The organism is Micromonospora sp. NPDC005324 (assembly GCF_040607155.1).
GTDB classification, from domain to species: Bacteria; Actinomycetota; Actinomycetes; order Mycobacteriales; family Micromonosporaceae; genus Micromonospora; species Micromonospora trifolii.
The window spans coordinates 113,881-169,313 of sequence record NZ_JBEXGE010000011.1; the positions used below are offsets into that span (position 1 = coordinate 113,881).

General features: G+C 71.3%; 55 protein-coding genes and 1 pseudogene (2 of these 56 only partly in view). 25 read left to right on the plus strand and 31 right to left on the minus strand.

The window, feature by feature from the left end:
* Positions 1-481, plus strand: the end of a protein-coding gene (locus ABZS40_RS14435) for a chromosome partitioning protein (RefSeq protein WP_354943735.1). The gene continues 1,958 nt to the left of window position 1, outside the view; only the last 481 of its 2,439 coding nucleotides appear in the window; its start codon lies beyond the left edge, outside the window; it ends in the stop codon at positions 479-481.
* 49 nt (positions 482-530) lie between these two features.
* Here ABZS40_RS14435 and ABZS40_RS14440 read toward each other — a convergent pair whose 3' ends face one another.
* Positions 531-959, minus strand: coding sequence for a DUF3151 domain-containing protein (locus ABZS40_RS14440; RefSeq protein WP_354943736.1), 429 nt, complete (start codon positions 957-959; stop codon positions 531-533).
* 249 nt (positions 960-1,208) lie between these two features.
* Between ABZS40_RS14440 and ABZS40_RS14445 the strand changes: the two genes are divergently transcribed.
* Positions 1,209-2,402, plus strand: a complete 1,194-nt coding sequence (locus ABZS40_RS14445; protein WP_354943737.1) for a hypothetical protein — start codon at positions 1,209-1,211, stop codon at positions 2,400-2,402.
* Between the two features lie 51 nt (positions 2,403-2,453).
* On the opposite strand, the gene fbaA is transcribed toward ABZS40_RS14445, so the two are convergent.
* A complete protein-coding gene (gene fbaA / locus ABZS40_RS14450) occupies positions 2,454-3,479 on the minus strand; it encodes a class II fructose-bisphosphate aldolase (RefSeq protein ID WP_354943738.1) in 1,026 nt (341 codons plus the stop codon).
* Between the two features lie 136 nt (positions 3,480-3,615).
* Positions 3,616-3,999, minus strand: a complete 384-nt coding sequence (locus ABZS40_RS14455; RefSeq protein ID WP_238677616.1) for a phage holin family protein — start codon at positions 3,997-3,999, stop codon at positions 3,616-3,618.
* Between the two features lie 123 nt (positions 4,000-4,122).
* Between ABZS40_RS14455 and ABZS40_RS14460 the strand changes: the two genes are divergently transcribed.
* Positions 4,123-4,335: a hypothetical protein gene (locus ABZS40_RS14460; protein ID WP_354943739.1), complete on the plus strand. Its 213-nt coding sequence runs from the start codon at positions 4,123-4,125 to the stop codon at positions 4,333-4,335.
* A gap of 44 nt (positions 4,336-4,379) precedes the next feature.
* On the plus strand, positions 4,380-5,951 hold the full coding sequence (locus ABZS40_RS14465; RefSeq protein WP_354943740.1) for an LPXTG cell wall anchor domain-containing protein: 1,572 nt from the start codon (positions 4,380-4,382) through the stop codon (positions 5,949-5,951).
* Positions 5,952-6,025: 74 nt separating this feature from the next.
* On the opposite strand, the gene ABZS40_RS14470 is transcribed toward ABZS40_RS14465, so the two are convergent.
* Together ABZS40_RS14470 and ABZS40_RS14475 are read right to left on the minus strand one after the other, a co-directional pair.
* Positions 6,026-6,916 (minus strand): LCP family protein, encoded by an 891-nt coding sequence (locus tag ABZS40_RS14470; protein WP_354943741.1) that lies wholly within the window; start codon positions 6,914-6,916, stop codon positions 6,026-6,028.
* Between the two features lie 169 nt (positions 6,917-7,085).
* Positions 7,086-7,169 (minus strand): annotated as a pseudogene (locus ABZS40_RS14475) (SigE family RNA polymerase sigma factor); the annotation flags it as partial.
* A 238-nt stretch (positions 7,170-7,407) separates the two neighbouring features.
* Between ABZS40_RS14475 and ABZS40_RS14480 the strand changes: the two are divergent.
* Together ABZS40_RS14480 and ABZS40_RS14485 are read left to right on the plus strand one after the other, a co-directional pair.
* Entirely contained in the window at positions 7,408-8,985 is a 1,578-nt protein-coding gene (locus ABZS40_RS14480; protein WP_354943742.1) for an LPXTG cell wall anchor domain-containing protein, read from the plus strand.
* A 142-nt stretch (positions 8,986-9,127) separates the two neighbouring features.
* Positions 9,128-9,949 carry a DedA family protein gene (locus ABZS40_RS14485; RefSeq protein WP_354943743.1) on the plus strand — a complete coding sequence of 274 codons (822 nt, stop codon included), beginning with the start codon at positions 9,128-9,130 and terminating at the stop codon, positions 9,947-9,949.
* Between the two features lie 166 nt (positions 9,950-10,115).
* Here ABZS40_RS14485 and ABZS40_RS14490 read toward each other — a convergent pair whose 3' ends face one another.
* The 9 genes from ABZS40_RS14490 to ABZS40_RS14530 form a co-directional block, all read right to left on the minus strand.
* The gene (locus ABZS40_RS14490; protein WP_030332125.1) at positions 10,116-10,493 is read right to left on the minus strand and encodes a metalloregulator ArsR/SmtB family transcription factor; all 378 of its coding nucleotides are present in this window, start codon (positions 10,491-10,493) and stop codon (positions 10,116-10,118) included.
* A gap of 57 nt (positions 10,494-10,550) precedes the next feature.
* Complete coding sequence (gene pyrE, locus ABZS40_RS14495) at positions 10,551-11,090, minus strand: orotate phosphoribosyltransferase (RefSeq protein WP_112586136.1); 540 nt, start codon at positions 11,088-11,090, stop codon at positions 10,551-10,553.
* 169 nt (positions 11,091-11,259) lie between these two features.
* A complete protein-coding gene (locus ABZS40_RS14500) occupies positions 11,260-12,069 on the minus strand; it encodes an SDR family oxidoreductase (protein ID WP_354943744.1) in 810 nt (269 codons plus the stop codon).
* A 10-nt stretch (positions 12,070-12,079) separates the two neighbouring features.
* Positions 12,080-12,736, minus strand: coding sequence for a hypothetical protein (locus ABZS40_RS14505; protein ID WP_354943745.1), 657 nt, complete (start codon positions 12,734-12,736; stop codon positions 12,080-12,082).
* A 72-nt stretch (positions 12,737-12,808) separates the two neighbouring features.
* Positions 12,809-13,573 carry a hypothetical protein gene (locus ABZS40_RS14510; protein ID WP_354943746.1) on the minus strand — a complete coding sequence of 255 codons (765 nt, stop codon included), beginning with the start codon at positions 13,571-13,573 and terminating at the stop codon, positions 12,809-12,811.
* Between the two features lie 103 nt (positions 13,574-13,676).
* Positions 13,677-14,255 carry a DUF4178 domain-containing protein gene (locus tag ABZS40_RS14515; protein WP_354943747.1) on the minus strand — a complete coding sequence of 193 codons (579 nt, stop codon included), beginning with the start codon at positions 14,253-14,255 and terminating at the stop codon, positions 13,677-13,679.
* Positions 14,256-14,430: 175 nt separating this feature from the next.
* Positions 14,431-14,811: a hypothetical protein gene (locus tag ABZS40_RS14520; protein WP_354943748.1), complete on the minus strand. Its 381-nt coding sequence runs from the start codon at positions 14,809-14,811 to the stop codon at positions 14,431-14,433.
* 109 nt (positions 14,812-14,920) lie between these two features.
* Entirely contained in the window at positions 14,921-17,512 is a 2,592-nt protein-coding gene (gene clpB, locus ABZS40_RS14525; RefSeq protein ID WP_354943749.1) for an ATP-dependent chaperone ClpB, read from the minus strand.
* Between the two features lie 85 nt (positions 17,513-17,597).
* Entirely contained in the window at positions 17,598-18,242 is a 645-nt protein-coding gene (locus tag ABZS40_RS14530) for a helix-turn-helix domain-containing protein (RefSeq protein ID WP_354943750.1), read from the minus strand.
* An 85-nt stretch (positions 18,243-18,327) separates the two neighbouring features.
* On the opposite strand from ABZS40_RS14530, the gene ABZS40_RS14535 reads away from it, so the two are divergent.
* Positions 18,328-19,464, plus strand: a complete 1,137-nt coding sequence (locus ABZS40_RS14535) for an epoxide hydrolase (protein ID WP_354943751.1) — start codon at positions 18,328-18,330, stop codon at positions 19,462-19,464.
* Positions 19,465-19,565: 101 nt separating this feature from the next.
* Here ABZS40_RS14535 and ABZS40_RS14540 read toward each other — a convergent pair whose 3' ends face one another.
* Complete coding sequence (locus tag ABZS40_RS14540) at positions 19,566-19,829, minus strand: hypothetical protein (protein WP_354943752.1); 264 nt, start codon at positions 19,827-19,829, stop codon at positions 19,566-19,568.
* 283 nt (positions 19,830-20,112) lie between these two features.
* Between ABZS40_RS14540 and ABZS40_RS14545 the strand changes: the two genes are divergently transcribed.
* The 3 genes from ABZS40_RS14545 (at position 20,113) to ABZS40_RS14555 (ending at position 22,219) form a co-directional block, all read left to right on the plus strand.
* Positions 20,113-20,334 (plus strand): winged helix-turn-helix domain-containing protein, encoded by a 222-nt coding sequence (locus tag ABZS40_RS14545; RefSeq protein WP_354943753.1) that lies wholly within the window; start codon positions 20,113-20,115, stop codon positions 20,332-20,334.
* 164 nt (positions 20,335-20,498) lie between these two features.
* Positions 20,499-20,999, plus strand: a complete 501-nt coding sequence (locus tag ABZS40_RS14550) for a TrkA C-terminal domain-containing protein (protein ID WP_354943754.1) — start codon at positions 20,499-20,501, stop codon at positions 20,997-20,999.
* A 5-nt stretch (positions 21,000-21,004) separates the two neighbouring features.
* Positions 21,005-22,219: a cation:proton antiporter gene (locus ABZS40_RS14555; protein WP_354943755.1), complete on the plus strand. Its 1,215-nt coding sequence runs from the start codon at positions 21,005-21,007 to the stop codon at positions 22,217-22,219.
* On the opposite strand, the gene ABZS40_RS14560 is transcribed toward ABZS40_RS14555, so the two are convergent.
* Positions 22,208-22,666 (minus strand): GNAT family N-acetyltransferase, encoded by a 459-nt coding sequence (locus tag ABZS40_RS14560; RefSeq protein ID WP_354943756.1) that lies wholly within the window; start codon positions 22,664-22,666, stop codon positions 22,208-22,210. The two genes, ABZS40_RS14555 and ABZS40_RS14560, sit on opposite strands and share 12 nt — an antisense overlap.
* Before the next feature lie 172 nt (positions 22,667-22,838).
* On the opposite strand from ABZS40_RS14560, the gene ABZS40_RS14565 reads away from it, so the two are divergent.
* Positions 22,839-23,270, plus strand: coding sequence for a hypothetical protein (locus tag ABZS40_RS14565; protein ID WP_030332093.1), 432 nt, complete (start codon positions 22,839-22,841; stop codon positions 23,268-23,270).
* Between the two features lie 58 nt (positions 23,271-23,328).
* Here ABZS40_RS14565 and ABZS40_RS14570 read toward each other — a convergent pair whose 3' ends face one another.
* The 5 genes from ABZS40_RS14570 to dnaK form a co-directional block, all read right to left on the minus strand.
* Positions 23,329-23,523 carry a hypothetical protein gene (locus ABZS40_RS14570; RefSeq protein ID WP_354943757.1) on the minus strand — a complete coding sequence of 65 codons (195 nt, stop codon included), beginning with the start codon at positions 23,521-23,523 and terminating at the stop codon, positions 23,329-23,331.
* Between the two features lie 137 nt (positions 23,524-23,660).
* A complete protein-coding gene (locus ABZS40_RS14575) occupies positions 23,661-24,101 on the minus strand; it encodes a helix-turn-helix transcriptional regulator (protein WP_354943758.1) in 441 nt (146 codons plus the stop codon).
* A 30-nt stretch (positions 24,102-24,131) separates the two neighbouring features.
* Positions 24,132-25,310 carry a molecular chaperone DnaJ gene (gene dnaJ / locus ABZS40_RS14580; protein WP_354943759.1) on the minus strand — a complete coding sequence of 393 codons (1,179 nt, stop codon included), beginning with the start codon at positions 25,308-25,310 and terminating at the stop codon, positions 24,132-24,134.
* Between the two features lie 85 nt (positions 25,311-25,395).
* Complete coding sequence (gene grpE / locus ABZS40_RS14585; RefSeq protein ID WP_354943760.1) at positions 25,396-26,154, minus strand: nucleotide exchange factor GrpE; 759 nt, start codon at positions 26,152-26,154, stop codon at positions 25,396-25,398.
* A gap of 48 nt (positions 26,155-26,202) precedes the next feature.
* Complete coding sequence (dnaK, locus tag ABZS40_RS14590) at positions 26,203-28,098, minus strand: molecular chaperone DnaK (RefSeq protein ID WP_354943761.1); 1,896 nt, start codon at positions 28,096-28,098, stop codon at positions 26,203-26,205.
* Between the two features lie 220 nt (positions 28,099-28,318).
* Here dnaK and ABZS40_RS14595 point away from each other — a divergent pair, with 220 nt between their 5' ends.
* The 3 genes from ABZS40_RS14595 to ABZS40_RS14605 are packed head-to-tail and all read left to right on the plus strand — an operon-like array spanning position 28,319 to position 33,102.
* Positions 28,319-30,139 carry an ABC transporter gene (locus tag ABZS40_RS14595; protein WP_354943762.1) on the plus strand — a complete coding sequence of 607 codons (1,821 nt, stop codon included), beginning with the start codon at positions 28,319-28,321 and terminating at the stop codon, positions 30,137-30,139.
* Complete coding sequence (locus tag ABZS40_RS14600) at positions 30,136-31,821, plus strand: GTPase (protein ID WP_354943763.1); 1,686 nt, start codon at positions 30,136-30,138, stop codon at positions 31,819-31,821. Before ABZS40_RS14595 ends, ABZS40_RS14600 begins: the two co-directional genes overlap by 4 nt.
* 57 nt (positions 31,822-31,878) lie before the next feature.
* Positions 31,879-33,102 (plus strand): hypothetical protein, encoded by a 1,224-nt coding sequence (locus tag ABZS40_RS14605; protein ID WP_354943764.1) that lies wholly within the window; start codon positions 31,879-31,881, stop codon positions 33,100-33,102.
* 70 nt (positions 33,103-33,172) lie between these two features.
* Here the strand turns inward: ABZS40_RS14605 and ABZS40_RS14610 are convergent, their stop codons facing one another.
* On the minus strand, positions 33,173-33,796 hold the full coding sequence (locus tag ABZS40_RS14610) for a phosphatase PAP2 family protein (protein WP_354943765.1): 624 nt from the start codon (positions 33,794-33,796) through the stop codon (positions 33,173-33,175).
* Positions 33,797-33,861: 65 nt separating this feature from the next.
* A complete protein-coding gene (locus ABZS40_RS14615; protein ID WP_354943766.1) occupies positions 33,862-34,728 on the minus strand; it encodes a hypothetical protein in 867 nt (288 codons plus the stop codon).
* A 524-nt stretch (positions 34,729-35,252) separates the two neighbouring features.
* Here ABZS40_RS14615 and pdhA point away from each other — a divergent pair.
* The 7 genes from pdhA (at position 35,253) to ABZS40_RS14650 (ending at position 44,845) form a co-directional block, all read left to right on the plus strand.
* Positions 35,253-36,428, plus strand: coding sequence for a pyruvate dehydrogenase (acetyl-transferring) E1 component subunit alpha (gene pdhA, locus ABZS40_RS14620; protein ID WP_354943767.1), 1,176 nt, complete (start codon positions 35,253-35,255; stop codon positions 36,426-36,428).
* Entirely contained in the window at positions 36,428-37,417 is a 990-nt protein-coding gene (locus ABZS40_RS14625; protein ID WP_354943768.1) for an alpha-ketoacid dehydrogenase subunit beta, read from the plus strand. The genes pdhA and ABZS40_RS14625 overlap by 1 nt, the downstream gene beginning before the upstream one ends.
* 5 nt (positions 37,418-37,422) lie before the next feature.
* Positions 37,423-38,883 (plus strand): 2-oxo acid dehydrogenase subunit E2, encoded by a 1,461-nt coding sequence (locus tag ABZS40_RS14630; protein ID WP_354943806.1) that lies wholly within the window; start codon positions 37,423-37,425, stop codon positions 38,881-38,883.
* A gap of 219 nt (positions 38,884-39,102) precedes the next feature.
* Entirely contained in the window at positions 39,103-39,240 is a 138-nt protein-coding gene (locus tag ABZS40_RS14635) for a hypothetical protein (RefSeq protein ID WP_354943769.1), read from the plus strand.
* A 342-nt stretch (positions 39,241-39,582) separates the two neighbouring features.
* On the plus strand, positions 39,583-42,309 hold the full coding sequence (locus ABZS40_RS14640) for a hypothetical protein (RefSeq protein ID WP_354943770.1): 2,727 nt from the start codon (positions 39,583-39,585) through the stop codon (positions 42,307-42,309).
* Between the two features lie 81 nt (positions 42,310-42,390).
* Entirely contained in the window at positions 42,391-42,726 is a 336-nt protein-coding gene (locus ABZS40_RS14645; RefSeq protein ID WP_354943771.1) for a hypothetical protein, read from the plus strand.
* Between the two features lie 280 nt (positions 42,727-43,006).
* Positions 43,007-44,845 carry an NHL domain-containing thioredoxin family protein gene (locus ABZS40_RS14650; RefSeq protein WP_354943772.1) on the plus strand — a complete coding sequence of 613 codons (1,839 nt, stop codon included), beginning with the start codon at positions 43,007-43,009 and terminating at the stop codon, positions 44,843-44,845.
* A 32-nt stretch (positions 44,846-44,877) separates the two neighbouring features.
* Here the strand turns inward: ABZS40_RS14650 and ABZS40_RS14655 are convergent, their stop codons facing one another.
* From ABZS40_RS14655 to ABZS40_RS14665, 3 genes are read right to left on the minus strand one after another with little or no spacing between them, the layout of a single operon-like run.
* A complete protein-coding gene (locus ABZS40_RS14655; protein WP_354943773.1) occupies positions 44,878-45,627 on the minus strand; it encodes a 5-oxoprolinase subunit PxpA in 750 nt (249 codons plus the stop codon).
* Complete coding sequence (locus tag ABZS40_RS14660; RefSeq protein WP_354943774.1) at positions 45,611-46,474, minus strand: biotin-dependent carboxyltransferase family protein; 864 nt, start codon at positions 46,472-46,474, stop codon at positions 45,611-45,613. Before ABZS40_RS14660 ends, ABZS40_RS14655 begins: the two co-directional genes overlap by 17 nt.
* Positions 46,471-47,190: an allophanate hydrolase subunit 1 gene (locus ABZS40_RS14665; protein ID WP_354943775.1), complete on the minus strand. Its 720-nt coding sequence runs from the start codon at positions 47,188-47,190 to the stop codon at positions 46,471-46,473. Before ABZS40_RS14665 ends, ABZS40_RS14660 begins: the two co-directional genes overlap by 4 nt.
* Before the next feature lie 107 nt (positions 47,191-47,297).
* On the opposite strand from ABZS40_RS14665, the gene ABZS40_RS14670 reads away from it, so the two are divergent.
* Complete coding sequence (locus ABZS40_RS14670; RefSeq protein ID WP_354943776.1) at positions 47,298-47,975, plus strand: hemolysin III family protein; 678 nt, start codon at positions 47,298-47,300, stop codon at positions 47,973-47,975.
* Positions 47,976-48,613: 638 nt separating this feature from the next.
* On the opposite strand, the gene ABZS40_RS14675 is transcribed toward ABZS40_RS14670, so the two are convergent.
* Entirely contained in the window at positions 48,614-48,901 is a 288-nt protein-coding gene (locus ABZS40_RS14675; protein WP_354943777.1) for a DUF6458 family protein, read from the minus strand.
* Between the two features lie 112 nt (positions 48,902-49,013).
* On the opposite strand from ABZS40_RS14675, the gene ABZS40_RS14680 reads away from it, so the two are divergent.
* A complete protein-coding gene (locus tag ABZS40_RS14680) occupies positions 49,014-49,553 on the plus strand; it encodes a histidine phosphatase family protein (RefSeq protein WP_354943778.1) in 540 nt (179 codons plus the stop codon).
* A 49-nt stretch (positions 49,554-49,602) separates the two neighbouring features.
* Here the strand turns inward: ABZS40_RS14680 and ABZS40_RS14685 are convergent, their stop codons facing one another.
* The 4 genes from ABZS40_RS14685 to ABZS40_RS14700 form a co-directional block, all read right to left on the minus strand.
* On the minus strand, positions 49,603-49,872 hold the full coding sequence (locus tag ABZS40_RS14685; RefSeq protein ID WP_030487564.1) for a DUF6458 family protein: 270 nt from the start codon (positions 49,870-49,872) through the stop codon (positions 49,603-49,605).
* A 213-nt stretch (positions 49,873-50,085) separates the two neighbouring features.
* Positions 50,086-51,942 carry an acyl-CoA dehydrogenase gene (locus ABZS40_RS14690; RefSeq protein WP_354943779.1) on the minus strand — a complete coding sequence of 619 codons (1,857 nt, stop codon included), beginning with the start codon at positions 51,940-51,942 and terminating at the stop codon, positions 50,086-50,088.
* Between the two features lie 129 nt (positions 51,943-52,071).
* Positions 52,072-53,196, minus strand: coding sequence for a PP2C family protein-serine/threonine phosphatase (locus tag ABZS40_RS14695; protein WP_354943807.1), 1,125 nt, complete (start codon positions 53,194-53,196; stop codon positions 52,072-52,074).
* Between the two features lie 104 nt (positions 53,197-53,300).
* A complete protein-coding gene (locus tag ABZS40_RS14700) occupies positions 53,301-53,933 on the minus strand; it encodes a septal ring lytic transglycosylase RlpA family protein (protein WP_354943780.1) in 633 nt (210 codons plus the stop codon).
* Positions 53,934-54,120: 187 nt separating this feature from the next.
* Between ABZS40_RS14700 and ABZS40_RS14705 the strand changes: the two genes are divergently transcribed.
* Together ABZS40_RS14705 and ABZS40_RS14710 are read left to right on the plus strand one after the other, a co-directional pair.
* Positions 54,121-54,672, plus strand: coding sequence for a phosphoribosyltransferase family protein (locus ABZS40_RS14705; RefSeq protein ID WP_354943781.1), 552 nt, complete (start codon positions 54,121-54,123; stop codon positions 54,670-54,672).
* A 33-nt stretch (positions 54,673-54,705) separates the two neighbouring features.
* Positions 54,706-55,433, plus strand: the 5' portion of a protein-coding gene (locus tag ABZS40_RS14710) for a questin oxidase family protein (protein ID WP_354943782.1). Its footprint extends 319 nt past the window's final position; only the first 728 of its 1,047 coding nucleotides appear in the window; the start codon lies at positions 54,706-54,708; its stop codon lies off the right edge, out of view.

Genomic DNA, 55,433 nt, shown 5'->3' on the forward strand with positions numbered 1-55,433 from the left:
GTTCGACGTCCTGGCCTCGGACGAGTCGGCCACCGGTGGCGAGATGTTGACAGCGGCCGCGTTCGCCGAGATCCGTGAGGTGGTCAGCCGGTTCTACAAGTTGATCTTCGTGGACACCGGGAACAACGTCCGGGCGCAGAACTGGCAGGCGTCGATGGACGCCACCGACCAGTTGGTGGTCACCATGTCGGCCCGTAACGACTCCGCCGAGACCGCCGCCCGGATGCTCGACCACCTGGAGCAGAGCGGCCGGCAACGGCTGGTCCGTCAGGCCGTGACGGTGGTGTCGATGCCGCCGTCCCGCAAGGAGATCGACCTGCCGGCCATCCAGGAGCACTTCGCGGCCCGCACCCGGGCGGTGCTGCTGGCCCCGTACGAGCGGCTCATCGACAGCGGCGAGCCGATCCGGTACGGCGGGCTCTCCTCGGCCACCCGGGACGCCTGGCTGAAGATCGCCGCCGCGGTCGCCGAAGGGTTGTAACCGACCGACCGACGGCCGGCCCGGTGTCGGGCCGGCCGTCGGGGCGGGGTCAGTTGCTCGCCAGCGCGTCCGCCGCTTCCGGGTCGCAGTCGCGCAGGAACTGGGCACAGCGGGCCGCCTCGTCAGCCTCGCCGATCTCGTCGGCGGCCCGGGACAGCACGTACAGGCAGCGGAGGAAGCCGCGGTTGGGCTCGTGCGACCAGGGCACCGGGCCGTGCCCCTTCCAACCACTGCGGCGCAGCTGGTCGAGGCCCCGGTGGTAGCCGGTGCGGGCGTACGCGTACGCCGTCACCACCTGGCCCTGCGCGAACGCCCGCGCCGCAAGCTCCGCCCAGGCCGCGCTGTAGGTCGGGAAGCCGGCCGCCACGTTGGCGTACGCCTCATCGGTGCCGGCCTCGTCGGCGGCGGCCAGGGCGGCGTCGGCCTCGTCGGTCACGGGCAGGCGGGTGGCCGGTGGCTCTGGCAAAAGGTTCTGCATCGCCCCATTCAACCCGCTGGACAGGGCGACACGCGAGCGGGTCGGCCGACGTGTCCCGCTGAACGGCTGAGGAGTTGGTCACGCCTGCGGCCTATGCCGCTGCCTGGTGTTTTCCACTACAACTAATGGTCCGGAGCCTCCCCAGGAACCGGTTATGCAGGAGCCCGGTGGCCACGACCACCGGGCTCCTGTCGGTTCCACCCCTGGCCCGAGGTTTGACCGGCCCCGGCGGAGGGGCAGGATGGCCGGGTGCCGACCCCACCTCCCGCGGACGTCATCGAGCCGCACCTGCACGCCGGTGAGATCCAGACCCGGGCCGAGTTCGACCACCAGCTGACCACGGGTCGGCTGACCGGGCTGACCGTGCAGGGCCTGCGGCTCGACCTCGCGCCGGTGCCCGACCTGACCAGCGTCGACGTCGCCGGCACCCTCTTCGTCGGTTGCCGGTTCGCGTCCCGGGACGTGGGTGCCGACCTGGTCCGGCGCGGCGCGAACGTGGTGCCGCCGTTCTCGGGGTTGCCGTACCCGACCCAGCCGACGCACCTCTACGCCCCGGACGACCTGGCCGCCGGGTTCGCCGAGGGCGGGTTCACCGGGATGTACGACACCCGGGTGTACGACCACTATCGAGCGCACGGCGGCGCGCTGCCGGACGTCAAGGAGGCGCTGGGTCAGCGGCTGCACGACCACGGCGTGGACAACGCGTTGGCCGACGCCACCCGGGTCTGGCTGACCGCGTACGGGCCGCAGTCGGTGGTGGGCATCATGGGCGGGCACGCGGTGCGGCGCGGCAGTCCCGCGTACCGGATGGCGGCCGTGCTGGGTTGGGAGCTGGCGCGGGCCGACCGGCTGGTGGTGACCGGCGGCGGCCCGGGTGTGATGGAGGCCGCGAACCTCGGCGCCTACCTGGCGGACCGGCCGGCGACCGACGTGACGGCCGCTATCGACCTGCTGGCCACCGCCCCCGACTTCACCGACCACCACCGGTACACGGCGACCGCGTTGACGGTCCGGCAGCGGTACGCGGCGGTGCCCCGGCAACGTGGCGACGATCTGGGCTGGGCGCGTGCGGGTGGTCTGGCCATTCCGACCTGGCTGTACGGGCACGAGCCGGCGAACCTGTTCGCCGGGCGGATCGCGAAGTACTTCTCGAACGCGATCCGGGAGGACACCATCCTGCGCCTCGCCCGGGGCGGCATCGTCTTCGCGCCGGGGCGGGCGGGAACTGTGCAGGAGGTCTTCCAGGCGGCCACCAAGACCTACTACGGCACCGACGGCGCCAGCGGGGCGTACATCTTCCTGGACCGCGCCTACTGGACCACCGAACTGCCGGTGGAGGCGCTGTTGCGCCCGCTGCTGGCCGCTTCCCCGTCCGGTGACCTGTCGTCGACGATCCACCTCACCGACGACGTTCGCGAGGCCGTGCGCCTGCTGACGACCTGACGACGACGGCCGGCTCCCCCTGCGGGGCGCCGGCCGTCGGGTGGGACGTCGTTACCTGGTCATCGTGGTGCCGGTCGAGCGCAGGTGCTCGCAGGCCTCGACGACCCGGGCGGCCAGGCCGGCCTCGGCGGCCTTGCCCCAGGCGCGCGGGTCGTACTGCTTCTTGTTGCCGACCTCGCCGTCGATCTTCAGCACGCCGTCGTAGTTGCGGAGCATGTGGTCCGCGACGGGGCGCGTGAAGGCGTACTGGGTGTCGGTGTCGATGTTCATCTTCACCACGCCGTAGTCCAGGGCCTCGCGGATCTCGCTCAGCAGGGAGCCCGAGCCGCCGTGGAAGACCAGGCTGAGCGGCTTGTCCTTGCCGTACTTGGCGCCGACGGCGTCCTGGATCTGCTGGAGGATCTCCGGACGGAGCTTGACGTTGCCCGGCTTGTAGACGCCGTGCACGTTGCCGAAGGTCAGCGCCGCCATGTAGCGGCCCTTCTCGCCGAGGCCGAGCGCCTCGACCATGGCCAGACCGTCATCGGTGGTGGTGTAGAGCTTGTCGTTGATGGCGTTCTCGACGCCGTCCTCCTCGCCACCGACGACGCCAACCTCGATCTCAAGGACGATCTTGGCCTTGGCGGCCTCGTCGAGCAGCTGCGCGGCGATCTGCAGGTTCTCCGCCACCGGCACGGCCGAACCGTCCCACATGTGCGACTGGTACAGCGGCTCCTCGCCGCGCTTCACCCGCTCCTGCGAGATGCCCATCAGCGGACGCACGAACCCGTCCAGCTTGTCCTTCGGGCAGTGGTCGGTGTGCAGGGCGATGTTCACCGAATACTTCTTGGCGACCTCGTGCGCGTACGCGGCGAACGCCACCGCGCCGGTGACCATGTCCTTGATCGACGGGCCGGAGAGGTATTCGGCGCCACCGGTGGAGACCTGGATGATGCCGTCGCTCTCCGCGTCGGCGAAGCCCTTGAGCGCCGCGTTCAGCGTCTGGGAGGAGGTCACGTTGATCGCGGGGTACGCGTACCGGCCAGCCTTGGCGCGGTCCAGCATCTCCGCGTAGGCCTCGGGGGAAGCGATGGGCATGTGATGTGCTCCTTACTTACCACTCTCGGCCGTGCTGGCCGCTGTTCTTCATTTGTGCGCCGGACCGCGCTGTCCTCCGCCCGGAAGTATCCCGTAGGTGAGGTGCGCCGGAGCAACCGACCCGGGTGCTATCCGTTCACCGCCGGTCCAGGTTGTCCGGCACGATGACGCTGATCAACCAGGTCACCACTGTCATCACGATGGCTCCCCAGAACGCCGGCCAGAATCCGTCCACCTGGAACGGCAGGTCGAGCCCGCTGGCGATCCGGTCGGTGAGCAGGAACAGCAACGCGTTGACCACCAGCGCGAACAGGCCCAGGGTCAGCAGGTAGAACACACAGCCGACGACCCGGATCACCGGCTTGAGCACCGCGTTGATCACGCCGAAGATCAGCGCCACCACGATCAGGGTGAGGACGGTGTTGCCACCCGAGCGACCGTGCACGTCGACCCCGGGAACGATCAGCGTGGTTATCCACAACGCGACAGCGGTGATCGCCAGTCTGATGAGGAAGCCCACGGCACCATCCTGGCACCGGGTCGCGTCGCCGAGGGCTGATTCCGCCTACTCCGCTTCCGGGCGGTGCGCCGGCCCAACCCGTACGGTGGTGGAAGCCATGCCCCGAGACCCCCGGGAGGGATGATGGGTCAGCCCGACGAGGACTTCACCCCCGGCGACCACCTCGCGCCCGACGAACGCGACCCCGAGGCGGACCCGGCCGACGCGGTCGAGCAGGCCACTGTCGCCGGCCCGGACGACGTCGACAGTGAGCCGCACCGCGGCCTGGAGGTCGACGACTGGGACGCGATGGAGCAGGCCCGGGTGGTCACCGGGGACGAGGACGACTACCGCTGATTCCGTCGCGACGAGCGCCACCTGTACCCCACGGGAGGACCCCCATGCTCAAGCACTCGCTGCGCTGGCTGACCGGGCTCGGCGCCGCTGGCGCGTTGATCGTCGTCTCCGCCGCCCCCGCCGTCGCCGCACCCACGATCGAGCCCTACTTCCAGGACGCCACTCTGGCCATCGGTTCGGAGGCGACCATCCGCGGCCTGTTGCTGCACGCCGACGAGCCGACGGTCCTCAGCGACGTCTCCGTGCGGTACGACTACCGCCCCCTGGCCGACAAGCTCACTGTGACTCCTGCGGACGGCCAGAAGTGCACAGCGCCGGAGCCGGGCGTTCTGGTCTGCGCGGAGCCCTCCGATGTCACCCTGTACGAGGTGCCGCCGCTCAGCAGCGGGATCTACCGCAACGGGGCCAAGCGGGTGAACCTCGGCCTCACCGACGATGCGCAGCTCGGCGACTCCGGCGACGTCGCTGTCAGCTTCCAGGCGGCCGGCGGGCGGCGCGGCAGCTACACCTCACACGTCCGGGTCGGTGAGGGGGTCGACCTGGCCGGCGGGCCGTTCACCGACCTCTCCGCCAAGCCGGGTGGAAAGTTCACGGTGCCGCTGGTGGTGGTCAACGCCGGCGACAAGGTAATCAATGGATTCGTGGCGGTCTTCGACCTCCCCTACTCGATCCGCACCAAGGACCGGTTCAGCAACTGCCGCTACGCCGACGACCACCTGGTCTCCTGCCAGTTCGACGTGGACATCCCGCTGGGCACCGGGCTCGCCACCACGCTGAACCTCGAACTCGTCAGGGACACCTACGCGCCGGCCAACCACTCCGGCTACGCCCAGTTCATGACCACTGCCGACTTCGAGGACCTGACCCGGGTACGGGCGGCCGTCGGCGCACGAGCGGGCACTCCCGGCAGCGGCCCGAAACTGACTCTGGCCGAGGCACCCGCCAGCGTGCGGCAGGCCGACCAGACCGATGTCGGCCCGGGCTACGACTACACCGGGTGGACCACCAGGGCCACCGGCAAGAACGGCACCGACCTCGCGGCGATCGGCGCCACGCTCAAGGGTACGGCCGGCGCCGTCGTCACGGCGACCGTCGGCTTCCGGAACAACGGCCCGGCAACGCTCGACGGGACGAACGGAGACTTCGAGGCCGCCACCCACACCGACGTCGAGCTACCGCCGGGCACCACCGCCGTCGAGGTCCCCGACAACTGCTGGTTGCGGCAGAACACCACCCGCACGTACCTGTGCGCCTCGGAGATGCTCCTGGTGGCCGGGCAGACCTACACCACTACGTTCCGGCTGCGTATCGACAAGGTCATCCCTAACGCCCGGGGAGCGGTGCGGGTCAACGCGCCGTGCGAGTGCCCCGCCGGCGGAGGCTTCCAGGACGACATCAAGCCGGCCAACGACACTGCCACCATCGTGGTCAACGCGGCCCAGGGCGGCGGCGGCCAGGGCGACGGCGACGGTGGCGGTGGCGGTGGCGGTGGTGGTTCGCTGCCGATCACCGGCGCCCCCACCAACCTGATCGCCGGCATCGGGGCCCTGCTGCTCGTCACCGGTGTGGGCGGCTACCTGCTCGCCCGACGCCGGAGCACCGACTTCGTCGCCTGATCCGATCCGCTCCCGACCGACGCCCCGCCGACCCGTACCGGGCCGGCGGGGCGTCGTCGTGATGTCCTCGTCCGTCACCGGATGGGATTGACCTGCTCCGGGTGTTGCGCCACCCACTGCGCCAACCGATCCTCGCGCAGCGCGGCGAGGAACTCCGGGCCCCGCTTCGGGTCCAGCGGCAGCCGCGAAGCGTTGCCCGCCGGGGGGCCGACCGGCAGGCTGAGCCCCACCGGGTCGACGGTCTTCAGCTCGGGTAGCACCGCCACCAGCCTGGTCAGCGGCAGGCCGTCGTCGTCGACCGCCAGCCCCGTGCCGGCGGCCGACAGCAGCGCGGTGAGTCGGACCGGATTGGTCAGCACGTCCTGGGCGACCGCCCGCCGGACCAGCCCGGCGACGTAGCGCTGGGCGTTACGGTCCCGGTCGGAGGCGCCGTCGGGCAGGTACCGCCGTTGCCGCAGCAGCTCGACGGAGGCATCCCCGTCGAGCAGGTGACAGCCGGCCGGAAAGACCCGGCGGGTGTGCCAGGACCGAACCTCCTTCGGTAGGCACACCTCCACCCCGTCAACCGCCTCGGTGGTCCGGCGCAGTCCGGCAAAGGTCAGCACCGCGCCGGCGTCGACGCGTACCCCGGTCAGGTCGGCGACCACCCGGCGGGTCAGGTCGTAGCCGGCGTCCAGGTCGGGCCGGGGTTCGCCGGCACCGGTGTAGAACGCGCTGTTGAGCTTCCCGACACCCCGGCCGGGGATCGAGACCTCCAGGTCGCGCGGCAACGAGATGAGGTACGGCCGGCTCCGGTCTGCCGGGATGTGCACCAGCAGGACGGAGTCCGCCAATCGGTACGACGGTTGCTCGCCGAAGCCGTCCACACCGACCAGCAGGACGTTCAGCGCCCCGGACTGCGCACCAGCCGGTTGGCCGGACAGCGGCGGGCCCTCCACCGGTCGATCGGGGCGCAGTTGCGGCACCCCGACTCCGAGCGCGGCGAGCAGGGCGAGCGTGACACCGGCGGCCTGGAACCGCTGCCGGCGGCGACGGCGGACGGCGGCGATCCGGTCGATCGCGACCCGCAGCGGGCCAGTCGACGTACTGGTTTGTGAGCATCCGGCGTACGTAACGCTCGGGCGAGTCCGCGCGGGCGACCCGACGCCAGTTGAGCTGGACCCGGACCATCGTCTCCTGGACCAGATCCTGAGCCTGGTGCGGTTCGCCGGTCAACATGACCGCGTACCGCAGTAGCGGGGCCAGCCGCGTGTCCGCGAACTCCTCGTATGTCACTGCACCTCCCGGGGGCTCCTGCCTCAGATGACGGAAGCGGACCGACCGAACATTGCGGTGACTCTGATCAACCTTTTGGTTCGTCTTGCTCAGCGGGCGGCTTTGGGGGCTGCAGTCAGCCTTAGCAATTCCTTAAGATCCGCAGGCTCCACCTGATCCCCCAACTGGAGGAACCCCCCTCATGCTCACCCACTCCACCCGGCGTTGGCTCGCCGGACTGGGCGTAGCAGGCGCGTTCGTCGCCGCCGCCGCCAGCCCGGCCGTCGCCGCCCCGGAGGCGCCCATCGAACTGGGCGTCTATTTCAGCGACACCACAATTGCCGCGGGGTCCGAAGGCAAGATCGATTCCCCCCTCCTGTTCGCCTCCGAGCCGGTGGTGGTCGAAGGCCTCACTGTTACTTACGACTACCGGGACCTCAGCGGTGTCGTCCAGGTCAAGCCCGAATCGTCGAGCTTCGACTGCAAGTCGCCGGAGGCCGGTGTTCTGGTCTGCACCGACCCCTTCGAGATCGGTCTCGAGGAGTGGGCCTTCGGCGGCCTCTTCGAGGTGGCCCTGACGCCGGCCGCGAAGGCTGCCGACGGCGACACCGGTAACCTCAAGGTCACGGTCAGCGCCGAGGGTCTCGCTCCGGCCAGCCACACCGCCAAGCTGCGGATCGGCGAGGGCGTCGACCTGGCCGCCCCGGGCGAGGAAACCAACATCTCGTCCGCTCCTGGCGGCACGTTCAGCGCTCCGCTGACGCTCGGCAACGCTGGCAAGACCGCCGCCAAGGGAGCGGTCGCGGTCTTCGACCTGGACTACGCGATCCGCCCCGACAAGCAGTACAGCAACTGCACCTACGAGGACGGTCACCTGCGGACCTGCGCCTTCGACGAGGTAACCGCCGCCGGCAAGGCCCGCTCGGTTTCGCTGTCCTACGTGCTCGGCAAGGACACCTACGCGCCGGGCAGCGAGTACGGCTACTACAACTGGATGACGATCGCCGAGTTCGAGGACTTCAACGCCTACCTCCAAGCCGGGGGCATCTCGGTTGGGAAGCCCGGCAACGGTCCGGTGCTGAGCCTTCCGGAGGTCCCGTCAAAGCTGGGGGCGCGCGGCTTCCAGGCTGACACCGACCCGATGAACAACTGGTCCGGCATGACCGTCAAGGTCACCGGCAAGAACGGCACGGACCTGGTGGCGGTCGGCGGCCAGCTGACCGGCAAGGCCGGCGACGTGGTCACGGCCTCCGTCGGAGTCCGCAACGACGGCCCGGCCGCGCTGGACTTCGGTCGCTCGGGCACGCCGGTCACCAAGATCGACATCGCCGTTCCGGAGGGCACCACCGCAGTAGAGGTTCCCGAGTTCTGTGCGCCGCTCAACGGCGACGAGCAGGACTGGGAGAACGCCGGCAAGCCGGGCGCAGAGCTCTACCGCTGCTACCCGGACATCTTCATCGGTGTCGGTGAGAAGCAGCTGGTCGACATCGGCCTCCGGATCGACAAGGTGATCGAGAACGCGGCGGGCACCGTCACCATCAACGCCAAGTGCGAGTGCGAGGGCTTCACCGAGGACCTGAAGCCGGCCAACGACGTCGCCAAGATCCTGGTCAACGTGGCCGGCGGCACGGGCGGTGGTGACGGTGACGGTGACGGCGGCTCGCTGCCGATCACCGGTCAGTCCACCGGGCTGATCGCCGGTCTCGGCGCGCTGTTGCTCGCCGCTGGCGCAGGCGGTTACCTGGTGGCCAAGCGCCGCCGGACCCGCTTCGTCGCCTGACCCACCCCGCACCACCGGTGCCCCGTCGACCACACGGTCGGCGGGGCACCGTCGTTGGACCCACGATCCCACGACCCACGACGCGGGCGGGTGGTGACGGGCCGGTCCGGCGCGGCCGGGGCCCTGGGCTTCGGTACCCTTTGTGGCCGTGGACACAGCTGAGAAGACTCGCGCTCTCGTGGAGAGCGTCGCCCTGAACCCGCTCGATCCCAAGGATCTGTTGCAGACCTTCGGGCTGATCGGCGTGTGGGTGATCCTCTTCGCCGAGACCGGCCTGCTGGTGGGCTTCTTCTTCCCGGGTGACTCGCTGCTGTTCCTCGCCGGGGTCGCCTCGTCACCGGTGGCGGACGCGATCTTCGGCGACGGCACCCGCCTCTCCCTCGTCGGCCTGCTGATCGGTGGGCCGATCTGCGCGATCGTCGGCGCCCAGTTGGGGCACTGGCTCGGCGCACGGTACGGCCGGCCGATGTTCGAGCGGCCGAACTCCCGGCTCTTCAAGAAGGAGTACGTGGAGAAGGCCGAGTACTACTTCCAGAAGTTCGGCCCGGCGAAGGCCGTCGTGCTGGCGCGCTTCATTCCGATCGTCCGTACGTTTCTCAACCCGGTTGCGGGCGCGCTCGGCATGCCGGCGAAGAAGTTCCTGCTCTGGAACATCGTCGGCGCGGTGCTCTGGGTGGACGGCATCCTGCTGATCGGCTACCTGCTGGCCGAGCAGATCTACCAGGCCATCGGCGACAAGATCGACCACTACATCCTGCCGGTGGTGGCCCTGATCGTTCTGATCTCGGTGCTGCCGATCTTCTTCGAGTTCCTTCGCGACCGGCGGGCTCGTAAGCGCGGCGAGGCGGTCGCGGTGGTCGCGGCGGCCAGTGCCGCCGGCGCTGTGGAGGCGGCCCGCGAGGCGTTCGACCACGACCGGCACCAGCACGGTCGTCAGCGCCCGGAGCACGGTCAGGATCGTTGAGCGGTACGACGACGGCCGGCCCCCTGGTGAGGGGGTCGGCCGTCGGCATGTCGAACCCGGCCTCCGGTGGTGCGACCGGGGACGAGCAGGTGTCAACCACCGGTGGCGCCACCCCTGGCTCGCCACCGGACGCCGCCCCAATTCGGGACGGCGTGTAGTTCCTACGTCAGCGGGCCTTCTTGGTGGCCCGCTTACGCGGCGGGGTCAGCAGGTCGGCGATCGTCGCGATCGCACTCGGGACCAGGCTGTAGTACGCCCAGACACCGCGCTTCTCCCGCTGCAACAAGCCAGCCTCGGTGAGGATGCGCAGGTGGTGACTGACCGTCGGCTGAGAGAGGCCGAGCGGCGCCGTCAGGTCACAGACGCACGCCTCGCCCTCGGGGGCCGACTGGATCAGGCTGAGCAGCCGCAACCGAGCAGGATCAGCAAGGGCCTTGAGGACCCCGGCGAGACGCTCGGCATCGGCACGTTCGATCGGCTCGCCGTTTAGCGGCGAGATCTGAGGCATAGTCATTTCGGCCAACGCAGTTCCCACGTATTCCATCCTTCCACCAGCAGCATCGATCCGCCTGCATATCAGCAGATCCGAATCGGCAGACTTTTACGCCACAAGGCCGAGGTCAGCCAACGTATAGGCCGCCCGGTACGGCAATCCGGCGGCTCGCACCGCGTCGCCGGCGCCTCGATCAACAATAACCACCACGCCCACGACTTCCGCCCCGGCCTCGCGAAGCGCCTCGACAGCCGTCAAAACACTTCCGCCCGTCGTGGATGTGTCCTCCACCGCCAATACTCGACGGCCAGCCACCTCCGGTCCCTCGATCCGCCGCTGAAGACCGTGAGCCTTGCCCGCCTTGCGCACCACAAAGGCGTCCAGGGCCCGGCCGGTCGGAGCGGCGGCGTGCAGCATCGAGAGCGCGACAGGATCCGCCCCCAGGGTGAGGCCCCCGACGGCGTCGAACTCCCAGTCGGCGGTGAGGTCGAGCAACACCCGGCCGACCAGAGGAGCGGCCCGGTGATGGAGCGTGACGCGCCGCAGATCCACGTACCAGTCTGCCTCGCGCCCCGACGAGAGCACGACCCGCCCGTGGACCACAGCCAGGTCGGTAATGAATTTACGCAGGTCGTCGTGGTCCCCCATGGCGATAGAGGTTACTGCGCAACTCTGAACGCCGTGTGTGGGGTCCACCCTGATCAGCCTCGGGGGGAACCGATGACTGGCGATGTTCGACTACGCTCAGCAACTGGCCCGACAGCGGCGCGCCAACGCCGTCCTCCCACTCGCTCGGGGTTGGCGGGCCGGTCGAAGCTCAGCGCTCGTCGCGACCGATCCGGCCGCGGGTGTCCCGCGCGACCGCCTGGAGCAGCCGCCGCGGCGCGTGTCGCATGCCGGCGACGACCACCTTGTACTTCCACGCCGGGATGCTGACCATCTTGCCTTTGCCCAGGTCACGCAAGGCTTCGTCAACCACATCCTCGGCCCGCAGCCACAGCCACTCCGGCGTCTTGGACATGTTGATGCCGGCTCGCTGATGGAATTCGGTGCGGGTGTAGCCGGGGCAGAGGGCCATCACCTGAACGCCGAACGGCCGCGCCGACTGCCCGACGGACCCACTGAAGTTGGTGACCCACGCCTTGCTGGCGGAGTACGTCGATCCGGGCATCGCCGTACCGAAACCGGCGACCGAAGAGACATTTATCACTGCCCCATTTTGCCGTTCAGTCATCGGTCGGAGCGCCGCCAGGGTCAGCCGCATGACAGCGTGCACGTTGAGTCGCAACAGTCGTGCCTCGTCCTCCGCTGTCGAGCGCAGAAACGGTTTGTTCAGGCTGATGCCCGCATTGTTGACCAGCAGGTGCACCGGGCTGCCGTCGGCGAACCGCTGCTCCACGATGGCGCAGCCGTCGTCGGTGGACAGATCGGCCGAGATTGTCTCCACCTCGCGTCCGTACGTGGAACCCAGCTCGGTGGCCAACTCGGTGAGGCGCGCCGCGTCGCGGGCAACGAGCACCAGGTGCCAGCCGTCGGCGGCCAGTCGTCGCGTGAACGCCGCGCCGATGCCGGCGGTGGCCCCGGTGATCAGGGCTCTGCGCTCGGCAGTCGTGGGGTCGAGCGTCACGGGGTGGTCCTCACCTGGGCGGGTACGGGGGCGCGTGCGGCGCCGACGAGGGCTGGTGCGGGGCGGGCGTGAACATGGGCGGCGCGGTTGGCGACGTCGAGCGGTGGCGACCGAACCAGCTGTTTGCCGCCGGCAGCGCCAGCAGCGTAGCTACTACAAGGTAACCGAGCGCCTGTGCGACGGAAAGCCCGGCGTTGAGCGGGATCCACCAGGACGGGTACGCGTCGCCGATGAGGCCCAGCAACTCGGCGAGAGCCTGCTCGCCGGAGCCCAGTTGCAGTGGTGCCGCCCGTTCGCCGACGACCACCGCCACGCTGCAACAACCGGCAAGCAGGCCGAGCCCGCTGACCACCCAGGTCGCCACCCGGACGCCGTTGCGACCGGCCAGCAGCCCGAGGGCCAGGCCGGCGAGCAGCGGCGCGGAGAGCACCGCCACCACCGCCGACAGCACCGCGGACGCGCGGAGCAGAGTCACCACGTCGTCGATCTGCTCCGGGCTCGCCGAGGTGTCGCGGGCGGCGGAGCGGAACGCGTCGACAGTCCCGCCCAGCACCACCAGGTCCATTACGGCGTACGCGAGCGCGGCGACCGCCATCACCAACAGCACGGTCGCGGCCGACAGGACGGCGGCGGGCCGGCGGGCCGGTGCCGATTCCGGGTACGACACGACGAATCCCTCCGGTAGGCGTCGGGTTGCAACCTACTCGGAGGGATCGTCGGCGTCGTGCTTATCGAGCCGTCAGCTCGTCGACGGCGGGGTTGACCCGGGCCGATCCGTGGGCGGCGTGTCGTCCGGCCGGTCCGCGGCCGGCGGCGGCGGGTAGCTCGGCACCCCACTCGACGGATAACCCGGCTCACCGGACGCCTGCGGGTAACCGGGCTGACCCGGCGCCTGCGGGTGGCCCGGGTAGCTGGCGCCCGGGGTGGGCGGCTCCCAGCCCGCGGTGGGCTTGCGGAAGAACGGGTTCGCCTTCGGCAGCGCCAGCAGGACCAGCGCCGTGATCAGCGCGATCAGGCTGAGCACGCCGAGCAGGAGGCTGACCGGGGTCACCCAGGAGGGCAGGGCCTCCTCCAGACGGCTCTGGATCTCCTCCGGGCTCGGCCCGCCGGTAGACCCGCCACCGGTGTTGAAACCGCCGGCCGCGTTGCTGAGCAGACCACCACCGACGCAGCAGACCATGATGCCGCCGACGATCCAGGTGGTGATCCGGGCGCCGTTGCGGCCCTGGTTGTTGAACAGGGCCAGCACGCCCAGCACGACCGCGAGCAGCAACAGGACGACGCTGCCGCCGATGCCGATGACGGCGAAGACGTCGGCCACCTGGTCACCGTCGGTGCTGCTGCCCTCGTACGCCGCACGGAGCGCGTCGCGCGTCTTGCCGAAGGTGCTGAGCGTGATGATCAGACTGATCACCTGGAGTGCCAGGAACAGGAAGAGCAGGTAACTGGAAATCGACACAATGGATGGCCGCTGACGGGCCGGCGTGCTCTGGGAATCGACCACGATTCTCCTTCCCTAAGATCGCGCCCACACCGTATCGACAACCGGCCAGTTCGGCATGCCGTGACGAGCCCGGGCGCGTCCGCCCGGTCCGGCTCGGTGGGCCTCAGGCCTGGGGCGGTCGGATCGTCAGGTCGGCGGGGTCGAGCAGGTCACCGCGCGCCACCCGCCAACCCTCTTCGCCGTACGCCTCGAAGGAGAGCCGCGCGGCGCCGCCGGACTGGTAGTCGTGGTAGCGCATCGTCCCGGTCGACGGCAGCGCGGTCTCGCCGGTGGCTGTGTAACGCGCCTGCCCGGTCTCGGCCCAGGTGTAGCGCCGCCCACCGAGTTCGATGGTCGGGGCGCCCGGGGTGACGGTGGCGCCCGGTTCGGCGGTCCAGAACACCAGCTCGACTTCGGGGCCGTCCTCCACGGAGAGCCGGTGGCGGGTGCCGGAGTCGTCGTCGAGGAGGTGCTGCACCCAGCTCCAGTCGCCCTCGACCAGACGGATCGTGGCGCTCACCGCGTACTCCCGTTCGCGGATGCGCACGCGGTCGCCCAGGGTCAGGCGGAGCGGGCCGCCGCGCGGCGGCTCCGCCGGCTGGCCTTCGGGCGGGTCCGTCGGCCGCCGACGGGCCCGCCCGACGACCACTACCACCGCGAGTACGGCAACAGCCGCCACCAGGCACGTCACCAGCGCGTCCACCCGACCACCTCCCCAGGTACGTCGGCGCAGACGGTAACAACCCTCGGCACCAGCAAGGCCCGCGCTGTGGCCGACAGCTCAGCTAGCGGAGGCCGTCCGGTGCGTCCTGCGCCGGCGCCGTCAACGGTCCGGTCGGCCCTGGTGACGAGCCCGGCGCGCCGGACCGGCGGATGGATCATGCTGCGGCGAGCCGCCGGCTGGCGTACGTGCCAAGGGTTTCGCGGTCCATCACGCACCCCACGAAGGTGGTGAACTCGCTCGGATCGTCCCGCAGCGACGTCCAGGCCGCTCGGGCCGCCGCTGGGTCGACGCGCTCCAGCAGCGTGGCCGCGTACGCCCGGCCGGCTGGTGTGCCGTCGGCCAGCACCCGGTCGAGTTGGCGGCGTACCTCCTCGGGGTGGTCGTCGAGAGCGGCCGAGATCCGCTCGTACGCCTCCGTCACCGGCAGCAGGGTGCCGGCGATGCCAACTCCCCCGAAGGCGAGCGTGTCAGCCGCCGCCAACGTGTCGGCGGCCGCACCAAGTTCCCGCTCCCATTTCTTCCCAATCCCAGACATGCCCCACCTCTTTCCCCACCCGCCCCGCTTCGACCCCGTTGATCATGAAGTTATTGCCACGACACGCGCGGTCGGGCAATAACTTCATGATCAACACGGGAGGGTGGGGTCAGGCGGGGGTTACCGCCAGGGCGTTGGTATTGGGGGCGTGGTCTACCTTCACTATTTGGCCGTCGCGGATTGATCCGCTCAAAAGGGCCTTGGCCAGTTGGTCTCCGATTGCCGTCTGGACCAGGCGACGGAGCGGGCGGGCGCCGTAGATCGGGTCGTAGCCGTGCTCGGCCAGCCACTGACGGGCGGACTCGGTGATCTCCAGGCCCAGCCGACGATCGGCCAACCGCCGCCGCATCCGGTTCAACTGGATGTCGACGATGGAGCCCAGGTCGTCCCCGCGCAGCGAGGCGAAGACCACGATGTCGTCCAGCCGGTTGAGGAATTCCGGCTTGAAGTGCGACCGGACCACGGCCAGCACGCCCTCACGGCGCTGCTCGTCGGCGAGTGTCAGGTCGCTGATCACCGACGACCCGAGGTTGGACGTGAGGATCAGGATCGCGTTGCGGAAGTCCACAGTGCGGCCCTGGCCGTCGGTGAGCCGGCCGTCGTCGAGCACCTGGAGCAGCACGTCGAAGACGTCCGGGTGGGCCTTCTCCACCTCGTCCAGCAGCACCACCGAGTACGGCCGTCGGCGCACCGCCTCGGTGAGCTGACCACCCTCGTTGTAGCCGACGTAGCCGGGCGGCGCACCCACCAGACGAGCGACCGAGTGCTTCTCGCCGTACTCGCTCATGTCGATGCGGACCATGGCCCGCTCGTCGTCGAAGAGGAACTCGGCGAGGGCCTTGGCCAGCTCCGTCTTGCCGACACCGGTGGGGCCGAGGAAGAGGAAGCTGCCGGTCGGGCGATCCGGGTCGGCGATACCGGCCCGGGCACGGCGTACCGCGTCGGAGACCGCGCCGACCGCTTCGGTCTGGCCGACCACCCGGCCGCCCAGCGAATCCTCCATCCGCAGCAGCTTGGCCGTCTCACCCTCCAGCAGGCGGCCGGCGGGGATGCCGGTCCAGGAGGCGACCACCGCGGCGATGTCGTCTGCGCCGACTTCCTCCTTGAGCATCGCGCCGTCGGCCTGGAGCTGGGCCAGCTCCTCCGCGGCCTGCTTCAGCTCGACCTTCAGGGCGGGGATCCGGCCGTAGCGCAGCTCGGCGGCGCGTTCCAGCTCGCCGTCCCGCTCGGCCCGCTCGGCCTCACCGCCGAGGCGTTCCAACTCTTCCTTGGCGCTGGAGAGCTTGGTGATGTGGCTCTTCTCCGTCTGCCAGCGCTCGGAGAGCACTGTGAGCTGCTCACGCTTGTCGGCCAACTCCTTGCGGAGCCGCTCCAACCGCTCGGCCGAGGCGGCGTCCGGCTCCTTGGCCAGGGCCATCTCCTCGATCTCCAACCGGCGGACCGCCCGCTCGATCTCGTCCACCTCGACCGGACGGGAGTCGATCTCCATCCGGAGCCGGGACGCGGACTCGTCGACCAGATCGATCGCCTTGTCGGGCAGGAACCGGTCGGTGATGTAACGGTCGGAGAGCGTCGCGGCGGCGACCAGCGCGGCATCGGTGATCCGTACGCCGTGGTGCACTTCGTAGCGCTCCTTGAGCCCACGCAGGATGCCGATGGTGTCCTCGATGGTCGGCTCACCGACCAGCACCGGCTGGAAACGGCGCTCCAGCGCCGGGTCCTTCTCGATGTGCTCGCGGTACTCGTCGAGCGTGGTGGCGCCCACCATCCGCAGTTCACCACGGGCCAGCATCGGCTTGAGCATGTTGCCGGCGTCCATCGAGCCTTCGCCCTTGCCGGCACCGACGACGGTGTGCAGCTCGTCGAGGAACGTGATGACCTGCCCGTTGGAGTTCTTGATCTCCTCCAGGACGGACTTCAGTCGCTCCTCGAACTGGCCGCGGTACTGCGCGCCGGCGACCATCGCGCCGAGATCCAGCGAGATCAGCTTCTTGTCGCGCAGGGACTCGGGCACGTCGCCGGTGACGATGCGCTGGGCCAGGCCCTCGACGATCGCGGTCTTGCCGACGCCGGGCTCGCCGATCAGCACCGGGTTGTTCTTGGTACGCCGGGAGAGCACCTGGATGACCCGGCGGATCTCGGAATCCCGGCCGATGACCGGGTCGATCTTGCCGTCCCGGGCACTGGCGGTGAGGTCGACGCCGTACTTGGTCAGGGCCTGGTAGGTCTGCTCGGGGTCGGCGGTGGTGACCCGACGGTCCCCACCGCGAACGGTCGGGAAGGCGGCGACCAGTGCCTCCTCGGTGGCGCCGGCGGTCTTCAACGCGCCGGACACCGCCCCGCCCACCCGAGCCAGACCGGCGAGCAGGTGTTCGGTGGAGGTGTACTCGTCGCCCAGCGGCCGGGCGATCTGCTCGGCGGCGCCGATGGCGTTGACGAACTCCCGAGCCAACGTCGGCTCGGCGATGCTGGAGCCGCGTGCGGCCGGCAGGTTGTCGACAGCGCGCTGGGCGGCCCGGCGCAGCTCGGTCGGGTCGGCCCCGACGGCGCGCAGCAGACCGGTGGCGGTCGAGCCGTCGGTGTCCAGGAGTGACAGGAGCAGGTGCCAGGGTTCTACTGTGGCGTGACCACGCTGGTTGGCCAGCGCGACAGCGCCCGTGATGGTTTCGCGGCTCTTGGTGGTGAGTCTTTCGGTGTTCATGGGCTCCCCCGGATCGGCGTTGTCCACTGGGTTGGACACAACCAGAGTTGAGCGTATTCCGCTCAACCTTAGCGCGTGACGCCCATCACTCCCGGCGCCGCCACCGCCAGTCGAACTCGCCGGCCGCCGGAGGCGGGCCGGGCAGCGGGTCCGCGTCCGGCACCGACGACAGGCCGGCCAGCAGGACCGCGAGCTGGCGGCGGCGCAGTTGGCGGGTCCGCTCCGGATCGGGTACGCGGACCGCGGCGCACGACTCCAACAACAACCCCAGATCGTGTACGACAGCGTCGGGGCGCAGCCGCCCGCTGGCGTGGGCGCGGTCGACCACTGCGGTGGCCAACTCGCCGGCGCGCATCGCGTCCCGACCCATCTCCTCGGTCGGTGTGAAGGTGCCGGCCAGGTGGACGGTGAGCGAGTGCACGTCGGCGTCGACCACCCGGGCCAGGAAGCCGGTGAACGCGGCCCAGTCGTCCGGCTCGGCGAGGGCGGTCTCGGCCTCCGCGACATATCGGCGCAGCCCGTCGTGGCAGAGCTGACGCAGCAGGTCCTCCTTGCCCGCGTACCGCCGATAGAGGGCGCTGATCCCGACGCCGGCGCGTTCCGCGACGGCGGCGATCGGGGCCTTCGGGTCGTCGAGGAAGACGGCGCGGGCGGCTTCGAGGATGACCTCGTCGTTGCGGGCGGCCTGGGCGCGGCGACCGCCCAGCGTCTTGCCGGAAGTCGATGACATGCCCTGAGCCTAGCAGTGGAACGGATCGTTCCGATCTGTTATGGTCATTGCAGAACGAAACATTCCGTTCCGAAGGAGTTCCGCCATGAGTGACGCCGCGATCCGCCCGTTCCGCGTCGAGATCCCGCAGACCGCCCTCGACGACCTGGCCGCCCGGCTGGACCGCACCCCCTGGCCCGCCGACCTGCCCGGCGCGGATGGTTCGTACGGGATGAGCATCGACCGGGTGCGCACCCTCGTCGACCGGTGGCGGGGCGAGTTCGACTGGCGAGCCGTCGAGGCCCGTCTGAACGCCCACCCGCAGTTCGTCACCGAGATCGACGGCGAGCAGATCCACTTCCTGCACATCCGGTCGTCCCGGCCGGACGCCACCGCGCTGGTGCTCACCCACGGCTGGCCCGGCTCGGTGCTGGAGTACCTCGACGTGATCGCCTCGCTCACCGAGCCGACCGACCCGGGCGCGCCAGCCTTCCACGTGGTCATCCCGTCACTGCCCGGCTTCGGTTTCTCCGGCCCGACCCGCGCCGCCGGCTGGAACCGGTTCCGCATCGCCCGCGCCTGGGCCGAGCTGATGAACCGCCTGGGGTACGACAGCTACGGCGCGGTCGGCAACGACGCCGGCTCGATGGTCGCTCCGGAGCTGGGCCGGATCGACCCGAGGCGGGTGCTCGGCGTACACGTCACCCAGCTCTTCTCGTTCCCCTCCGGCGACCCGGCCGAGTTCGCCGGGCTCTCCGAGGCGGACCAGGCGGCGCTCGGGCACCTCCAGTGGTTCTACGAGAACAAGTTCTCCTTCAACCAGGTGCACAGTCAGCAGCCGCAGACCCTGGCGTTCGCACTGACCGACTCGCCGGTCGGGCTGCTCGCCTGGAACGCCCAACTCTTCGACGAGAGCCTGGACGCCGACTTCATCCTGGCCAACGTGGCGCTCTACTGGTTCACCGGCACGGCCGCCTCGGCGATCCGGCTCTACTGGGAGGACGCGCACGCCGGCGAGCCGCCGACCGAGCCGACCACCGCTCCGACCGCGCTGGCGATGTTCCCCGGCGACTTCCAGTCCACCCGCCGCTTCGCCGATCGGGACCACGCCAACATCGTCCGGTGGACGGCGTACGACACCGACGTCGACGGCCGGGGCGACGTCGGCGGCCACTACGCGGCCCACCAGGCCACCGAGGTGCTGGTCGCCGACCTCCGCGAGTTCTTCGCCGGCCTCCGCTGACCTCGAATTGATCCACTCGACTTTCAGGAAGTCGCGGTATCCGGACCGCCAGGACGCCCCGACATCATGGAGACCGAGTCGATCACGGCCTCGTACGGCCTCTAAGGGCCGGTTCGCCGGGGCAAGCGGGCGGTGCAGGGGGTTTCGTGGTCGGCGCGGAGCACGCAGCGACGGTCACCGTCCAGCCGCCGGTCGCAGAAGACCCAGTGCCGTACCCCCTGGTTGTCCTCGGTCGAGACGGTGATCCCGCCGAGGTCGATCCGGGCCAGGAAGGCCAGCGATCGACCGGCGGTCCGCCCCAGCATCTTCGCGCGGGCCAGATCGGGCGCGGATATCGGCAGGTGGATGACGAACCGCCCGGTCATCGCCGCCACCCTCGGTCAACCATGAGCGGTGCTCCTCTCCTGGAGGTGCGGATCGCTGGCACGGCCGTTCACCCGAGGGGAGCGCACGGCCGTGCCAGCGGCGACGCGGACGACCCGGCCGAGGAGGCCGGCTGCCTACCAGGCTTTCCACTCCCGAGTGCCCGCCTGACCAACATACAATGCAAAGCATTGCAGGACAACCAGTGACCATGCTTAGCACGCGAGGTGTTGGCCGACCGGCCAACCGCGTGGGAAGATCTTGGGGCCTACCAGGAGTTGCCCCATGCCCCGAGTTTCGGACCGACAACGCATCGCGCAGGACATCCGCGACAGGATCGCTTCCGGCGAATACGCACCGGGCGACAAGCTGCCCTCGTTGCGTGAAATGACAGCGCACTACGGCGTGTCCGCCGAGCCGGTCCGATCAGCGCTGCTGATCCTGCAGGCCGAGGGTCTGACCGAGGGGCATCAAGGCAAAGGCACCTACGTCAGCGGCCCAAAGTAGATCCACTCGGGTTCCTTGAAGTTGGGGTGTCCTGCCTCCTCGCCTGATGCCCCGACTTCAAAGAAGTCGAGTGGATCATGGCTGTTGAGCTGCGTCCGGGCCGGCCCGAGGGGCGCTGTCCGTCCAAGATCTGCGGATTGTTCATCAAGCGGTAGCCTTGGAGGGTGCGAGTACGTGTCGAGCAGACCGCCCTACCCGGGATCGGGGTACGTCACGATCTGGTGACGGAGTCCGGACGCCGCCTGGGCGTCGTTTCCCACCGCAATGGCCGCCGTGATCTCGTTCTCTACGATCCCGACGACCCCGACGCCTGCCAGGCGGACATTCCGCTGACCGACGACGAGGCCGAGGCTCTGGCCGACATCCTCGGCGCGTCGCTGATGCTCGGCCAGCTCTCCGGGCTGCGCGAGCAGGCCGCCGGTCTGCTCACCGAGCAGATCGCCATCACGGCCGGGTCCCCGTACGTCAACCGGAAGCTCGCCGACACCAAGGCGCGTACCCGCACCAGCGCCTCCATCGTGGCAGTGCTGCGTGAAGGCGAAGTGATCGTTTCGCCACTCCCCTCCTTCCGCTTCGCAGCCGGCGACGTGGTGGTCGTTGTCGGGACCCGTAGAGGTCTCGACGGCGTTTCCGCCATCCTCGCCGACAGTGACCCGGACGGCTGAGGCGGATGCACGATTTCACCACGCTGCTCATCGAAGTCGGTGCGCTGCTGCTGTTGCTCGGGCTCCTCAGCCGGCTCAGCCGGCGCTTCGGCCTCTCTCCCATTCCTCTCTACCTGCTCGCCGGGCTCGCGTTCGGGCACGGCGGGCTGCTGCCGCTGGACGCCAGCGAGGAGTTCTTCGCAGTCGGCGCCGAGATCGGCGTAATCCTTCTGCTGGTGATGCTCGGCCTGGAGTACTCGGCCAACGAACTCGTCGGCAACCTGCGCTCGGCGGCACCGGCGGGGCTGATCGACGGCGTCCTCAACGCGCTACCCGGCGCGGGGTTCGCCCTGCTGCTCGGCTGGGACTGGGTCGCCGCCCTGGTGCTCGGCGGCATCACCTGGGTCTCCTCCTCCGGCGTGATCGCCAAGGTCCTCGCCGACCTGGGCCGGCTCGGTAACCGGGAAACCCCGGTGATCCTCTCGGTGCTGGTCATCGAGGACCTGGCGATGGCCCTCTACCTGCCGCTCGTCACCGCCGTACTGGCCGGCACCGGCCTGCTCGGCGGCGGGATCGCGCTCACCGTCGCGGTGGGCACGGTGCTGATCGTGCTGGTGGTCGCCATCCGGTACGGCCACCTGATCTCGTCCGCCCTGTCGGCGAAGGACCCGGAGGCGCTGCTGCTCGGCGTACTCGGCCTGACGTTGCTGATCGCGGGCCTCGCCGCGTCGCTCCAGGTGTCGGCGGCGGTCGGCGCGTTCCTGGTCGGCATCGCCCTCTCCGGCCCGGTGGCGCACCACGCCACCGAGTTGCTCTCGCCCCTGCGGGACCTGTTCGCCGCTGTGTTCTTCGTCTTCTTCGGCCTGACCACCGATCCGCAGGACATTCCGCCGGTGCTGCTGCCGGCGCTCGCCCTGGCCGTTGTCACCATGGCGACGAAGACGCTCACCGGCTACCTCGCGGCCCGCCGGGTCGGCATCGCGGAGCCTGGTCGATGGCGGGCCGGCCTGGCACTCGTACCTCGCGGTGAGTTCTCCATCGTCATCGCCGGTCTCGCGGTGGCCGCCGGGAGCGTCGAGCCGCGGTTGGCAGCGCTGGCCGCGACGTACGTCCTGATCACCGTGGTGACCGGGCCGATCCTGGCTCGGCTGCCCGACTTCCCGTGGTTCAAGCGGTGGCTGCGCAACCGCGCGGCGGCCCAGCGGCGGGAGCCGACCCCGGTCGTCGAATCACTGCACTGAGCTCCACCTGAACGCCGCGGCGGCGTGGGTCGCACCCTCGCGGAGGTAGAAGCGGTGCGCCTCGGTGCGGGCCAGGCCGGACTCCAGGAAGACGTAGTCGGCACCCTTGTCGTGCGCCCACGCCCTGGCCGCCGCGAGCAGGCTGGAGCCGACACCCCGGGAGCGCCACTCGGGGTGCACAGCGAGATCCTCGATCGACGCCCGACGGCCGAAGCGCACCGAGAGGATGTCCACGTAGACGCTGGCCACGCCGACCAACTGATCCTCGTCCGATCGCGCCTCGAAGAGTGCGACGTCCTCGTCGGCGAGCAGTTGCGCGGTCCGCTCGACGGCGCGGTCGTGGTCCCAATCCACGGGACGGCGACCGGGAGGGGCGAGAAGCCACTCCATCCCCATGACGAACTCGGCCTCGGAGCCCCGCTGGAACCGTCTAACGTGGATTGTCATAGGAGCATCATCGGCTGCGCTGTCGATGCAATGGACCGGCCCGTGCCAACGGTTGCGGAATTGCTCCTCGCGGGTACTACCGCAGCACCCGACGGCGGGTTACCGTTTCGCCCCAGCAGCCAGGGTCCGCAGGCAGCGTTGCCACACGCGGGCGAGAGCGGAAGGTTGGCCGGTGAGCGTGCAGGAGTCGACGTTCCACGGCTTCGCCAACCCCGTCGATCCGACTCCGGCGGAGTTGCGAGCTTGGGCGTACAAACCCGATTCGGTGCCGTTGGCCTCGATGCCACCCGACTGGGACCTTCTGGTCTCCGGCGACCGGCTGGTGTTGACACTCTTCGAGTTAGCGATGGATCCAACCTGCCCGGCCCGGCGGTTCGCGCTGCACTGCCTCTACATCTACGCGGCCGACGGCATCCGGACGAACTTCCGCGCCCACCCCAAGCGCCGCTTCCGCAAGCTCGTCGAACAGGCCGAGCGTGACGGCGACGAGCTGATGAAGATCTGGGCGCACAACGGCCGGGTGCTGTTGGCCCGACCGGACCTCTTCGTCTACCGGGACTGGTGCGAGGGCGGCCTGGTCCGCGAAAACCGCCGCCTCGGCTGAGCACGGGCCGAACGGGCCGGGACCCCCCGTGGGTCCCGGCCCGCACGTCGGTCACCGGTCAGTCCTGCTTGCGTTCCGTCTCGGTTCGGCCCCGTTCGCCGGCGTGGTCGCCGTCTTCGGCGAACCGGCCCGCGATGATCCGGTCCCGGTAGGTCCCCTCGGTCACCTTGTCGAACTTCTTGCGGACGGTCTCGGCCAGATTTTCCAGCCGGTCCTCGGTCTGCTGGGCCACCTTCTTCGCCGGTTCCGCCATCGCTCCCCCTCGCCATGCCGGTAGGTCCGGATTAAGCCGATTGGACCCTTATCGACAGGCTAACCGAAGCGGCCCGGACCGCGCCGGGGAATCCAGCGTGGTCCGGGCCGACAAGACAGATCCGGGTGAGCGGCAGCTCAGCGATCGGGCGTGCGGCGCGGGCGCCACACCACCAGGGCGGTGGACGTGCGGTTGGTCGGCACCAGATCCCGGCCCGGGAAGCGGGCCAGCGACTCCAGCTCCGCCACCCGGCGGTACGCAACGTCCAGCTCCGCCTCCAGTCGGGCCACCCGCTGCTGCGCCTGCTCCAGCAGCCGCTCCAGCCCGATGATCCGCTTGACGCCGGCCAGGTTGATCCCGTCGTCCTGACTGAGCCGCTGCACCTCGCGCAACAGCACCACGTCGCGGACGCTGTAGCGACGCCCGCCACCAGCGGCTCGGCCGGGCTGCACCAGCCCCAGTCGGTCGTACTGACGCAGGGTCTGTGGATGCATCCCCGCCATCCGTGCCGCTACCGAGATCATCAGCACCTTGGCCTCGTAGGCAGGGTCGCCCGAACCGAGGAACTCGCCCGACATCCCGCTCACCTCCGCGTCCATTCCACCGGACTAACTGACTCGACGCACCCGTGCGTCGAGATGTTCCCGGGCCGCCGGCGGGGTCTGCTCGGCGAACGACTCCAGCGCCGTGCGCGCCTCGTCCGACAGCCGGGCCGGCACCACCACGTCCAGCGTCACCAGCAGGTCACCGGCCTGCCCGTCGCGGCGGACCACACCCTTGCCCCGGGCCCGCAGCACCCGCCCGCTCGGCGTCCCCGGCGGCACCCGCAGGGTCATCGCACCGTCGAGCGTGGGCACCCGCAGGTCCGTGCCGAGCACGGCCTCCGCGAAGGTGACCGGCACGGTCAGCGTCAGGTCGTCCCCGGTACGCCCGAACAGCTCGTCCGGCCGAACCTTTACCTGCACGAAGAGGTCGCCAGCCGGGCCTCCGCGCTCGCCCGGCTCGCCGCGCCCGGCCAGCCGGATGCGCTGACCGTCGGACACGCCGGCCGGAAAGCGCACGTTCATGGTGCGGGTCTTGGTGACACCGCCGCTGCCGTGGCACTCCGGGCACTTCTCCTCGACCACTGTGCCGACGCCCTGGCAGTTGCGGCACGGCTCGGAGAAGCTGAACGACCCCTGGTTGCGAGTGGTCACGCCGGCACCATGACAGACCGGGCAGGTACGCGGCTGGGTGCCGGGCTTGGCCCCGTTGCCGTGGCAGGTGTCGCAGACTCCCGGCGCGCGCAGCGTCAGGGGCAGCGTCACTCCGCGCACCGCGTCGCCGAAGTCCAGCGCCACCTCGGTCTCCACGTCCCGACCACGGGCCGGACCATGTGGTGCGGCCTGCCCACCGGCCTGACCGCCGCTGAAGATCGAGCTGAACAGGTCCTGGAAGCCGGCGCCGCCGAAGCGACGATCGCCGCCTCCGCCGCCGAACATGTCGGAGACGTCGAACGGCATGCCGCCCGGCTGACCCCCACCCCGGGCGTTGCGCCGGAACGCGCCCGAGCCGAAGAGCGAACGCATCTCGTCGTACTCGCGACGGCGGCCGCTGTCCGACAGCACGTTGTACGCCTCGGACGCTGCCTTGAAGCGCTCCTCGGCCTTCGGGTCGCCCGGGTTGTGGTCCGGGTGCGACTCCCGGGCCACCTTGCGGTACGCCTTCTTGATGTCATCCGCGGAGGCGGCCTTGTCCACGCCGAGTACGGCGTAGAAGTCCTTCTCGATCCAGTCCTTCGAACTCACCGGTCCACCTCCTTCCGACCCTGGTGGCCCGGCCGTCCCGCCCACCGCCGCGCGGTGGACGGGACGGCCCGGTCACTGTCTGGCACTATTCCGGATCCGCGACCGCGACCAGCGCGGGGCGCAGCAGCCGCTCACCGAGCTGGTAGCCGCGTCGCATGACCTGTACGCAGGTCGGCTCGCTGACGTCGGCCGAGGTCTGGTGCGCAACCGCCTCGTGCCGGGTCGGGTCGAACGGGTCGCCCTGCTCGCCGAAGGCGTTCAGGCCGAACTTGCCGAGCGCGGTGGTGAGTTGTTCCGCCACCGTGCCGAACGGCCCGACCAGGTCGCCGTGTTCCCGGGCCCGGTCCAGGTCGTCAAGGATCGGCAGCAGCGCGGCCAGCACCGAGCCGGTCGCCTGTTCCTGCACGAGGCTGCGGTCACGGTCGACCCGCTTGCGGTAGTTGGCGTACTCCGCCGACACCCGCTGCAGGTCCCTGGTCCGCTCGTCGAGCTCGGCCCGGAGCGCCTCCAGCTCGGCGCCGAGCGAGGTGCCCGTGCCGCCGCCGTCCACCGGCTGCGCCGGCGCGTCCACCACCGGCGGACCGGATGGCTCCGGCCCGTCGGTGGAGTTGACCTCGACCTCGATCTCGTCGACCACGACCTCGGCGTCCTCGACCAGACCCTCGGCCGGCACACCGGTCTCCGCGTCGGCGGCGGTGCCCTCCGGCTCGGCGGTGTCGACGAGCTTGCGGTTGTTGCGGATGACGACCCGCTCCCCGTCGCCGGTGGTCGGCTCCGTGGTCGCGGAGCCACCCGGCGTCGACCCGGTGTCGCCCGGGTCGGCGGCTCGTGGCTTCTGCGTCATGCGGCTACCTCATCCCCTTCGCGGTGAAAACGTGCCGGAGGCCGACGGTCACTTCTTGCCGTCCTCGTCCACGATTTCCGCGTCGACCACGTCGTCGGCGCCGCCGGCCTGCGCACCGGTCGCACCGGTGGCACCGGTCGCACCGGTGGCACCGGTCGCGCCGGTCGCGCCGGGGCCGGGCTCGCCACCCGGCTGCTGACCCTGCTCGGCCTGCTGTGAGTAGAGCAGCGAACCGGCCTCCTGGGAGACCTTCGCCAGCTTCTCGTGCGCCGACTTGATCTTTTCGATGTCCTGACCGCCGAGGGCGCCGCGCAGCTCGCCGAGCGCCTCGTTGAGCTGCTCGCGGTTCTCACCGGGCAGCTTGTCGCCGCTCTCGGCGAGGAACTTCTCGGTCTGCCACTGCAGCGCTTCGGCCACGTTGCGAGCCTCGGCGTCGTCGCGACGGCGCTTGTCCTCCTCCGCGTGCTCCTCGGCGTCCCGGCGCATCCGCTCGATGTCGTCCTTCGGCAGCGAGGAGCCGCCGGTGATCGTCATCTTCTGTTCCTTGCCGGTGCCCAGGTCCTTGGCGTGCACGTTGACGATGCCGTTGGCGTCGATGTCGAAGGCGACCTCGATCTGCGGCACGCCGCGCGGCGCCGGCGGGAGGCCGGTCAGCTCGAAGGTGCCGAGTTTCTTGTTGTACGCCGCGATCTCCCGCTCACCCTGGAACACCTGGATCAGCACCGACGGCTGGTTGTCGTCCGCCGTGGTGAAGACCTCGGAGCGCTTGGTCGGGATGGTGGTGTTGCGCTCGATCAGCTTGGTGAAGATGCCGCCCTTGGTCTCGATGCCCAGGCTCAGCGGGGTCACGTCGAGCAGCAGGACGTCCTTGACCTCACCCTTGAGCACACCGGCCTGGAGGGCGGCACCGACGGCGACCACCTCGTCCGGGTTGACACCCTTGTTGGGATCGCGACCGGTGAGCTGCTTGACCAGGTCGGTCACGGCGGGCATCCGGGTCGAACCGCCGACCAGGATGACGTGCTCGACGTCGGAGATCTTGATCCCGGCGTCCTTCACGGCCTGCTCGAACGGGCCCTTGCAACGGTCCAGCAGGTCCTGCGTCATCCGCTGGAACTCGGCGCGACTGAGCGTCACGTCGAGGTGCAGCGGGCCGGCCGCGCCGGCGGTGATGTACGGCAGGTTGATGTTGGTGGTGGTGGCGGCGGAAAGCTCGATCTTGGCCTTCTCGGCGGCCTCACGGAGCCGCTGGAGGGCCATCTTGTCCTGAGACAGATCAATGCCGTGCTCACCGCGGAACGTCTTGACCAGGTGGTCGATGATCCGCTGGTCCCAGTCGTCGCCACCGAGCTGGTTGTCACCGCTGGTCGACTTGACCTCGACGACGCCCTCGGCCAGCTCCAGCAGCGACACGTCGAAGGTGCCGCCGCCGAGGTCGAAGACCAGGACGGTCTGCTCCTTCGAGCCCTTGTCCAGCCCGTACGCCAGGGCGGCAGCTGTCGGCTCGTTGACGATCCGCAGCACGTTGAAGCCGGCGATCTCACCGGCCTCCTTGGTGGCCTGGCGCTGGCTGTCGTTGAAGTAGGCCGGAACGGTGATCACCGCGTCGGTGATCTGCTCGCCCAGGTACGCCTCGGCGTCCCGCTTGAGCTTCATCAGCGTCCGGGCCGAGATCTCCTGCGGGGTGTACTTCTTGCCATCGATGTCGACGGACCAGTTCGTGCCGACCTCGCGCTTGACCGACCGGATCGTCCGATCGGGGTTGGTCACCGCTTGGCGCTTGGCGACCTCACCGACGAGCACCTCGCCGTTGCGGGCGAACGCGACGATCGACGGAGTCGTCCGCGATCCCTCAGCGTTGGCGATGACGGTGGGCTCACCGCCCTCGAGAACGCTGACGCAGGAGTTCGTCGTGCCGAGGTCGATACCGACCGCACGTGCCATCTTCGCTTCCTCGCTTCATAAGGTTGTGCAGGTGACGGGCGTCGCCCGTGGGCTGCTGGCGAGCACCGCCCGCAGCGGGCCCCACCACAAGTTGAGTGAACTTGACTCAATAGTGCCACGCGTTGGCCAATCGTCAAGTTGACTTGAGCCAACCCGACGCAACCCAGCCGTTATTACCGTCCGGTTGTCTTCTCTTGCATCGGTCGGGCACGCTTTAGCGGTGACGACGCACGGCGATCCCGCCACCCGTTCCGGTGCGCCCGCCGTCGCAGCCCGTACCGACCCGCCGGACGCCGCGGAGGAGCCGCCCGCCACCACCGGGGACGACAGCCTCCCCGGCGCACTGTCGGGCCTCCGGGAGGCGATCGGCGCGACCCGGTATCCCCTCGCGCTGCCCTCTGCCATCCCTGCCCGGCACAGCGCCACCGCCCTCACCGACCAACTCGACGACTACCTGCTGCCCCGGCTCGCCCGGCTGGACGCCCCACTGCTCGTGGTGGTCGGCGGCTCCACCGGGGCGGGTAAGTCGACCCTGGTCAACAGCCTGGTCAAGGCCCGGGTCAGCGCCGCCGGCGTGCTCCGGCCGACCACCCGCTCGCCGGTGCTGGTCTGCAACCCGTCCGACGCGGCCTGGTTCCGGCAGGGTGACCTCCTGCCCGGGCTGACCCGCACCACCGAGCCGAGCGACGATCCGCGCGCCCTGCACCTCGTCACCGCTCCGGCCCTGCCCGCCGGGCTGGCCTTTCTCGACGCGCCCGACATCGACTCGGTCGTCGACGCCAACCGGGCGCTCGCCACCCAGCTGCTGGCCGCCGCCGATCTGTGGCTCTTCGTCACCACCGCCGCCCGGTACGCCGACGCGGTGCCCTGGGAGCTGCTGCGCAGTGCCCGGGCGCGCGGAGCGGTGATCGCCATGGTGCTGGACCGGGTGCCCGCCGAGGCCACCGACGAGATCGCCGCGCACCTGACCGAGATGCTCGCCGAGCAGGACCTCGGCCGGGCGCCGCTGTTCGTGTTGCCCGAGACCTGGGTCGACGGTCAGGGGCTGCTGCCCGAGGGAGTCACCGCCCCACTGGCCGACTGGTTCGCCCGGTTGGCCGCCGACGTGGACGCGCGGGCGGCGGTGGTCCGCCAGACCCTCGACGGGGCGTTGGCCGCCCTCCACCCCGCCGTGGAGGATCTGGCCGACGCCGCCGACGAGCAGCTCACCGCCGCCGACGGGCTGGACGAACGGGTCCAGGCCGCGTACCGGGGTGCCGTGCGCACCGTCGAGCAGGGGCTCCAGGACGGCCGGCTGCTCCGGGGTGAGGTGCTCGCCCGCTGGCAGGAGTTCGTCGGCACCGGCGAGCTGTTCCGCACGCTGGAGGCACGGATCGGCCGCCTCCGGGACCGGGTGGTGGCCGCCGTCACCGGTCGGCCGGCGCCCGCCGTCGAGCTGCGCAACGCCATCGAGTCCCAACTGGTGACGCTGCTGCGTGGGGTGGCCTCGGAGGCCGCCGAGTCCGCGTACACCGGGTGGAAGGCACAACCGGCCGGCAACGGGCTGCTCGACCCGGCGCTCGCCCACCCGAGCGACGACCTACCCGAACGCGCCGAGCGCATGGTCCGGGACTGGCAGCGCGGAGTGCTGGAACTGGTCCGAATCGAGGGCGGTGACAAGCGGTTCGTGGCCCGCACCGCCGCGTACGCGGTGAACGCCACCGGGCTGGCCGTGATGATCGCCGTCTTCGCCTCCACCGCGTTCATCCCGACCGGGCTGGAACTGGCCACCGGGGCCGGCACCACTGTCGCCGCGCAGGCCGTCCTCCAGGCGATCTTCGGCGACCAGGCGGTGCGTACCCTCGCCGCCAAGGCCCGCACCGACCTGCTGGACCGGGTGCGGACGCTGCTCGACGCGGAGGCCGACCGCTTCCTGAGCCGCACCGCCGACGCCCGCCCCGCCGAGGACGCCGGCGACAGGCTGCGCCGGGCCGCCGGCCGGGTCGAGCTGGCCCGGCACCGCAGCGGTCTGTCCGCCACCGACGAGGAGGGTTCCCGGTGAGCAACATCGCCGGCCGGGTCCGCGAGGTGTTCCGCGGGGACCAGCGGGTCGACGCCGACGCGCTGATCGCCCGCCTGGACGCGGTACGCCGATTCCTGACCGCCGTCGACGGTCTGCTGCCGGACTCCGACCTGGTGCCCGCGCACACAGTGGTCGAGCGGGCCGGCACCCGGCTCGCGCTGTCCCGGGACCACACAGTGGTCGCCCTGGCCGGCGCCACGGGCAGCGGCAAGTCCAGCCTCTTCAACGCGCTGGCCCAACTGGAACTCTCGCCGGTCGGGGTCCGCCGGCCGACCACCGGCGTCACCCACGCGTGCGTGTGGGGGCCGCTGGAGGGCGCCAACCACCTGCTCGACTGGATCGGCGTCCTGCCCCGACACCGCTTCGTCCGGGAGAGCGCCCTGGACGCGGACGACGAGACGGCCCTGCACGGGCTGATCCTGCTCGACCTGCCCGACTTCGACTCGGTGCAACGATCGCACCGGCTCGAGGTGGACCGACTCCTCGGCCTGGTCGACCAGGTGGTCTGGGTGGTCGACCCGCAGAAGTACGCCGACCGGGTCATCCACGACAGCTACCTGCGCGAGTTCCACCGGCACCGCGAGGTCACAGTGGTCGTGCTCAACCAGGCCGACCGGCTGCCCCCGGCCGAGGTGCCCCGGGTCCTGGACGACCTGCGTCGGCTGCTCGACACGGACGGGCTGACCGGGGTGCCCCTGCTGGCCACCACCGCCATCGATCCGGCCGGGATGGTCGGGCTGCGCAACGCGCTGGAGCGCACTGTCGCCGAGCGGCAGGCCGCGTTGCGCCGGCTCGCGGGTGACGTCGACACTGTCGTCGCCGGCTTGGACGAGCTGGTCGGTTCGGCCCGACCGGCGGACGGGCCGGACGACACCGCCGTCAAGGGGCTGAACCGGGCGTTGGCAGGGGCGGCCGGGGTGCCAGCGGTGACCGAGGCCGTGGAGCGGGCGTACCGGCACCGGGCCGGCGTGGCCACCGGCTGGCCCGTGGTCCGGGGCTGGCGGCGGTTGCGACCCGACCCGCTGCGTCGGCTGCACCTGCCCGGCCCGACCGGCGACCAGGCCGACCCGGCGGAGAGCCTGATCGCGGCCACCTCGGTACCGGACCCGACGGCCGCCCAACGGTCGGCGCTCGGCCTCGCCATCCGCGCGGTGGCCGACCGGGCCGCCACCGACCTGCCCGCCGCCTGGCCCGGCGCGGTGACCGCCGCCGCCCGGTCCCGCCTCGGCGACCTGCCGGACGCCCTGGATCGCACGATCGCCGGCACCGACCTCGGGCTCGACCGCCGCCCGCTGTGGTGGCGGTTCGTCGGCGGCTTGCAATGGTTGGTCACCCTCGCCGCAGTGGTCGGGCTGGGTTGGCTGGTGCTCGGCTACGCGCTGCGGGCGCTCGGCCTGCCCGCGCTGGACAACCCGATGGTCGGCCAGGTGCCGCTGCCGACCGTGCTGCTGCTCGGCGGCCTGCTGGCCGGGCTGCTGGTGGCGGCGCTGACCCGTCCGGTGGTGCGCTGGGCCGCCCGGCGCGCCCGGGCCCGCGCCGACCAGCGGCTGACGGCGCGTGTCGCCCAGGTGGGCGACGAGTACGTGCTGGCACCGGTACGGCTCGTGCTCGGCTCGTACGCACAGGCACGCGACGCGCTGCGGGACGCCGCGCGCCGCTGACGCTCCGCACGGCTCGCTACCGCTCTGCGTACGCCTCAGGCGGCGTAGGGTCGGAGCATGGCCACGCCTCAGACCCCCTACGACGCGGTGCTGCACGCCGCACGCGACGTGACCAAGCTGGAGTCCGCCCTCGACGCCGAGATGCTCGGCAGCGCCCTGCTGGGCAGTGTCTACGCGATCGCGGAGACCGACCGCGACGCCGCCGTACGGGAGTTCGTCACCGGCTTCCTCGCCGCCACCGCCCGCCGCAGGATCGCGGCGGCGACCACCATCAGGCAGGTCTTCGCCACGCTCGTCCCCACCGCCGAGGGCACCGATCGGGTGCGCCCGGGCAGCCAGGCGCCCACCTGGACGGCTCAGCTCGGCCGGGTGCACCTCACCGGCACCTGGGCGTACGGGGACGTGTACGGCGACCAGACCTCCTACCTCGCGACCTTCGCCTACGACGACGAGTCCGGCGGCTCGGAGCACGCGTTGGTGGCCCTGGTGGACCACAACATCGGGATCACCAAGGACATCTTCGTGGGCGGGCCGGCCGAACGGATCCTTGACCAGGTCCGGCAGATGTGCGCCGACGACGAGCTCACCTGGTTCCGTACCGAAGATCCGGCCCGGTTCCGGGGTGAGGTGGCCCGTCACCTGGCGGTCACCGACGACCTGAGCGAGTTGCCCGGCGAGGGGTCGCTCTCCACCGACCGGGCGTTGGTCGGGGCCCGGCTGGCGATCCTGCCCACCGCGGCCGACCCGACCGGGCCGGCGGAGGCCGAGCCGCTCTCCGCGGCCGAGCGCACCGACCTGGTCCGGCGGTTCCTCGCCGCGCCGGAGGCCGCCCGCTTCGGGCTGGACGCCGTCGACGGCCCCGAGCTGGCCTCCCTGCACTTCTGCCTGAGCCTGCTGCTGGACCACTCGGCGAGCTTCCCGGACGCCGATCCGATGCGCTGGAGCCCTGCCGTGTCCGGGCTCTTCCTGCTCGACTGGGTGCACCGCCGGGCCGTGCTGGACATGGACGACGCGGCGATGCTGCCCCGGGTGCTGCGGGCCTGGGCACGGTACGCGTCGCGCCAGCGCGGGCTGCCCGAGGCGGCGGCGACGCGCACCGACGAGGCGATCGAGGAGATGGTGCCGGAGTTCGCCCGCCTCTACTCGACCGGTGAGCGGCGCAGCGCTGCCACCGCCGCGGTGGCGCAGCTGATGGCCGACGGGGTGGACCCGGACGACCCGGCCGCACTGGACGCGTGGATCGAGGCGAACCGGCACCGTCTCGCCGACGACGGCGCCTGACGGCGTCCGAGGGTGGGCGGCCCCGCGCCGCCCGCCCTGGGCCGGGCTACCGCAGCGGACGTAGGCCGGGCTAGCGCAGCGGGCCGAAGATCACTGCGGCGATCAGGGCGCCGAGCGCGCCTCCGGTCAGCACCTGCGCCACCGTGTGGTCTTTCAGGCGTACCCGGGACCAGCCGACCACGGCCAGCAGCGGTGCGGCGACGACCAGCCGCGTCCCGAAGGTCAGCATCAGGATGACCAGCGTGCCGGCGGCGACCGCCGAGTGGATCGACATCTTCCACCAGTGGCTGACCGACACGGCGACGACGAGGCCGACGAGGCCGGACACCGCCAGCGCCAGCACCGGGCGGGGCGCGCCCAGCACGGCGAGCAGGGCGAGCCCCGCCGCGACCGAACCGAGGCCGACCAGCAGCGGCGCCCGGCGCTGCTCCCGGCGGCCGACGTGGTGGTCGGTGAGCCGGCCACGGCGTACCCCGCCGACGATGTAGGCGAATGGAATGCCGGTGACGAAGAGGGTGGCGAGCAGACCCCAGACGAGGCCCTGACCGGGGCGGCTGGCGCTGTGCCAGCTCACCGTGATGATCAGCAGCGACACGAGCACCGCCGGGGCGGTCACCTCGGTGACCAGCCGGGCGATCCGCAACCCCGGGCCGGGCCGGGTGGTGACCGGGCGGGGTTCCGCACCGCCGCCCACGCCACCCCCTCCGGTACACGCCTACCGCCGAACACCGCCGTCGCCGCATGAGCCGCGCCTGATCGTCACCGTACCGCCGGCCACACCGCAGGGTACGTCGGTCCGGCCGGTGGTGCCGGCCTGACGCTGGGCGTTGGGGCGACGGCCGACGGCGACGGGATCGCCGGGCTGGGTCGGCGGGTCGGTACCGCGGGCGGCGTGGGTGTGGGGGCCGGCACGGATCGGGTGCTGGTCGGCACCGCGGTCGCGGTCGCGTCGTCGGTCGGTGTGGGTGTCGGCCCCAACGTCGGGTCCAGTGTGGGCGTCGGGTCCACCGTCAGGGTCGGGGTCGGATCGGGATCGGCCGAGCCGGTCGGGTCCGGGTCGGTGGGGTCCGGGTCCGGCGAGTCGGTCGGGTCCGGGTCGGTCGGGTCGGGGTTCGGCGGGTCGGTCGGGTCGGGGTCGGTCGGCGGCGGAACGACGGGCGGGGGTACCGGCGGCACGGTGGGCCGCGTGGGTCTCGGTGCCACCGGCGGGGCGGTCGTCCATCGGGCGGGCCCGGGATCGGCGGCGGCGGGCCCTTCCCGTGGACGCAAGGGGGCTGCTGGCAGCCAGCCGCTGGTCGGGCCGACGCTGGGTGTGCCGAGCGGGAGAAGCGGTGGCTGGCTGGTCATCGGCAGCGGGATCACCACCGGCCCGACGGACGGGGTCGGCATGAACGGGGTGCTGCTGTCCGGCAGGGCGGTGCTGCCCGGGGTGGCCGAGCCCGCGCTGATCGCGGCGAGGATGGGCATCGACGCCGTGCCGGCCAGCAGCGCGACGGTGAGCAGGTAACCGCGGGAGGGGCCACCGGCGCCGGGGGCCCGGTGGACACCGACCACCCGGCGGTAGCCGTCGGCCGACCGGTGCCGACCAAGCGCTGGCGTGCCGGGACCGTCACCTGGCTCGTACACCGCACACCCCTTGTCGTCGGCCGTTGGAGGACATGGATGGACGCCGCCGGGAGCAAAAACCCGACAAATAACCCGATAGGCGCGATCCTGCGGGAAACAGCCTCGCGCAGTCACAGTGGGTCAGCCAACCTCCACCGCGTGTCGACACGCGGTGCTGCCCGAACGGTGACGAATCGTGCCGCAACGCATGGGAAACGCGGGCCGGCATGATGGCGACAAACGGCGTCAAAGCATGGGCGGTCGGATTGCGGAGGCAGGCGTACTGTGGGCGCGCTCACCTGCTCTGCGAATATGGAGCACGACGGCAACGCAGCCGTGACCTCCGCGCACCCTCGCGGCAGGCGCGGTTGAGCGCCGGCGCTCCCGATCCGGGCTCGGCCAGAACCCGGATCACGCCGTGCGGCAACCCCCACCGGGGCTAGGCGCGGCCGCCAGGAACCGGTCCGGCAGCAGCCGGGCAGGCGCACGAGTTGCGCGGCCGGGTGACCCCCCGGTGCCGACGCAGACACGACAGGGAGAGACCGATGGCAAAGGGCGACCCCGGGGGCACCACCCGCAGCAGGCGGGCTGCACCCCGCTCCAGGAAGGGCGCGGCCGGCGACCCCGCGCTGGTGCAGCTGCTCACCCCCGAAGGCGAGCGGATCGACAGCGCCACCGGGCCGGACGGCACCGAGTACCGCGTCGACTTCACCGACGAGGAATACCGCGGTCTCTACCGCGACCTGGTGCTGGTCCGGAAGTTGGACGCCGAGGCGACAGCTCTCCAGCGCCAGGGCGAGCTGGGCCTCTGGGCCAGCCTGCTCGGCCAGGAAGCCGCCCAGGTCGGCTCCGGGCGGGCGCTGCGCACCCAGGACATGGCCTTCCCGACCTACCGGGAGCACGGCGTCCTCTACTGCCGGGGCATCGACCCGATCATGCCGCTCGGCCTGTTCCGCGGTGTCGACCAGGGCGGCTGGGACCCGAACGAGTTCAAGTTCAACATGTACACGATCGTCATCGGCGCGCAGACCCTGCACGCGACCGGCTACGCGATGGGGATCACCATCGACGGCAAGACCGGCACCGACGACGGCGAGGCCGCGATCGCCTACTTCGGCGACGGCGCCACCAGCCAGGGCGACGTGAACGAGGCGTTCGTCTGGGCCAGCGTGTTCAACGCGCCGCTGGTCTTCTTCTGCCAGAACAACCAGTACGCGATCTCCGAGCCGCTGGAGCGGCAGACCCGCGTCCCGCTCTACCAGCGGGCCGCCGGCTTCGGCTTCCCCGGCGTACGGGTGGACGGCAACGACGTCCTCGCCACGTACGCGGTCACCCGCACCGCTCTGGACAACGCCCGCCTCGGGCAGGGCCCGAGCCTGATCGAGGCGTACACCTACCGGATGGGCGCGCACACCACCTCCGACGACCCGACCCGTTACCGCATCGCCAGCGAGGTCGAGGCGTGGCAGGCCAAGGACCCGATCGCCCGGGTCAAGGCCTTCCTGGAGAAGCAGAAGATCGCCGACGCGGGCTTCTTCGCCGAGGTCGACGAGCAGGCCCGCCGCGAGTCGGTGCACCTGCGCGAGCGGGTGCTCGAGATGCCCGACCCGGAGCCGGTGACGATGTTCGACCACGTCTACCCCAACGGGTCTCCGCTGCTCGACGAGCAGCGCGCGAAGTTCAGCCGCTACATGGAGTCGTTCGAGGGGAGCGCCCACTGATGGCCACGGAGACGCTCACCATCGGCAAGGCCCTCAACACCGGTCTGCGCCGGGCCTTGGAGAACGACCCCAAGGTCATCATCATGGGCGAGGACGTCGGCAAGCTCGGCGGCGTCTTCCGGATCACCGACGGCCTCCAAAAGGACTTCGGCGACCAGCGGGTGATCGACACCCCGTTGGCCGAGTCCGGCATCATCGGCACCGCTGTCGGTCTGGCCATCCGCGGCTACCGGCCGGTCTGCGAGATCCAGTTCGACGGCTTCGTCTACCCGGCGTACGACCAGATCGTGTCGCAGGTGGCGAAGATGCACTACCGCTCGGGCGGCCGGCTCAGCATCCCCATGGTCATCCGGATCCCGTTCGGCGGCGGCATCGGCGCTGTCGAGCACCACTCCGAGTCGCCGGAGGCGTACTTCGCGCACACCGCCGGCCTGAAGGTGGTGACCTGCTCCAACCCGCAGGACGCGTACGTGATGATCCAGCAGGCCATCGCCTCGGACGACCCGATCGTCTTCCTGGAGCCCAAGCGGCGCTACTGGGAGAAGGGCCAGGTCGACCTGGACGCGCCGCTGGCCGACGCGTACCCCCTGCACTCGGCCCGGGTCGTGCGGCCCGGCACCGACGTCACCGTGCTGGCCTACGGCCCGATGGTGCGGACCTGCCTGGAGGCGGCGACCGCCGCCGCCGAGGACGGTCGGGAGCTGGAGGTCATCGACCTGCGTTCGCTCTCGCCGCTGGACCTGACCGCGGCGTACGAGTCGGTGAAGCGCACCGGCCGCGCGGTAGTGGTGCACGAGGCGCCGTCCAACATCGGCCTCGGCGCCGAGTTGGCCGCCCGGATCACCGAGGAGTGCTTCTACTCCCTGGAGTCGCCAGTGCTGCGCGTGACCGGCTTCGACATCCCCTACCCGGCCGCCCGGGTGGAGGAGGAGTTCCTGCCCGACCTCGATCGGGTGCTCGACGCCGTCGACCGCTCCTTCGGCTGGTGAGCGACATGTCCCGGATCAAGACGTTCAACCTGCCCGACCTGGGCGAAGGGCTGACCGAGGGCGAGATCCTGGCCTGGCTGGTCAAGGTCGGCGACACCATCGAGCTGAACCAGCCGATCGTCGAGGTGGAGACGGCCAAGGCGGCGGTGGAGATCCCGGCGAAGTGGGCCGGCCAGGTGCAGGCCATCCACCACCCGGAGGGCACCACGGTCGAGGTCGGTACGCCGATCATCGCGATCGACACCGACCCGGGTGCCGGCCCGCTGGAGGCGCCGTCGACCACTGCCACGCCCAGCGCTGACCTGCCCACCCCGTCGGCGGCCTCGCTGGCGGCGGTGGAGGTGGCGCCGGCCGAGGGCATGGTCGAGCCCGGCCTGATCGGTGGCGCGGCCCCGGGTGGGCGGACGGCGGTGCTGGTCGGGTACGGCCCGCGTACGACCGCCGCGAAGCGCCGCCCCCGCAAGGGCGCGGTCCCGACCGCCCCTGCTGGGGTCGATCATGGAGTTGTGGTGGGTGACAAACCAGCCGCGACCCCCACGATTCCGGCACCACAAGTCCATGATCGACGCAACGGGGCGACCGGCGGCGTGCTGGCCAAGCCGCCGGTGCGCAAGCTCGCCAAGGACCTCGGGGTCGACCTTGGCACGTTGACCGGGTCGGGGCCGCTCGGCTCGATCACCCGGGAGGACGTGCAGCAGGCGGCGAGCGGTGCGAGCGTGGTGGTTGCCGAGCCGATCGCGGCGACGAGCGCGCCCAGCTTCGGTGCGGACCGGGAGCAGCGCATCCCGGTCAAGGGCGTCCGCAAGCTGACCGCCGAGAACATGTCCCGCTCGGCGTTCACCGCCCCGCACGTGACGGAGTTCCTGACCGTCGACGTGACGCGGGCGATGAAGGCGCTGGACCGGCTGCGCGGCCGGCGGGAGTGGCGCGACGTACGGGTCTCGCCGCTGCTGCTGGTGGCGAAGGCGGTGCTGCTGGCGGTGCAACGGCGCCCGATGGTCAACTCGACCTGGGCGGGCGACGAGATCGTGGTCAAGGAGTACGTCAACCTCGGCATCGCGGCGGCCACCGAGCGCGGCCTGATCGTGCCGAACGTCAAGGACGCCGGCCGACTCTCGCTGCGGGAGTTGGCGGACGCGTTGACCGACCTGGTGCAGACGGCGAAGTCCGGCCGCACCTCGCCGGCGGCCATGTCCGGCGGCACCCTGACCATCACCAACGTCGGCGTGTTCGGGGTGGACACCGGCACACCGATCCTGCCGCCGGGTGAGTCCGCGATCCTGGCCTTCGGCGCGGTGCGGGAGATGCCCTGGGTGCACAAGGGCAAGGTCAGGGTTCGCCAGGTCACCACGCTGGGGCTGAGCTTCGACCACCGGATCGTCGACGGTGAGCTGGGCTCGAAGTTCCTGCGGGACGTCGGCGACTTCCTCACGGATCCGGAGGCGGCGCTGCTCGCCTGGACCTGACCGGTTCGAACGCCAGCCACGGCCGGTGTGCCACGGGTTAACGCCCGGCACACCGGCCGTGTCCGTTGGGCGACGGAACCGTCGGCCAGATGGCCTGTTGACCTTTGATTGTTAGGCAGGTGTCTCAGCTCACCTAATAATCGATGGAAGTTTGCCGGCTTCTGCTGTTGAATAGAGGCATCAAGGGGCTGACAACCGAATAGCTAGGGGGACCCACCAATGAGCATGATCGAGCGAATCCGCAACCACCGCGATGCCACCCGCCGCGCCCGTGCCATCGAGCACGCGCTGCGCTCGGCGAACTCGCCGGCGGTCCGCGAGGAAATCCTCGTCATCGCCCAGCGTCACCTGAGCTGACGCTCCACGACATTCCTCACCTCCTCCAGATCGATGGCCCACCCGGCCCACCGGGTGGGCCATCGGCGTTTCCCAACCACCACCACCGGGATTCCGCCCTGCCGCAGCGCCCGGTACGGTGGGCTTCGGTCGCCGCCCGCCGACCCGGCAGAGGCCGAGCCGACAAAACTGCTCGGCATCAACCGGCCACGGTGAGTGACGACCAGTGCTCCTTGGACGTGTCGTGCGACCACCCGATACCGTGCGGGGAGCCGGCACAGCGGTACGCCGGTGACGCCGGCAGCCACGCCGAGGAGACCGATCGGCACCGGCGAGCCGACATGTGATGGAGGAGGCGCACCCATGACGTCCGAGGGCCCGCACCGACCCGGCCAGGAGCCGGACGAGGTGTCACCGGGCGCCGGCGGACCGGCGCCGTACGGCGACCGCCCGGCGCAGCCGGACAACGGCCAGAACGCCGGCGGCCCCGACCTGGGCTGGGCGCCCCCGCCCCCGACGCGGTCCAACCCGTCGGCACCGGCATGGGCGACCCAGCCCGAGCAGCCGCCGGCCCCCGCCTGGGGTGCCGCCGCCGCTCCGCAGCCCGACGACCCGGCGCAGCCCGCCTGGGCCGCAGGCGGCGCGAGCGAGCCGCCGCCGCAGCAGCAGCCGGGCGCGTGGCCCGGCAACGACGGCGCGCAGGCTCCGGCCCAGCCTGACCTCTGGGCCGCGCAGCAGCAGGGCTGGACGCCCGCCGAGCAGAGCGCACCCGCGCCGACCTGGACCCCGAACGCCCCCGCTGAGCAGCCGGACTGGGTGCAGGTCCAGCCGGCCGCGCGGGGCGCCGCGCAGGTTCCCCCGGCCACCGCCGCCTGGCCCGCCCAGGAGGACCCGGCCAGCGCCGGCGGCTGGGGCGACGCGCCGCAGGCCAACCCGCCCGCCGCCGACTGGCGGGGAGCCGAATCTCCGCAACCCGACGCAGGGCAGGCCGCCGGCTGGTCCGGCGGCGCTCAGCAGGACCAGGCCACTGGCAACGGCGGCTGGCCCGCGGGCGGCGCCGCCCGCGACGACCAGCCGATGTGGACGCCGGCGGAGCAGTCGCCACCGGCCTGGGGCCAGCCCGCCGAAGCGACCGAGCAGCCCGCCCCCGGCTGGGGTCAGGCTGCCCAGCCGAACTCGGCCCGTGGCGCTGCCCAGGTCCCGGCCCCGACGACGACCTGGCCCGCGCAGGACGACCCGGCCAACTCCGGCGGATGGGCCGCGCAGCAGCAGCAGGCGCAGCCCGCAGGATGGAACGACGGCAGCGACGCGCGGCAGGACCAGCCCGCGCAGCCGGCCGCCTGGGGCGGCGCCGAGAGCCGTCCACAGCAGCCCGACTGGGTGCTCTCCCAGCCGGAGCAGCCGACCGAGCGGCCGGAGCAGGCGGGGTGGACCCCGGCAGAGCCGAGCAACCTCCCCGCCCGGGCCAGCGCCAGCGTGCCCACCAGCGGTGGCGCGCCCAACTGGGCCGCCGGCCCGGACAATGCCGGGCAGGGCAACTCCCACGGCTCGCCGGACGTCGAGCCGTGGGCCCCCGGTGAGGTGTGGGGTCGCGCGGAGGCCGAGGCTTCCGCCCAGTCCCGTGGGGGCTGGGAAGCTGACCGGGGCGACGAGGCACCGGCCTACCAGCCCGGGCCCGCGCCCGGCATCTCGCCGGCGAACGCGGTGCCGCTGCCTCCGCAGGAGCAGCGCGTCCCGGGTGCCAGCCTGGCTGCCGCACCGCCGGTCGACTACGCGCCCCAGGCGAAGTTCGCCCCGATCCCCGAGCAGCCCGCCTACCCCGAGCGGGAGACCCCGGACGCCGCCGCGCAGTACGGTGGCCGCGCCGAGGACGTGCAGGCGAGTGCCGCGGTGGTGCCCGCCCCGCGTACCTCTCCGGAGTCCGGAGCGGGCCGCGCGGTCGTACCGGTGTCGGACGCCGAGTCGGCAGCCAGCGCGGCGGCCCGGGCCACGGCGAGCGCTTCGGTGCCGCTGGCCAGCCGGGTGATGCCCCCGACCGACCAGTCCATCCGACCGACCGGCACGGCCACCCCGCAACCCCGGGTGTACGGCCGTCCGGCACGACCGGAGCCGGAGGCCGAGCCGGAGCCGGAGGCGTTCCAGGGCGACCCGGGCGCCGACCGCCAGGGTGCTCCGGAGTGGCAGAACGACGCGCCACGGCAGGCCGCACCAGGCTGGCACAACGAGGGGCAGCGGCAGATCGCTCCCGACTGGCAGAACGAGGCTCAGCGGCAGCAGGCCGTACCCGACTGGCAGAACGAGGCTCAGCGGCAGGCTGGGCCCGGCTGGGGCGGCGAGTCCCCGGCCGATCCGCGCTTCGACGACCGGCAGCACGCACCGAACGCGTTCAACGAGGCCCCGCCGGCGTTCCCGCCCGGTGTGCCGTCCTTCGTCGACACCCCGGGCAACAACAGGCCGGTGAACGGCACCCGCCCGCACTCGGGTGCCGAGCCGCCGGCGGACCAGTTCGGCGGCCCCGGTTCACCCGCCGCCGGCACGGTGAACGGGACGGCGACCTTCGGCGCGCCGAACTTCGGTGGCCCGGGCTCCGGCACGCCGGGCTACGGCGGGCCGGCGACCGAGCCGGTGCCGGGCGGCGGCTTCCCGCCGTCGTTCCCGCCACCGCCGCAGCCCGCGCCGTCCTGGGGCCAGGAGGCCGGCCAGTCGGACCAGGGCCGGTTCGACGCGTTCAAGCCGGACGCCGACGAGCCGAAGGTGGAGCCACCGACGCCGAAGATACGCAACGGCAGGGTGCTGGCCGCAGTGCTGATCGCTGCGATGCTCATCCTCGCGGTGCCGCTCGGCCTGCTGCTGCTGCTCGGCAAGGTCGGCGGGGACGACACGCCGGCCTTCGACCCGGCGGTCGGCACCTGCGTGAAGCAGTCCGGGCAGGGCGGCGCCTCGGCGGCGGACTGCGGCGAGGCGGGCGCGTTCACGATCGTCTCGAAGGTGGACGCCAAGGAGAAGTGCACCGACACGACGCAGCCCCACGTGGTGCTGCCGGGTGAGGGCACCAACCGGGTGCTCTGCCTGAAGCCGGCCACGAAGTAGCTCCACCGGCGGCGGGGTCACGGGTAACCGTGGCCCCGCCGCCGTCGTACCCAAGCCTCTTGCGTCAGGCACAATTCGGTAGTGGAACGCGAGCTGGCGGCGGCGCTGGAGCCCATCTTGTCCGATCTTGGGAAGCCTGGCGGGGTTCAGCCCGAGCTTCGCGATGAGCCGTGGCGAGAGGACCCACAGACCGCGAGCGCCTTCCTCTACGCTTCCGACGGTTCCGGCCAAGGGATCTCGATCGACCTCGGACTACCCGCCGTGACACAGGTCGTCGCGCTCGCCGACCAGGTTCAGGACTGGGCGGTGGAGGCACTGTGGTCACTGGGCCGTGCCACCAATTGGCCGCCCTGCGGGCCTATGTCCGAGTCCTCGGTCGAGCAGGGGCGGAGTCCAGATGCCGGTCAGGCGTCGTGACTCGCCCCCTTGATCATTGACAGCTGAGCAACTCGACACGCCGAGCACCGCACTGCTGAGCCGCCAACGATCGCCACGACGGTCCCATCCAAGGTCAAACCGACCGCCCTGACTTCCCGCCCCCGATGGAGACGTTGACCGTCGGCCGCATCTGGGACGCAGCCCAGGTCCGCGAGTACGCCGCAAAGCGCCGGGAACGCAACGAAGGCGGTGCAGGCCAGGACGCCTTGTCGTCCGGGTCACGGCGGCTGGGCCTACGGGGCGTGGCAGGCTGGCAGACATGGGAACGACAGCGCGGGTGCGTGCACCCGAACTTCGGGGCCGGCAGTGGCTCAACACCGGCGGACAGAATCTGACCTTGCAGGACCTTCGCGGCAAGATCGTAATCGCGGATTTCTGGACGTTCTGCTGTATCAACTGCCTGCACGTGCTCGACGAGCTGCGCCCGCTGGAGGAGAAGTACGGCGACGTGCTCGTCGTGATCGGCGTGCACTCGCCGAAGTTCGAGCACGAGAAGGACGCCGACGCGCTCGCCGCCGCCGTGGAGCGGTACGGGGTGCACCACCCCGTACTCGACGATCCTGAGCTGAACATGTGGCAGCAGTACGCGGCCCGGGCCTGGCCGACCCTGTCGGTGATCGACCCCGAGGGTTACGTGGTGGCCACCATGGCCGGCGAGGGGCACGCCGAGGGGCTGGCTCGACTGATCGACGAGTTGATCGCCACCCACGAGGCCAAGGGCACCCTGCACCGGGGGAACGGCCCGTACGTCCCGCCGCCGGCACCGGAGACCGCGCTGCGCTTCCCGGGTAAGGCGGTGCTGCTGCCCACCGGCAACCTGCTGGTCTCGGACTCGGCCCGACACTCCCTGGTCGAGATCGACCCGGACGGCGAGACGCCGGTGCGTCGGATCGGCTCGGGTGAGCGGGGCCGGGCGGACGGGCCGGCCGCCGCGGCGACGTTCTCCGAGCCGCAGGGGGTGTGTCTGCTGCCCACGCACGTCGCCGAGGTGGCCGGCTACGACCTGGTGGTGGCCGACACTGTCAACCACCTGCTGCGCGGCGTACGGCTGGAGTCCGGCGAGGTGGTCACAGTGGCCGGCAGTGGGCGGCAGTGGCGCGCCGAGGTCGACGACCACGCCCACGACGCGTTCGCCGTCGACCTCTCGTCCCCGTGGGACCTGGCCTGGTACGACGACAAGCTGATCATCGCGATGGCCGGCATCCACCAGCTCTGGTGGTTCGACCCGATCAAGCGGACCGCCGGCATGTACGCCGGCACCACAGTTGAGGCGTTGCGCGACGGCCCGCTGGCCGAGGCGTGGATGGCCCAGCCGTCGGGGCTCTCGGCCTCCGCCGACGGCACCCGGCTCTGGGTGGCCGACAGCGAGACCAGCTCGATCCGGTACGTCGAGAACGGTGTGCTGGGCACCGCCGTCGGGCAGGGCCTGTTCGACTTCGGGCACGTGGACGGTCCGGCGGAATCGGCGCTGCTCCAGCACCCGCTGGGCGTGTGCGCGCTGCCGGACGGCTCGGTGCTGATCGCCGACACGTACAACGGCGCGGTGCGCCGCTTCGACCCGGCCAGCAACCAGGTCTCCACTGTCGCCGACGGCTTGGCGGAGCCGAGCGACCTGGTGCTCACCCCGTCCGGTGAGGTGCTGGTGGTGGAGTCCGCCGCGCACCGGTTGACCCGGCTCGCGCCGGGTGCCCTGTCGGCGGCGGGTGCCAGCACGGTGGACGGGCCCCGGCACCGTACCGAGCGCACGCCGACCGACGTCGCGGCCGGCGAGGTCACCCTGGACATCGTCTTCACCCCGGCGCCGGGGCAGAAGCTGGACGAGACGTACGGCCCGTCGACCCGGCTGGTGGTCTCCGCGTCCCCGCCGGAGCTGCTGCTGGACGGTGCCGGCACGGGCACCGAGCTGTCCCGTCGGCTGGTGCTCAACGGCGAGATCACCGCTGGGGTGCTCCAGGTGACCGCGCAGGCGGCGACGTGTGACGCGGACGTCGAGCACGCGGCGTGCCACCTGACCCGGCAGGACTGGGGCGTACCGGTCCGGGTGGTCGACGGCGCCGTGACCCGGCTGCCGCTGGTGCTTCGCGGCCTGGACGCCTGACGCGATCGGAGGGGGCCGGTGGGCCCCTCCGGTCAGGCGAAGGGGGCCAGTGTGATGTCGGCGTCGATCAGGGTTGCGCGGACGAGTTCGGCGGCGGAGACCGCGCCCGGGGTGTCGCCGTGCACGCAGATCGAGTCGACCGAGCACGGGATGACGGTGCCGTCGACGGCCACCACGCTGCGTTCGGTGGCCATCCGCGCCGCCCGTTCGGCGACCTGCTCGGGGTCGGTGATCACCGCGCCGGGGGTGCCGCGCGGCACCAGCGCCCCGTTGGGCAGGTAGGCGCGGTCGGCGAACGCCTCGGCGACCACCGGCAGGCCCGCGCCGACGGCGAGTTGGGCGAGCGTCGAGCCGGGCAGGCAGAGCACGGGCAGCTCAGGGTCGTAACCGCTGACGGCGGCGACCACCGCCGCCGCCTGGGACTCGTCGGTGCTGGCCGCGTGGTAGAGCGCGCCGTGTGGCTTGAGGTAGCGGACCCGGGTGCGGAACAGCCGGCAGAACGCGTCCAGCGCCCCCAGCTGGTAGGTCACCTCGTCGCGTAGCTCGGCGAAGTCGTACGCGATGTGCCGCCGGCCGAATCCGGCCAGGTCGCGGTAACCGACCTGCGCGCCCACCGCGACCCCGCGGCGCGCGGCGCCCTCGCAGACCCGCCGCATGGTGGACGGGTCGCCACCGTGGAAGCCGCAGGCGACGTTGGCGGAGGTGACGAGGCCCAGCAGCGCCTCGTCGTCGCCGAGTCGCCAGATGCCGAATCCCTCGCCCAGGTCAGCGTTGAGGTCCATGGAATCTGACGGTAGTACCTGGCCGGGCCTGCGCGAGCGCTGTCACGTCGGTGACCACCCCGATGACGGGGTATCCACCGGTGGTCGGGTGGTCGGCGAGGAAGATCAGGGGTTGGCCGTCCGCCGGCACCTGCACCGCGCCGAGCACGATGCCCTCGCTGGGGAGTTCGCCGGCCACCGCGCGGGGCAGCGTCGCGCCGGCGAGCCGCGCGCCGACCCGGTTGCTCACCGGGCTGATGGTGTACGCGCTGCCGAAGAGCCGGTCGAACGCGGTCGGCGTGAACCAGTCCTCGCGAGGGCCGGGGCCCAGCGTCAGGTGCAGCTCTTCAGGCGGCGTGGGGAACACGGTCAGGTCCACCGGTGCGGGGGTGCCGACCAGTGCGCCGAGCGGCAGTCGGTCGCCGTCCCGCAACGGAGGAGGGCCGAGCCCGGAGAGGGTGTCGCTGGCCCGGCTCCCCAGCACCGGTGACACGTCGATGCCGCCCGACACCGCCAGCCAACTCCGTACGCCCCGCCGCGCGGGGCCGATCCGCAGCACCGTCCCTGCCGGCACGCTGAGCGGACGTCCGGTGTCACCGGGCCGGGCACCCGCCTGGACGGGGACATCGGCGCCGGTGACCGCCACAGTGGCGGCCCGGGTCAGCCGCACTGTGCAGCCGGTCACTGTGATCTCCAGGCCGGCCGCGTGTTCCGGATTGCCGACCAGTCGGTTGGCCAACCGCAGGGCGCCCGGGTCGAGGGCGCCGGACCGGGGTACGCCCAGGTGCGCCCAGCCGGGCCGGCCCAGGTCCTGCACTGTGGTGAGCACACCGGCGCTGAGCACCTCGATGGTGGCCGGGTGGGTCACGCCGCCGCCATCCGGACCGTGGTGCCCGGACCGAGTCGGGCCGGTGGGTGGGCCGCCACGTCGAACAGCACCAGGTCGGTGCGACCGACCACCTGCCAGCCGCCCGGGGAAGCGCCCGGATAGATGCCGGCGTACGGGCCGGCCAGCGCTACCGAGCCGGCCGGCACCCGGGGACGGGGTGTGGCCAGCCGGGGCAGCGCCAACTCGGCGGGCAGCCCGGTCAGGTAGGGGAATCCGGGGGCGAAGCCGCAGAAGGCGACCCGGAACCGGGTGTTGGTCAACCGGTGCCGCACTGCCGGCACGTCCACGCCCCAGTGCTCCGCCACCGCCGGCAGGTCCGGCCCGTCGAAGGTGACCGGTACGACCACGTCAGCCGCGTCGTCGGCACCGTTTCCGGTTGTGGCGTTGTCGGCTTGGGCTTGGGCGTCTTCGTCGGCCTGGTTGGGGCTGGTGGTCGCGGCGGTGACGACGGACGCCCATCGGGTCAGCTGCTCGGCCGTGGTGGTCGGGTCGGGCAGGCCGTCGAGCAGCACGGTCCGGGCCGCCGGCACGATCTCCACGGCGATCAGGTCGCCACGCTCCCGACGCCGCCACAGCTCGGCCCGCCACGCTTCGACAGACGCGGCCTCCCGGATGTCGGCCACGGCTTCGGGCGTGTCGGCGGGGGCGGTGCAGTCGAGTAGCAGGGCGTGCGCCCCGACCTGTCGGATCCGCATCCGCTCATCCTCGCCGATGTCGTGCCGCTGCGGTGTTCACGTGGACGGTGCCGGGTGTCACCAACGCCACTACTTACAAGTAACCTACGGTGCCGTAACCTGACCGGGTGACCACCTCCGCCCCGCTTCGCCTGAAGCCGGTCGACATCGGTAAGCCCCGGATGCGCGGCTGGCTACACACGTACGCCTTCTTCGTCGCCCTGGCCTGCGGCATCGTGCTCTGCTCGATCGCCGCCACCCGGCCGGGGTGGGCACCCCTGGTGAGCTGCCTCATCTACAGCCTGACGGTGTGCGGGCTCTTCGGCACGAGCGCGCTGTACCACCGTCGTGTGTGGTCAGAGCGCGGCTACCAGGTGATGCGCCGGATGGACCACTCGATGATCTTCGTGTTCATCGCCGGCACGTACACACCGCTCTGCGCGATGCTGCTCGCGCCTCGGCCGGCCACCGTGATGCTGGCCCTGGTCTGGGGCGGCGCCCTGGCCGGCGTGGCGGTCAAGGTGGTCTGGCCGCACGCACCGCGCTGGGTGTCCGCGCCCCTCTACCTGGCGCTGGGCTGGGTGGCGGTGGCCATGCTGCCGGAGATTCTGCACGGGGGCGGCGTCGCCGCACTGGTGCTGCTGATCGTCGGTGGTGCGATCTACAGCATCGGCGCGGTCTTCTACGCGTTGCGCCGGCCCAATCCGTGGCCGACCGTCTTCGGCCACCACGAGTTCTTCCACGCGTGCACGCTGCTGGCGGCGCTCTGTCACCACATCGCGATCTACTTCGCGCTGTTCGCCTGACCCAGACGGCCAGGACGCAGCGCACGGCCCGAACCGGTCCCGGCAATGCCGCTCGGCGGGAACGCACGGCGGCGGCAGCCGCCATGATCGTGCTTGATCAAAGATTTCAACACCGGTGCGTTAGGCGGAGTGGCTGTTCGTCAACCCCGCACCGCCTCGTCGATCATGGAGTTGTGGTGGGTGACAAAGCGCCCGCACAGCACCAAACCAGGCACCACAACCCCATGATCGACGAGGCCGGGCTGTGCCCACGCCGCGATCTTGCACTTACTGTCCCGACGTAAGGGGCATTCCGTGCTTTTCGGCAACCGAAAGTGCAAGATCGGCGCGAGTGGGGCGTTCCTGGAGTCCGAACCTGGGTTTCGGAGGTGCACAATTACCCCTTGACCCAAGCAACCGATCGCCTTACGCAACGGTGTTGTCAAAGATGCAGTCACCTCGCGCGCACCCGAAAGCCCTATTTCTCGATCGAGCACGATCTTCGGCCGATCGCCGCTCCCGGGATCGGGCCCGCACCGCAGGGGTAGCGGGGTGCCGGCAATCCCGTCGCCCACGGAGCCGGGCTCACACGCGAGCCGGGTTCACACGCGAGCCGGGGCCCCGCGACGCTGCGGGACCCCGGAGTGTGTGGGCGAGGATCAGACCGGTCGGCCCGGCCGACGCACCTCGCGGTACTCCCGCATGACCTGGTCGTCCTGAACCGGCACGACCCGGTCGGTCACCACGCGCTCCTCGCGTACCGGGGCGGCGACCACCGCGCGGCGGCGGCTGCTCCAGAAGTAGAGGGTGGCGGCCAGGCCGGCGACGCCGGCGAGCATCAGCACCCAGCCGACCACGGCCAGGTCCAGCCAGCCCAGGTCAGCCTCCACTGCGAACGCGAAGATCGCACCTAGTGCGATCAAGAAGATGCTGCCACCAATGCCCATGTCTCGCTCCTCGGCTCTAACCTGGCGTACGTCGCGCCGCGGCCGTCGGTGGGGGTGCGGCATCCATTGACTTACCCAGGCACGGAGATCGCCAATCGGGCAAGCTGGGAGCATGACGGACGCCGACGCCGACACACGGACACTCGTGTTGCTGCGGCATGCGAAGGCCGAGCAGGGCAGCGACGCGGCGGACGACGCCGAGCGGCCGCTGAGCGCACGCGGAAACGCCGACGCGGCCTCGGCTGGGGCCTGGTTGGCGCACCATGGGCTGCTGCCCGACGTGGTGATCTGCTCGACGGCCCGACGCACCCGGCAGACCTGGCACGGGGTGGCGATGGGGATGACCGGTTCACCGCCGGGGGGTGGCCCGACCGGTCCTCGCCCGACCGTCCGTTATGAGCCGGGCGCGTACGACGCGCACCCCGAAGAGTTGTTGTCGCTGGTCCGCACGGTGGACCCGGCGGCCCGCACCGCGTTGCTCATTGCCCACAATCCCGGCATCACTCTGCTCTCCGCCCTCCTCGATCCCGAGGGCGTGGACGATGAGGGTTTGCGCACCGCCGAACTGGCGGTGCACCGCCTCCCGTCCGGTTGGGCGGAGTTGAGCAGGGCGGGAGCGCCGCTCACGGCCCGGCACACAGCACGCGACTGAGCCACCCGCCGGTCCGACGGGTGGCTCAGGGGTACGCGTTGTGCGGGGATCAGGACGGCGGCGCGGTTGGTGGCGGCGGGTCCGGCGGTGGCGGCATCATCGCCGTCGGATGAGACAGCCGGTTCTCCTCCACGATGAGGGTTCGAGCCCGCTTGCGCCGGTCCTGCCAGAACCAGACAGTGGTCAGCAGTACGGCCAGCCCGGCCAGGATGAACACCCAGCCGACCGCGCGTACGTCGATCCACCAGACGTTGGCTCTCAGCGCGAAGGTCAGAATCGCGCCGATCGCGATGAGAAAAATGCCGCTTCCTACACCCATGTGCGCTGCACTCCCCCGTGCGGTGGCTCTGGGCGTTCCCTTTCGAGGTCACGCGACGGTTACCCGCCACGCCTGCGGCATACCCGACCGGGCTCGGCCAATACGTGCCGCCGCCCAGGCTGGGACGGCGACGGCCGGCGGGGCAGAAGCCCCACCGGCCGTTGCCGTGCCGGGTGGTGCGACCCAGCACAGATCAAACCTGCCGTGGCCTGCTCAGAAGGCCTCCTCCGGGAGGTCCATGATGTCGAGGTCGGCACCCTCGATGATCCGCCGGTCGGCGCCGATGCGGGGCAGCACCTCGCGGGCGAAGAAGCGGGCAGCGGCCACCTTGCCGGTGTAGAACGCCTTGTCGCTGGCGGAGACCTCGCCGGCCAGCGCCTTCAGCGCCACGTCGGCCTGCCGCTGAAGCAGCCAGCCGACCACCAGGTCGCCGATCGCCAGCAGGAACCGCCGGCTGCTCAGCCCGACCTTGTAGAGCGCGCGGGTGTCGCCGCCCTGCGCCTCGCCCAGCCAGCCGGTCAGCACGCCGAGGATGTTCTGGATCTCGGCCAGCGCCCTGCCGAGCGCCTGCCGCTCCTCCTTGAGCTGGCCGTTGCCCGCCTCGGAGGAGATGAACTCCTGGATCTCGCCGGAGACCGCGAGCAGCGCCTTGCCGTTGTCCCGAACGATCTTGCGGAAGATCAGGTCGAGGCTCTGGATGGCGGTGGTGCCCTCGTACAGGGTGTCGATTTTGGCGTCGCGGACGTACTGCTCCAGCGGGTAGTCCTGGAGGAACCCGGAGCCGCCGAAGGTCTGCAGGGCCTCGTGCCCGAGCATCTCGTACGCCCGCTCCGAACCGACGCCCTTGACCAGCGGCAGCAGCAGGTCGTTGACCCGCTTGGCCAGCTTGGTTGCCTTCTCGTCGCCGGCAGCCTCGGCAAGCGCGACAGTGTCCTGCCAGGTGGCGGTGTAGAGGACCAGAGCGCGAAGACCCTCGGCGTACGACTTCTGCAGCAGCAGCGAGCGCCGCACGTCCGGGTGGTGGGTGATGGTGACCCGGGGGGCGGTCTTGTCCGCCTGCTGGATCAGGTCGGCGCCCTGCACCCGGTTCTTCGCGTACTCGAGGGCGTTGAGGTAGCCGGTGGAGAGGGTGGCGATGGCCTTGGTGCCGACCATCATCCGGGCGTACTCGATGATCATGAACATCTGCCGGATGCCGTCGTGCTTGTCGCCCAGCAGCCAACCCTTTGCGGGTACGCCGTGCTCGCCGAAGGTCACCTCGCAGGTGTTGGAGACCTTCAGGCCCATCTTGTGCTCGACGTTGGTGGCGTAGACGCCGTTGCGCTCGCCCAGCTCACCGGTGGTCTCGTCGAAGTGGAACTTCGGCACCACGAAGAGGGACAGGCCTTTGGTGCCGGGGCCACCGACACCCTCCACACCGACCGGACGGGCCAGCACGTAGTGCACGATGTTGTCGCTCAGGTCGTGCTCGCCCGAGGTGATGAAGCGCTTCACGCCCTCGATGTGCCAGGTGCCGTCGGGCTGCTCGACCGCCCGGGTGCGCCCCGCGCCCACGTCCGAGCCGGCATCCGGCTCGGTGAGCACCATGGTGGAGCCCCACTGCTTGTCGATGAAGAGCCTGGCCCACTTCTTCTGCCGCTCGTTGCCCTCGACGTGCAGCACGTGCGCGAAGGACGGGCCCGAGGCGTACATCCAGACCGGCGCGTTCGAGCCGAGCACCAGCTCGGCGAGCGCCCACCAGAGGGCGCGCGGCGCGTTGGTGCCGCCCAGCGCCGGCGGCAGGTCCAGGCGCCAGAACTCGGAGTCCATGAATGCCTGGTAGGACTTCTTGAACGACTCCGGCAGCGGCGCGGTGTGCGTCGCCGGGTCGAAGACCGGCGGATTGCGGTCACTGTCCGTGTAGCTGGAGGCCAGATCCTCGCGGGCGAGGCGGTCGACCTCAGCGAGGAAGCTGCGGGCGGTGTCGGTGTCGAGATCCGAGTACGGCTCCTGGCCGAACGCCCGGTCCGCCCCGAAGACCTCGAACAGGTTGAACTCGAGATCCCGGAGGTTGCTCTTGTAGTGGGTCATGCTCGCTGGCCCCGCTTCCGGACAGGTGTTACCGATCAGTAACCCCGACTGTATTACTCGCGGGTAGGCAGCGACAAGCGGATCACCCAAGTGACGGCGATTACACACCTGCGGGCGCGGTCGACCGGCTCAGCTCTCGGCGGCGCCGACCTCCCAGCTCGGGACGGCCACGGCCGCGCCGGTACGGGCACCGACGTACTCCATCAGGACCAGCGCGATGTCGTCGTCGAGCCGACCGTGCACCCACTCGACCAGGGCGGTCTCCAGCGACGCCAGCCCGTCGGCGACAGTGCCATGGCCGAGCAGTCGCCAGGCCCGGTCGGCGGTGGGGAAGAACTCGCCGTCCCGCCGCGCCTCGCCGAGGCCGTCGGTGAACAGCAGCAGCCGGTCCCCGGGCTCCAGGCGTTCGACCCGGGGGCGGACCACCGGCATGAACCCGAGCGGAGGCGCCGGGGCCGGCGGTTCCAGCGGGATCACCGCACCCCGGCGTAGCAGCAGCGGTGGCGGATGCCCGCAGTTGACGATCGTGAGGGTGCCGCCACGCTCCTCGACCAGTGCCGCAGTGACGAAGTCCTCGTCGCCGACGTTGCGGGCCACCGCACGGTCCAGGTCGGCGACGACGGCCCGCAGGTCAGCCCGCTCGTACGCCACGTGCCGGTAGGAACCGAGGACGATGCTGGCCAGCCGGACCGCGTCGAGGCCCTTGCCCCGCACGTCACCGATGATCATGCGGACGCCGTAGGGCGTGTCGATCGCCTCGTACAGGTCGCCGCCGATCTCGGCCGTCGCGGTGGAGGAGATGTAACGTCCGGCGACCGAAAGCGTGCCGACCTGCGGCCCGAGCGGGCGCAACACCGCCTGCTGTGCCACTGCGGCGAGCTTGGTCAGCTCCACGATCCGCTCGGCCTGCCGCTGCCGGACCCACGCCACCGCCACGGCCAGGCCGGTGGCGAGCGCGACCGCGACAACGTTGACCGAGGTGACCAACGAGACCTTCGGCGCGGCCAGCGCGAAGCCGGCGCCGATCACTGTCGCCGCGACACCCACACCCAGCACCACCAGCCAGGACGCCAGGGCGGCGGCGAGAATCGGCGCGGCCGCCAGGAGCGCGACGTAGTGCACCTTACGGCCGTCCGCCGCCTCCACCGCCGACACGATCGCGAGCAGAACGAGGGCCGCGCCGAGGCCGGCGCGGGATCCGGGGCTCAGCGGGCGATGGCCCGACTGGAGGAGTCGCGTGGGTACGAGGGACAGTTTGCCTGATCCACGTGAACCGGTGAATGAACCTGACCCGTCGTCCGAGGAGGTTCTGTCCGGCCGGCCCACTCGGCCGGCCGAATCGGCGGCGCCGGTCCCACTCAGCCGAGGACCTCGTAGCGGACGGTGAGCGCGCCCACGTCGACCGAGGCGATGCTGGCGAAGGCGGCCCGGGAGAGGTCCAGGCAGCGGCCGTCGATGAACGGGCCGCGGTCGTTGATCCGCACCGTCACCGACTTGCCGTTGGCCGGATTGGTCACCCGGACCTTGGTGTTGAACGGCAGAGTCTTGTGCGCGGCGGTCAGCGCGTCGGGGTTGAACGACTCGCCGTTGGCGGTGAGCTGCCCATCGGAGTAGAACGAGGCGCCGCACGAACCGCTCTCCAGCACCTTCGCCGCGGCCGTGGTCTTCTTGGCGGTCGGCTTCGGCTTCGGCGACGCGGTGCGCTCCCTGCCCCGGGAGGCGGCCTGCTGCGAGCGGGTCGCCGACGGGCTGGGGGCCACGCTGGGCGAGGCGCTGACGCTCGGGGTGACGGCCGGGGAGCTGGGGGTGAGGCTGCTCGCGGCAGTGGTCGGGGTGAGGTCGAGAGCCACCTGCCCGGACTGGTCGGACCCGGAGACCATCTGCACGGCACCGACAGTGCCGCCGACGGCGAGGGCGACGCCGACCGCCGCGGTGGCGACGATGCCCGCCGGGGAGGAGAAGATGCGGGTACGGGAGTGCTTGCCAGCCACCGGCCCGGTCCTTTCGTCGTCTGAACAAACCGGGTCGGACCGTAACGAGAGAAGCACTTCCGAAGTCAACGTGATCATGGTGGTATGCCCGTATTTGCACAGGTACGTGTAGCCGATCATCCGACCCGGGGTGGGCCGGGTGGCCCGGGTGCCGCCACGCCCACCGCCCGTGCCGCAGGATGAGCGGATGCCCGCCGATCTGACCGAACGCCTGGCCGCCCTGTTCCAGTGGATCGACCCAGGCCCGGGCACCAGTCACCTGGTCAGCGACATCTCCGGTTGGTGGCGGGACCCGGCGGTGCTGGCCGAGCTGGGGCCGGCCCTGGTGGCGCCGTACCGGGCCGCCCGGCCCACAGTGGTGCTCGCGCCGGCCGTCACCGGGCTGCTGCTCGGGCCGCTGGCCGCCACCGCCCTCGGGGTCGGCTTCGTGGCCGCCCACAAGCCCGGTGACGGGCGACTGCCGGCCGGGCCGCTCACCTGGGCCCAGAGCCCACCGGACTACCGGGGCCGACGGGTCGACCTCGCCGTACGGGACCGACACCTCGGCCCCCACGACCGGGTGCTGGTGGTGGACGACTGGGTGCGCACCGGCGCGCAGTTACGCGCCCTCTACGACATCTGCGCCGCACGGGGCGCCGAGGTGCTGGGCACCGCAGTGGTCGCCGTGGACTGCCCGCCCGACGTCGCGGCCGACCTACGGATCACCGGCCTGATCGACGCCGCGAATCTGCCCGCTTGACCTGAAGCGAGGTTCAGCACCGACGATGGGCGAATGAGTGAGGGAGTTCTCGACGAGGCGTACCAGCGGCTGCACCGCACCGGCCCCGAATATCAGGGCTGGCTGTCCAACCACGGGCCGATGGCCGTCGAGGCTTTGGTCCGTCACGGGCACCCACACCGGGTGCACCGCTGGCTCGACGACTACCTCGTGCGCCTCGACGAGCTGCCCCGAGGGCTGCACCCGATCGACGACTGGCGGTCGGCACTGGGCGATCCGAAGCGCGCCGGCGACTGGCTGGCCTACTTCGACCGGCAACTACGCGAACACCCGTGGCGAGCGGTGCTCGGCACCTGGTGGCCACGGCTGCTGCCGGGCATCGCCGCCGGCGCCACACACGGTGTGATCCGGGTCGGGCACGCCGTACGCGCGCTCGACCCGGACGAGGAGAACCGGCAGCGCCTCACCGAGTTGGGCCAGGCCCTCGGCTACTGGGCGGCCCGCTGGCAGCCGATCCCCGGCACCGACCGACTGCTCACCAGCGAGACGGAAGGGCCGGGCAGCGACGACATCGACGTGGCAGCCGCGCTGAACGGGCTGCCCCGGATCGACGACCAGACCGGCGGCGTCCGGGATCGGCTGGACCAGCTGCCGGCCGTACCCCGATGGGAGCCGGCACTCGCGACGCTGCGCCCCGTGCGGAGCCCGGGCGGGGCGGAGCGCGGGCTCACCACGCTCGTGCACCGGGCCGGCCTGGACTACCTACGCTTCGGGCACGCCGC

What these genes read in the sequence shown, in the direction of transcription:
- ABZS40_RS14440 (WP_354943736.1), bottom strand. Translation starts at nt 959, where the DNA reads ATGCAGAACCTTTTGCCAGAGCCACCGGCCACCCGCCTGCCCGTGACC.
- fbaA (WP_354943738.1), bottom strand. Translation starts at nt 3,479, where the DNA reads ATGCCCATCGCTTCCCCCGAGGCCTACGCGGAGATGCTGGACCGCGCC.
- ABZS40_RS14460 (WP_354943739.1), top strand. Translation starts at nt 4,123, where the DNA reads ATGGGTCAGCCCGACGAGGACTTCACCCCCGGCGACCACCTCGCGCCC.
- ABZS40_RS14465 (WP_354943740.1), top strand. Translation starts at nt 4,380, where the DNA reads ATGCTCAAGCACTCGCTGCGCTGGCTGACCGGGCTCGGCGCCGCTGGC.
- ABZS40_RS14480 (WP_354943742.1), top strand. Translation starts at nt 7,408, where the DNA reads ATGCTCACCCACTCCACCCGGCGTTGGCTCGCCGGACTGGGCGTAGCA.
- ABZS40_RS14490 (WP_030332125.1), bottom strand. Translation starts at nt 10,493, where the DNA reads ATGGAATACGTGGGAACTGCGTTGGCCGAAATGACTATGCCTCAGATC.
- pyrE (WP_112586136.1), bottom strand. Translation starts at nt 11,090, where the DNA reads ATGGGGGACCACGACGACCTGCGTAAATTCATTACCGACCTGGCTGTG.
- ABZS40_RS14520 (WP_354943748.1), bottom strand. Translation starts at nt 14,811, where the DNA reads ATGTCTGGGATTGGGAAGAAATGGGAGCGGGAACTTGGTGCGGCCGCC.
- clpB (WP_354943749.1), bottom strand. Translation starts at nt 17,512, where the DNA reads ATGAACACCGAAAGACTCACCACCAAGAGCCGCGAAACCATCACGGGC.
- ABZS40_RS14530 (WP_354943750.1), bottom strand. Translation starts at nt 18,242, where the DNA reads ATGTCATCGACTTCCGGCAAGACGCTGGGCGGTCGCCGCGCCCAGGCC.
- ABZS40_RS14535 (WP_354943751.1), top strand. Translation starts at nt 18,328, where the DNA reads ATGAGTGACGCCGCGATCCGCCCGTTCCGCGTCGAGATCCCGCAGACC.
- ABZS40_RS14540 (WP_354943752.1), bottom strand. Translation starts at nt 19,829, where the DNA reads ATGACCGGGCGGTTCGTCATCCACCTGCCGATATCCGCGCCCGATCTG.
- ABZS40_RS14545 (WP_354943753.1), top strand. Translation starts at nt 20,113, where the DNA reads ATGCCCCGAGTTTCGGACCGACAACGCATCGCGCAGGACATCCGCGAC.
- ABZS40_RS14555 (WP_354943755.1), top strand. Translation starts at nt 21,005, where the DNA reads ATGCACGATTTCACCACGCTGCTCATCGAAGTCGGTGCGCTGCTGCTG.
- ABZS40_RS14560 (WP_354943756.1), bottom strand. Translation starts at nt 22,666, where the DNA reads ATGACAATCCACGTTAGACGGTTCCAGCGGGGCTCCGAGGCCGAGTTC.
- ABZS40_RS14570 (WP_354943757.1), bottom strand. Translation starts at nt 23,523, where the DNA reads ATGGCGGAACCGGCGAAGAAGGTGGCCCAGCAGACCGAGGACCGGCTG.
- ABZS40_RS14575 (WP_354943758.1), bottom strand. Translation starts at nt 24,101, where the DNA reads ATGTCGGGCGAGTTCCTCGGTTCGGGCGACCCTGCCTACGAGGCCAAG.
- grpE (WP_354943760.1), bottom strand. Translation starts at nt 26,154, where the DNA reads ATGACGCAGAAGCCACGAGCCGCCGACCCGGGCGACACCGGGTCGACG.
- dnaK (WP_354943761.1), bottom strand. Translation starts at nt 28,098, where the DNA reads ATGGCACGTGCGGTCGGTATCGACCTCGGCACGACGAACTCCTGCGTC.
- ABZS40_RS14605 (WP_354943764.1), top strand. Translation starts at nt 31,879, where the DNA reads ATGGCCACGCCTCAGACCCCCTACGACGCGGTGCTGCACGCCGCACGC.
- pdhA (WP_354943767.1), top strand. Translation starts at nt 35,253, where the DNA reads ATGGCAAAGGGCGACCCCGGGGGCACCACCCGCAGCAGGCGGGCTGCA.
- ABZS40_RS14625 (WP_354943768.1), top strand. Translation starts at nt 36,428, where the DNA reads ATGGCCACGGAGACGCTCACCATCGGCAAGGCCCTCAACACCGGTCTG.
- ABZS40_RS14630 (WP_354943806.1), top strand. Translation starts at nt 37,423, where the DNA reads ATGTCCCGGATCAAGACGTTCAACCTGCCCGACCTGGGCGAAGGGCTG.
- ABZS40_RS14635 (WP_354943769.1), top strand. Translation starts at nt 39,103, where the DNA reads ATGAGCATGATCGAGCGAATCCGCAACCACCGCGATGCCACCCGCCGC.
- ABZS40_RS14640 (WP_354943770.1), top strand. Translation starts at nt 39,583, where the DNA reads ATGACGTCCGAGGGCCCGCACCGACCCGGCCAGGAGCCGGACGAGGTG.
- ABZS40_RS14650 (WP_354943772.1), top strand. Translation starts at nt 43,007, where the DNA reads ATGGGAACGACAGCGCGGGTGCGTGCACCCGAACTTCGGGGCCGGCAG.
- ABZS40_RS14655 (WP_354943773.1), bottom strand. Translation starts at nt 45,627, where the DNA reads ATGGACCTCAACGCTGACCTGGGCGAGGGATTCGGCATCTGGCGACTC.
- ABZS40_RS14665 (WP_354943775.1), bottom strand. Translation starts at nt 47,190, where the DNA reads ATGCGGATCCGACAGGTCGGGGCGCACGCCCTGCTACTCGACTGCACC.
- ABZS40_RS14675 (WP_354943777.1), bottom strand. Translation starts at nt 48,901, where the DNA reads ATGGGCATTGGTGGCAGCATCTTCTTGATCGCACTAGGTGCGATCTTC.
- ABZS40_RS14680 (WP_354943778.1), top strand. Translation starts at nt 49,014, where the DNA reads ATGACGGACGCCGACGCCGACACACGGACACTCGTGTTGCTGCGGCAT.
- ABZS40_RS14685 (WP_030487564.1), bottom strand. Translation starts at nt 49,872, where the DNA reads ATGGGTGTAGGAAGCGGCATTTTTCTCATCGCGATCGGCGCGATTCTG.
- ABZS40_RS14690 (WP_354943779.1), bottom strand. Translation starts at nt 51,942, where the DNA reads ATGACCCACTACAAGAGCAACCTCCGGGATCTCGAGTTCAACCTGTTC.
- ABZS40_RS14705 (WP_354943781.1), top strand. Translation starts at nt 54,121, where the DNA reads ATGCCCGCCGATCTGACCGAACGCCTGGCCGCCCTGTTCCAGTGGATC.